Here is a 53,295-nt window from a genome sequence, read left to right on the forward strand (position 1 = left end):
CTCGCTTGCCTCGATCTTCAACGCGGTGAACGCGCGGATCTTCTTCGGCGAGCGGATCACCGGGCGCACGCTGCTGGCCGGGGCGATCGGGGCGGCGGGGCTGGGGCTGCTGTTTCGCGACGACCTTGGCGGCGCGGCCATGGGCGACACCCTGCGCGGCATCGGCTGGGCCTGTTTCGGCACGCTGATGTTCTCCTTCGGCAACATGGCCTCGCGCAAGAACGGCCAGCTTGGGGTGACGCCGGTGACGGCGAACGCCTGGGGGATGGGGATCGGGGCCTTGGTGCTCGTCGTGCTGATGATGGCGAGCGGGCAGGGCGTGGTCTGGCCCACGGGGGCGCGCTATTGGGCGGCGCTGGCCTATCTGTCGCTGATCGGCTCGGTCGTCGGCTTCACCACCTATCTGCTTCTGGTGGCGCGGATCGGCTCGGCGCGGGCGGGCTATGCGACGGTGGTCTTCCCGGTGGTGGCGTTGCTGCTCTCGACCCTTTACGAGGGCTTCCACTGGACGCCCGGGGCGTTCGCCGGCCTGGCCCTGACGCTGATCGGCAACGTGGTGATGTTCGCGCGGCGCTGAGGCCGCGCGATCTCGTTCAGTCCGTGACCTTCTTCACGAATTGCGACTTCAGGCCGATCTGGCCGATACCGGGGATCTTGCAGTCGATGTCGTGATCGCCGTCGACCAGACGGATGCCGCGCACCTTGGTGCCGACCTTGATGACGGTCGACGAGCCCTTGAGCTTGAGATCCTTGATCACCGTCACGCTGTCGCCATCGGCGAGCGGGTTGCCGACGCTGTCGCGCACCTGCAGCGCGCCTTCGGGCGCGGCGTCAGGCGACCATTCGTGCCCGCATTCGGGGCAGACCAGCAGGGAATCCGCCTCGTAGGTATAGGCAGAGCGGCATTCGGGGCACGGGGGCAGGGTGTTTGTCATGCCCCGCTATAGCCGGGCGCAGGGCGCGCAGGCAAGCGCAACGCCTGCGGCCCGCTTGGGGCCGCAGGCGCGGGGGGTCAGGCCAGATCGGCGGGCAGGATCGCCTCGGGCAGGTTCTGGTAGCACACCGGCCGCAGGAAGCGGCGGATCGACAGCGTGCCGACCGAGGTCGCGCCGAAGTTGGTCGAGGCCGGGTAGGGCCCGCCGTGGACCATCGCATCGCAGACCTCGACGCCGGTCGGGAAGCCGTTCGCGAGCACCCGGCCCGCCATCCGCTCGAGCACCGGCAGCAGCCGGCGGCCGAGGGGGGCGTCGTCGTCATCCATGTGCAGCGTGGTGGTCAGCTGGCCCACGAAGCTGCGCGCCACGCGGTCCATCTCGTCGGCATCGCGCGCCACGACCACAAGGCCGAGCGGCCCGAACACCTCTTCGGACAGCGCGTGATTGCCCAGCCAGTCCTCTGCCTCGACGCGGAACAGGAAGGGTTTCGCCTCGCGCCGGTCGCACATCGAGGTGATGAGCGTCTGCACCCCGGCCTGTTCGCCGATCACCGCCGCGCCCTTGCTATAGGCCTGCGCGATGCCGTCGGTCAGCATCACCTGCGCGCCGGTCTCGGACAGCGCCGCGCGGGCGGCCTCGACGAAGGCATCGGCCTCGGGTCCGGCGATCACCACCGCGATGCCCGGGTTGGTGCAGAACTGGCCCGCGCCCATGGCAAGCGAACCCGCCCAGCCCCGGCCGAGTTCGGCCCCGCGCCGCGCGATCGCCTGCGGCAGCATGAACATCGGGTTCACCGCGCCGAGCTCGCCGAAGAAGGGGATCGGCTCGGGGCGCTGTGCGCAGAGGTCGAAGAGGGCGCGGCCGCCGCCGAGCGAGCCGGTGAAGCCCACCGCCTTGATGCGGGGATGCTGCACCAGCGCCTCGCCGACGCGACGGTTGCCGCCCTGCACGAGCGAGAACACGCCCTTCGGCATGCCGCATTTCTCCACCGCGGCATGGATCGCCTCGGCGATGATCTCGCCGGTGCCGGGATGCGCGCCATGGCCCTTCACCACCACCGGGCAACCGGCGGCAAGCGCGGCCGCGGTATCGCCGCCCGCGGTCGAGAAGGCGAGCGGGAAGTTCGAGGCGCCGAAGACCGCGACCGGGCCGATCGGGCGCTGCATCATGCGCAGGTCCGGGCGGGGCAGCGGAGCGCGGTCAGGGAGTGCCACGTCGTGACGGCGGTCGAGATAGGCGCCGTTCAGGATGTGCTCTGCAAACAGCCGCAGCTGGCCGGTGGTGCGGCCGCGCTCGCCCTGCAGGCGGGCGACGGGCAGGCCGGTTTCCGAGGTGCCGATCTCGGTGATCGCCTCGGCGCGGGCCTCGATCTCGTCGGCGATTGCGTTCAGGAAGGCGGCGCGCTCGGCGCGGGTGGTATAGCCATAGCTCCAGAAAGCCTCTTCGGCGGCGCGAGCGGCGGCGTCGACCAGCTCGGGCGAGCCGACCGAGAAGGCATGCGCGGTGCCATGGGCGGGGGCCGAGAGGAAGGTCTCCTCGGTGCCGATCCACTCTCCGGCGATCAGGTGCTTGCCATGGGGCGTGAAGGTCATTGCGTGTCCTTTCAGGTGGGCCGTCGGGCGGGGCGGGCCCGCGACGGGGGCGTCACGGCGACAGGTCGGCGCGGAAAACGCCGCAAGCGTCGGGTTCCAAGCGCATGAATTCAGGCGATTACGCTTTGGCCTGCTCATAGCCAGAATTTTCCCGTTACACCAGTATTTTTCTTATATGAAAATTTCTTGCAAGAAAGGGAAAAACGCTTCATCTTGACTCCAGAATCAACAGAGGGGTTTCCAACCAATGAAAATGATCACCCTTGCCGCCGCCCTGGTCGCCGCGACGGGCTTTGCCGGTGTCGCCCAGGCCGACAAGCTCGACGACATCATCGCCTCGGGCACGCTGCGCTGCGCGGTCGTGCTCGACTTCCCGCCGATGGGCATGCGCGACGCCAACAACGAGCCGATCGGCTTCGACGTCGACTATTGCAACGACCTAGCCAAGGCGCTCGGCGTGAAGGCCGAGATCGTCGAGACGCCGTTCCCCGAGCGCATCCCCGCGCTGATGTCGGGCCGCGTCGACGTCGGCGTCGCCTCGACCTCGGACACGCTCGAGCGTGCGAAGACGGTCGGCTTCTCGGTCCCCTACTTCGCCTTCGAGATGGCGGTGACCGCGAATGAAAAGTCGGGCATCAAGTCGTTCGACGACATGAAGGGCCACACCGTCGGCGCCACCGCCGGCACCTTCGAGGCGATCGCGCTCGAGAAGCAGGTGCAGGAATGGGGCACGGGCGAGTTCCGTCCCTACCAGACCCAGGCCGACGTCTTCCTCGCGCTGAGCCAGGGCCAGATCGACGCGACCGTCTCGACCTCGACCGTGGCGATGGCGAACGTGAAGACCGGCAACTTCCCGGGGATCTCGGTCGTCGGCAAGGCGCCGTTCGACACCGACTATGTCGCGCTGTTCACCAACCGCGACGAATACGGCCTGATCAACTATCTGAACCTCTTCGTGAACCAGCAGGTCCGCACCGGCCGCTATGCGGAACTCTACGAGAAGTGGGTCGGCGGCGATCTGCCCTCGCTGACCGTTCCGAACGCCTACCGCTGAGCGGACACGGGAAATAACGGCGGCGCGGGCCTTCCGCGCCGTCTTTCCTTTCGCTCCCCAACAGGCAGGACCCTGCAATGTTCGGTTACACCTTCCAATGGAACCAGGCGCTTGCCCGGCTTCCGAAGATGCTGGACGGTGCGGCGGTGACGATGGAAGTGGCGGTGCTGTCGATGCTGATCGGCATCGCGCTCGCCGTCCTTCTCACGCTGCTGCGCCTGTCCGGCTCGCGCCCGCTCAAGGCCATCGCGACCACCTGGGTCGAGATCGCCCGCAACACGCCGGCGCTCTTTCAGATCTACATGGCGCATTTCGGCGTGGCGAGCTTCGGCATCCACTTCAGCCCCTTCACCTCGCTGCTGATCGGCATCACCTTCAACAATGCGGGCTACCTGGCCGAGAACTTCCGCGGCGCGCTCAAGGCCATTCCCGACACGCAGACCCGCGCCGGCCGCTCGCTCGGCATGTCGCAGCTGCAGGCCTTCCGCTACATCATCCTGCCGCAGATGCTGCGCATCGCCTTCCTGCCGATGACCAACCAGATGGTCTGGGCGGTGCTGATGACCTCGCTCGGCGTCACCGTGGGGATGAACACCGACCTCTACGGCGTCACCCAGGATCTGAACGCGCTGACCTTCCGCACCTTCGAGCTCTTCGCGATCGCGGCGGTGATCTTCTACATCATCACCAAGATCATCACGCTCGGCGCGCGCCTGATCGCGTCGCGCCTGTTCCGGTACTGAGGGAGGACCGACCATGTTTCATACCGCCCTCACCTCGGCCGATCTGATCTTCCTCGCCAAGGGCGCGGGGATGACCATCCTCGTCACCGCGATCTCGGTCTTCATCGGCACCCTCCTCGGCATCGTCTTCGGCGTGCTGCGCGGCCAGCTCGGCCCGATCTGGTTCGCGCCGGTGACCTTCGTGCTCGACATCTTCCGTTCGGTGCCGCTGCTGATCCAGCTGGTGCTGGCCAATGCCTTCGTCGGCATGGTGCTGCGGCTGCATATCTCGGGGCTGACCGTCGCCTGCATGGTGCTGTCGCTCTATACCGCGGCCTATTGCACCGAGATCGTGCGCGGCGGCATCCATGCCGTGCCCGCCACCACCCGCCGCGCGGCGCGCTCGCTCGGCATGAGCTGGCTGCAGGACATGCGCTATATCGTGCTGCCGCTCGCCACGCGGATCGCGCTGCCGTCCTGGATCGGCCTCGCGCTCGGGGTGATGAAGGACTCGGCGCTCGTCTATGTCGTGCAGGTCACCGAGCTGCTGAAATCGACCCAGATCCTCATCACGCGCCTGCAGGAGCCGCTGTTCCTGCTCCTGATCTGCGGCGCCTTCTACTTCATCATCAGCTTCCCGCTTGCGCGGTTCGGCGGATATCTCGAAAAAAGGTGGTCCAATGATTGAGATCCAGAACGTCCACAAGTCCTTTGGCCAGCTCGAGGTTCTCAAGGGCATCGACCTGACCGTGCAGAAGGGCGAGGTGGTCACCGTGATCGGCGGCTCCGGCTCGGGGAAATCGACGCTGCTGACCTGCATCAACGGGCTCGAGCCGATCGACAAGGGCCGGATCCTCGTTGACGGCACCGAGGTGCATGCGAAGACGACCAACCTGAACAAGCTGCGCCAGAAGATCGGCATCGTGTTTCAGCAGTGGAACGCCTTCCCGCATCTGACCGTGCTGGAAAACGTCACCCTCGCGCCGCGCAAGGTGCTGGGCATCGGCAAGGCCGAGGCCGAGGCGATCGCCGAGAAGCAGCTCAAGCACGTCGGTCTGGGCGAGAAGCTCTCGACCTATCCGACGCGGCTGTCGGGTGGCCAGCAGCAGCGCATGGCGATTGCCCGCGCGCTCGCCATGTCGCCCGATTACATGCTGTTCGACGAGGTGACCTCGGCGCTTGACCCGCAGCTGGTGGGCGAGGTGCTCGAGACGCTGAAGATGCTGGCCGAGGAAGGCATGACGATGATCTGCGTCACCCACGAGATGGCCTTCGCGCGCGACGTGTCGGACCGGGTCGCCTATTTCCACAAGGGGATCATGGCCGAGATCGGCGCGCCGGATCAGCTGTTCAACGATCCGCAGCACCCCGAGACGCGCAAGTTCCTAGCGAGCGTGCGCTGAGATCCTGCTCCGGTGGCCTTGGGCCGCCGGGCATCCCGGAATGAAAAAGGCGCGGGCCGAAACCCGCGCCTTTTTCCTGTCTGTCGAACGCCTCAGGCGTCGAGGGCGGCAAGGCCGAGACGCTCGAAGCGCTCGAGCTGTGCAAGTTCCGCCGCGGTCAGCGGGATGCCGTCGCGCAACGCCTTCGTGCGGGCGGCAAAGCGGCGTTCCGAGGGCAGGCGGGCGCCCTGTGCGCCGATCGCGGTGAGCAGCTTCTCGCCCTCGGCGATCGGGTCGCGGCCGCTGCGCGCGGCGAAGACCTGCGGATCGAGCGCCAGCACCAGCGCGCCGTGGCGCGGCAGCAGCGCCGCCGAACCGCCCATGAAATCCAGCGCCTCGCGGCTCATGAACTCGCCCAGCATCGCGCCCGAGAGCAGCTCGACCATGGTCGAGATCGCCGAGCCCTTGTGCGCGCCGAAGGTCAGCATCGCGCCCGCAAGCGCCGCCTCGGGGTCGGTCGTGGGCTTGCCCTCGCGGTCGACGGCCCAGCCCTCGGGGATCGGCGTCCCGGCGCGGCGGTGCAGCTCGATCTCGCCGCGCGCGGCGACGCTGGTCGCGAAGTCGAAGACATAGGGCGTCGCGCCCGCCCGCGGCCAGCCGAAGGCGATCGGGTTGGTGCCCAGAAGCGGCTCGCGCCCGCCCGCCGGCGCCACGAAGGCATAGCTCGGGCACATCGAGAGCGCGGCAAGCCCGTCGGCGGCCAGCGCCTCGACATCGTGCCACAGCGCCGAGAAATGCAGGCAGTCGCGGATCACCAGCGCCGCAAGGCCCATCTCCTTCGCCCGGGCGGCAAGCAGGTCCTTGGCGGCATAGAAGGCCGGGTTCGAGAAGCCGCCGCCGGCGTCGACCTCGATCACCGCGCGGCCCGCGTCATGGATCTGCGGCACCGCCTGCGGATCGACCTTGCCCGCGGCCAGCACGCGCAGGCAGCCCTCGAGCCGGTAGATGCCGTGCGACTTGCACGCATCGCGCTCGCCCGCGACGATCACCTGCGCGACCGCCGCGGCGCTTTCGGGGCGCACGCCGCAGGTCTCGAGGATGCCCTGCACGCGCGCCAGCAGCGCGTCGAAGGAAATCGGGGTCGGGTCGGTCATTGGGGCAGTCTCCTTGCAGGTCTGGGCAGTCTGGGGCCGGGGGCCGCAGGCTCCCGGGGGGGGGGCATCAGGGGGGGGGTGGGGGCCCTATTTGTCGACGTCGACGTAGGTGCAGGCCCAGAAGATCTTGGCTTCCTCGTCGGCGACCGAGCGCAGGCCATGCTTCAGCGTGCTGTCGAAATAGGCGCAGTCGCCGGGTTCGAGGATGACGGGCTCGTAATGCTCGACCACCAGCTCGATGCGGCCCGAGATGACGTAGAGCGTTTCCTCGCCGTCATGCGATTCGAGTTCCTCGGGGCGCAGCGGCGCGCGCTGCTCGACGATGGTCACGAGCGGGATGATCTTCTTCTCGGCCAGCGCGTTGCACAGCACCTCGTATTCGAAGTTGCGCGAGCGCACCTTGCGGCCATGGCCGGCGCGGGTGACGGTCATCCGCGTCGTCTGCTGCGCCTCGTGATCCGAGGAGAACAGCCGTTCCATGCCGATGTCGTAGGCGCGGGCGATTCGCACCAGGTTCTCATAGCTCGGCGAAACCCGGCCGTTCTCGATCTTGTGGATGGTCGAGAGCGCAAGCCCGGTGCGTTGCGCCGCGACTTCGAGGGTGAAACCGCAGGCCTGGCGCACCGCCTTCATCCGGCTGCCCAGTTCCGAGCGCAGCTGCAGCCTTTCGGCTTCCCAATCGTCGCCCTCGGCCTCATCTCCGGGGGATTTTTCCATTTGTGTCATATTTTTCTTTTCTTACCAGTTGTGATCGTTTAAGCATATTTTTGCGCTGATTGCAACATTAGCAGTCAGCGAAACGGAAAGGGTATCCAAAAGTCGGCCGTGCCGGTCCGGAATGGAGCAGGGCACTCGACTTGCTGGATTTTTGGTCTGCGGAGGGGTGAGTCATGGCGACCGTGATCGTGTCCGCTTCGGTGGAAGGTCCGATCCTCGTGTGCGACGAGGGGCTGAGCGTCTGGGGCGGTGTGCACCCCCAGAGCAGCCGGATCATCGATGCCCATCACCCGCAGCATGGCCAGTCGCTGGCCGGCCGGATCGTGATGATGCCGACCAGCCGCGGCTCGTGCACCGGCAGCGGCGTGCTGCTCGGCCTTGCCTTCGCCGGCACCGCGCCGCGGGCGCTGATCTTCCGCGAGGGCGAGGATATCCTCACCCTCGGTGCGCTGGTCGCGGGGCGGTTGTTCGACCATGACATCGCCGTGCTGCGGCTCACGGCCGAGGAATATGATGCGCTCGCCCGCGAGCCGGTGGCCGAGATCACCGCGACGCATCTGCGCGCCGGCGATCACCTCTGGCCGCTGGTTCCGGCCGGGGCAGGGGAGATCGCGCTGAGCGATGGCGACCGCGCGATGCTGGCGGGCGAGGCGGGCGAGGCCGCACGTCTGGCGATGGAGATCATCGTCACCATGGCCACGGCGCAGGGCGCGACCTGCCTGACCGACGTCAGCCGCGTGCATATCGACGGCTGCATCTATGCAAGCCCGGCCTTCCTGACCTTCGCGCGCGCGATGGCCGACAAGGGCGCCCGGGTGCGGGTGCCGACGACGATGAACGCGATCTCGGTCGATCATGCGAACTGGCGCAAGCAAGGGGTCGATCCGGCCTTCGGCGCGGGCGCCGCGGGGCTTGCCGATGCCTATGTCGAGATGGGCGCCCGGCCGAGCTTCACCTGCGCGCCCTATCTGCTCGAGGATCGCCCGGCCAAGGGCGAGGACATCGCCTGGGCCGAAAGCAATGCGGTGATCTATGCCAACAGCGTGCTGGGCGCGCGCACGGTGAAACACGCCGATTTCATGGATCTGTGCATCGCGCTCACCGGCCGCACCGCGCGCGCCGGGGTCTATCTCACGGAGAACCGCGCGCCGCGCCGGATCGTCGAGGTGACGATGCCCGCGGGCGCCGACGATGCCTTCTGGCCGATGCTCGGCTGGCTCGTCGGTCAGGCCGCGCCCGACCGCATCCCGCTGATCCGCGGGCTCGAGGCCGCGCGCCCGGGCGAGGATGACCTCAAGGCACTCTGTGCGGCCTATGGCACCACCTCGGCCGCGCCGATGCTGCATGTGGCGGGCCACACGCCCGAGGCCGATCTGCCGCCGGCACCGGGCGCCGATGTCGTCTCGATCGGGCCCGCGGAGTTCGCCCGGCTGTGGCGCGAGTTCAACGCGGGCGGCGAGAAGATCGACCTCGTGGCGCTTGGCAGCCCGCATTTCTCTGCCGCCGAATGTGCGGCCTTCGCCGCGCTGATGGCGGGCACCCGCGTCGCACCGGGCGTCGCCGCCATCGTCACCCTCGGCCGCGCCACGCTTGCCACCATCGCCGCGAACGGGGTGAAGGCGGCGCTCGAGGCCGCGGGGGTGCGGATCGTGCCCGATCTGTGCTGGTGCTCGATCTCGGAGCCGGTGTTCCCGCCCGAGGCGCAGGTGCTGATGACCAACTCGGGCAAATACGCCCATTACGCGCCGGGGCTGAGCAATCGTGCCGTCCGCTTCGGCCCGCTCTCCCATTGCGCCGAGGCCGCCCGAAGCGGCCTTGCCCCCGCAACCCCGCCCGCCTGGATTTCCGGCGGCGCGACCTGACACCCGGGCGCTGCGCCTGGCGGCGCGACGATCCCGACACCCTCATTCAAAGGAGCTTCCCATGAAGAAAGACGTCTTCCTCGGCACCATCCCGGCGCTGCTCACCCCCTGCACCCCCGACCGCGCGCCCGACTTCGACGCGCTGGTGCGCAAGGGCACCGAAATGATGGAGGCCGGGATGTCCGGCGTGGTCTATTGCGGGTCCTGCGGTGACTGGCCGCTGCTGACCGACGAACAGCGCATGGAAGGCGTCGAGCGGCTGACCAAGGCCGGCGTGCCGGTCGTCGTCGGCACCGGCGCGATCAACACGAAATCGGCCGTGGCGCATGCCGCCCACGCCCAGAAGGTCGGCGCCGCCGGTCTGATGGTGATCCCGCGGGTGCTGTCGCGCGGCCTGTCCGTCGCGGCGCAGCGCAACCACTTCAAGGCGATCCTCGAGGCCGCCCCGGATGTGCCGGCGATCATCTACAACAGCCCCTACTATGGCTACTCGACCAAGGCGGACCTGTTCTTCGCCCTGCGCGCCGAGCACAAGAACCTGATCGGCTTCAAGGAATTCGGCGGCAAGGCCGATCTGAGCTATGCGGCCGAGCACATCACCTCGCAAGATGACGACGTGATCCTGATGGTCGGCGTCGACACCGAGGTCTATCACGGCTTCGCCAAATGCGGCGCGGTCGGCGCGATCACCGGCATCGGCACGATCTTCCCGAAGGAGGCGCTGCTGCAGGTCGCGCTGTCGCGCCGTGCCGCCGAAGGCTGCCCCGAGGCCGATCTGCGCGCCCGCGAGCTGGCCGAGGCCTTCTCGGTGCTGGCGAAGTTCGACGAGGGCGTCGATCTCGTGCTCTACTTCAAGCATCTGATGGTGCTGAAGGGCGAGAAGGAGTACGAACTGAACATCAACGAGACCGACGCGCTGTCGCCGTCGCAGGCGAAATTCTGCGAGGCGCAGTTCCACCAGTTCAACCGCTGGTTCGCGAACTGGTCGAAGCAGGGCGGGGTGATCGCCGAATGCATGTGATCGACAGTCACACCGGGGGCGAGCCCACCCGGGTGATCCTCGACGGCGCTCCGGACCTCGGGTCCGGGCCGCTGGCCGAGCGCGCGCGCCGGCTCGCGACCGAGCACCGCGATTTCTATCGCTCGGTCATCCTCGAGCCGCGCGGGCAGGCGGCGATGGTCTGTGCGCTGCTGGTGCCGCCGGTCGATCCGAGCTGCGTCACCGGGGTGATCTACTTCGACGCCGAGGCGGTGCTGGGCATGTGCGGCCACGGCACCATCGGTCTCGCGGTGACGCTGTTCTACATGGGGCGCATCGGCCTTGGCGAAAGCCGGATCGAGACCCCGGTGGGCGTGGTGACCGTCGACGTGCAGGACGCGAACACGGTCAAGGTGACGAACATCGAAAGCCGCCGCGTCGAGGCCGATGTCTCGGTCGAGGTTCCGGGCATCGGCATGGTGACGGGCGATGTCGCCTATGGCGGCAACTGCTTCTTCATCGTCGACCCGAGCCCGATCCCGGTGGCCTCCTCGAACATCCGCCAGCTCACCGAGGTGACGGTGGCGGTGCGCGAGGCGCTGCGCGCGTGCGGCGTCGGCTGCGGCGAGGGGATGCTGATCGACCACGTCATCTTCTACGGCCCGGCCGAAACGCCCGAAGGCCACAGCCGCAACTTCGTGCTGTGCCCCGACGACGATTACGACCGCTCGCCCTGCGGCACCGGCAGCTCGGCGCGGCTGTCGTGCCTTGCGGCGCGCGGCCTGCTCGCCGAGGGCGAGGAGATCGTGCAGGAAAGCACCATCGGCAGCAGCTATCGGCTGTCCTACGCCAAGGGGCCGACGGGAGGGGTGATCCCCTCGATCACCGGTCAGGCCTATGTGATGGCGGAAAGCACGCTGATCTTCCTGCCGAACGATCCATTCCGAAACGGGATCGTCCTGTGATCCCGGCCGCCCGGCACCCCTGTGGTGCCGGGCGGCGTTCCTTTTTGCAGCTGCGAGCATGATCGAGGTCCGAGATGGGGCAGTCCGAAAACACTGAAATTCTGGTCATCGGCGCGGGGATCGTCGGCGTCGCCGCCGCGCTCGCGCTGGTGGGCGAGGGGCACAAGGTGCGCCTCCTTGACCGCAAGGGCGTTGCGGCCGAGACCTCGCGCGGCAATGCCGGCGCCTTCGCCTTTGCCGAGGTCGAGCCGCTTGCCACCCCGGGCATCATGCGCAAGGCACCGAAATGGCTGCTCGATCCGCTCGGGCCCCTGTCGCTGCGGCCGGCCTATGCGCTGCAGATCCTGCCCTGGATGCTGCATTTCTGGCGCGCCACCTCGAAGTCGCGCTACGAGGCGGCGGTGGCGGCGCAATCCTCGATGATGCAGCTCTCCTCGCAGGCGCTCGAGCGGCTGATCGGGCGCGTCTCGGGCGAGCCGCTGATGCGGCGCGAGGGGCAGCTGCAGGTCTATGAGGGGCGCGGCCAGTTCGAGGCGTCGCTGCCGGCCTGGGAGCAGCGCCGCCGCCACGGCATCGAGTTCCGCCTGATCGAAAGCGCCGGCGCGCTGGCCGAGATCCAGCCCGGGTTGAGCCCGCGCTTCACCCATGGCGGTTACACGCCGACCTGGATGAACACCGTCGATCCCGCGCTCTGGACGGAACACCTGGCCCGCGCCTTCACCGCTGCGGGGGGCGTGATCGAGACGGCCGAGGTGCAATCGGTGACGCCGGGTGCGGCGGGGGTCGAGGTCGCGACCAGTGCGGGGCTGCGGCGCGCGGCGCAGGTGGTGATTGCCGCCGGCGCCTGGTCGCACCGGCTGGCGCGGACGCTCGGTGACCGGATCCCGCTCGATACCGAACGCGGCTACAACACCACCTTCCCGACCGCGAGCTTCGATCTGCGCACCCATCTGACCTTCTCGAACCACGGTTTCGTGGTCAGCAAGATCGGCGAGGGGCTGCGGGTCGGCGGGGCGGTGGAACTCGGCGGTCTGAACCTGCCGCCGAACTATCGCCGCGCCGAGCTGCTGGTGCGCAAGACGGTCGAGTTCCTGCCGGGCTTCGACCCGACCGGCGGCACGCAATGGATGGGATTCCGCCCCTCGCTGCCCGACAGCCTGCCGGTGATCGGCCGTTCGCCGAAGTCGGACCGGGTGGTCTATGCCTTCGGCCACGGCCATCTCGGCCTGACGCAATCGGCGGGCACGGCGGAACTGGTGGCGGCGCTGGTCGCGCGGCGCGCACCGGCGATCTCGCTTGCCCCCTTCGCGGCCGAGCGGTTCTGAGGCGCTGCAAAGAACGGGCCGGGACGCAGCTGCGCCCCGGCCCGGTGCCTCAGAAGAGGCGCGGCCAGGTGTCCGAGATCCGGTAACCCTCGGGCCAGGGATCGGCGGGGTCGAGCATGTGCTGATGCGTGCCGGTGATCCAGGCGCGGCCGCTGATCTCGGGCCGGATCGCCGCCACATCGCCCACCTGGGTGGTGCCCAGAATACGCCCCTCGAATTGCGAGCCGATGATCGAGATCCCGGTGAAGCGGTCCTCGGGCCCCATCTCGCCGCGCGCGTGCAAGATCGCCATGCGCGCCGAGACCGCAGTGCCGGTGGGCGAGCGGTCGAGCTTGCCGGGCTGGATTGCCACCACCGATTGCGCGCTCAGCCGGTTGCCCTCGCGGGTGATCGGCCCGGCGAACAGGCAGAAGGAATGATGCGCCCAGTCGGGCTTTTCCGGATGCTCGAAGCGATAGCGGGCATTGGCGGCATTGGTGATGCGGATGCCGAGTTCGGCGATCTCGCGCGCCCGGTCAGCCTCGAGCGTCACGCCAAGCGCCACCGGGTCGACCACCACGAAACTGTCGCCGCCGAAGGCGGTGTCGACGGTGATCGTGCCCAGCCCCGGCACCTCGAGCGGCACGCCGAGCCGGGTGGCAAACGAGGGCAGGTTCTCGACATGGATGCGCTCGGCCTTGCCGTTCGCGCAATCGGCCCGCACCCGGACGAGCCCGCCCGGCGCCTCGAGCACCATCTCGGTCACCGGCTCCTGCATCGGGATGATGCCGCTGTCGAGCAGCACCGTCGAGACGCAGATCGAGTTCGAGCCCGACATCGGCGGCGTGTCCTCGGGCTCCATGATGATCCAGGCGGCCTGCGCCTCGGGGGCGCGCGGCGGCACCAGCAGGTTGACGTGCCGGAAGACGCCGCCGCGCGGCTCGTTCAGCATGAAATTGCGCAGCCCCTGATCCTGCGCGATCCAGGCCCGCTGTTCCCAGACGGTGGCGCCGGGGGGCGGGGCAACGCCGCCGACGATGACATCGCCGACCTCACCCTCGGCATGGCACGAGACGACGTGGATGACCTTTGTGCTGCGCATCTTCCTCTCCGCTGCTGGCGTCCGGGGGCGTTGATCCCGCCACGTCCGGCACCTCCCCGAAGTAGCCGGGAACGCAGGGAAACACCATGGGCGCGGCTCAGCCGCCGAGCGCCTCGCGCAGGCTCGAGGGGGCGGCCACGCGGCTGCGCAGGTCGAGCGAGGAGAGCAGATCGAGCAGGTGGCTCTTCATCAGCTCCTCGGCCAGTGCGCCGTCATGGGCGGCCAGCGCGCGCATCAGCGCGTGATGGGCGTGGCGTTCGCACAGCGCGCCGCGGCGCTGCCAGTAGACCGCGATGATCAGCGACGAGCGGGCGACCAGCTGGGTGATGAACTCGGCGATCGTGTCCTGATCGGCGATGCGGGCGATCTCGATGTGGAACTTGCCCGAGAGGTAGAGCGCGCGACCGGCCTGGCCCGCCGCGAGTGCCTCGTGTTCGGCGTCGATATGGCGTTGCAGCAGGGCAAGATCGGCCTCGGTGATCCGTTCGGCCGCCGAGCGCGCGGTGCGCGGTTCGAGCAGGGCGCGGGCCTCGAACACCTCGCGCGCCTCGCGCAGGCTCGGCTGCGCGACAAAGGCGCCGCGGTTGCGCCGCAGCTCGACCAGCCGGTCATGTGCCAGCCGTTGCAGCGCCGCACGCACCACGGTGCGCGAGACGCCGAAGATCTCGCCGACCTCGTCTTCCGACAGTTTCGAGCCCGGCGGCAGGCGATGCTCGTGAATCGCCAGGGCGATCTCCTCGGCGATGCTGTCGGAACTGGTGTCTCGGCTCGGCAGGTCCATGCGTGTCTCCTTCCCTGTGATTCTTGGGGGGTGCGGGGCGGAGGAGCAAGGGGCGAGCTTCGAACACAAGATTGTATACGATTTTGTGCCGGATATCGTGCAACGCGTATCCGATGGTGCATAAATTATGCGCAGATCATGTTTTGCCCGTCTGGCCGGATCGAATCCGTTCCCGCTCCGGCAACCGGTCGCCGCAGGGTGGGCGCAGTTGAGCCGACAGGAGCGAAGATGAGAACTCAGGGCGATCTCGAACTCGTGCATCTGACGAAGCGCTATGGCGACACCGTCGCCGTCGACGACATCAGCCATATCTTCGCGCCGGCGAGCTATGTGTGCCTGCTCGGTCCCTCGGGCTGCGGCAAGAGCTCGACGCTGCGGATGATCGCGGGGCATGAGAGCGTCAGCTCGGGCGGGATCGTGCTGCACGGCATGGAAATCTCGAACCTGCCGCCGGCGCAGCGCGGCACCGCGATGATGTTCCAGAACTATGCGCTCTTCCCGCATCTGAATGTGCGCGACAACGTCGCCTTCAGTCTGCGGATGAAGGGCGTCGACAAGGCGACGCGGCACAAGAAGGCGATGGCGCTGCTCGAGCTTGTCGACATGGCGCATCTGGCCGACCGGCTGCCGGCGCAGCTCTCGGGCGGGCAGCAGCAGCGCGTGGCGCTGGCGCGTGCCCTCATCACCGAGCCGCGGGTGCTGCTGCTCGACGAGCCGCTCTCGGCGCTTGACCCGTTCCTGCGGATCCGGATGCGGGCCGAGCTGAAGCGGCTGCAGCGCGAGCTGGGCATCACCTTCATCCATGTCACCCATGGCCAGGACGAGGCGCTGGCGCTGGCCGATGAATGCGTGGTGATGAACCGCGCGGTGATCGAGCAGGCGGGCCCGCCGCGCGAGGTCTGGGGCGCGCCGCGCACCGAATTCGTCGCCCGCTTCATGGGCGGGCACAATGTGCTCGACTGGCATGGCGCGCGCGTCGCGATCCGTTCGGACGAGGTCCGCATCGTCGCGAGCGGCGGCGTCGCCGCCACCGCGAGCGCCGTCGAATATCAGGGCGACCGCGTCGCGCTGACCGCGAAGACCGAGGGCGGCGAGGAGATCACCGCGCTGGTGTCCGACGCCGCCTTCTTCGCGCAACCGATCAACCCGGGCGAGGCCCTGCGCCTTGGCTGGGACGAGGGGCGGCTGCACCGCCTCGAAGCCTGACACTCCCCAACAGAGAGGAATTTCCCATGTCGAAGATGCGTTACTCGCGCCGCTCCATCCTGAAATCGGGCGCCGCCGTCGCCGCCGCCTCGGCGCTTCCGGCGCCGATGATCTGGGCGCAGGAGATCAAGAACATCACCCTGCGCCAGTTCGGCACCGGCGTGTCGAACCTGAACGAGGTCGGCCAGAAGGTGAAGGAAGAGCTCGGCTTCACGCTCGAGATGACCGCGCTTGACAGCGACAGCGTCACGCAGCGCGCCGCGACCCAGCCCGACAGCTTCGACATCGCCGACATCGAATACTGGATCTGCAAGAAGGTCTGGCCGACCGGCAACCTGCAGGCGATGGATACGACCAAGATCAAGAATTACGACAAGATCGTCGGCATCTTCAAGGATGGCAAGCTGACCCCGGAAAGCGTTGTCGCGCAGGGCACCGCGCCGAACACCGTGGGCTTCGTCGAAGGCCCGGGCTCGACCGCCTTCGCCAAGGAACAGACGCAGTGGATGACGCTGATCCCGACGATCTACAACGCCGACACGCTGGGCATCCGCCCCGACCTGATCGGCCGTCCGATCGAAAGCTGGGCGGAGCTGCTGAACCCCGAGTTCAAGGGCAAGGCCTCGATCCTCGACATCTCCTCGATCGGGATCATGGACATGGCGATGGTCTGCGAGGCCTCGGGCAAGATCAAGTACGGCGACAAGGGCAACATGACCCGTGCCGAGATCGACCAGACCATCGCGATCTTCACCGAGGCGAAGAAAGCCGGCCAGTTCCGCGCCTTCTGGAAGTCGTTCGACGAGTCGGTGAACCTGATGGCCTCGGGCGAGGTGGTGATCCAGTCGATGTGGTCGCCCGCCGTCACCGCGGTGAAGTCGCGCGGCATTCCTTGCGTGTTCCAGCCGCTGAAGGAAGGTTATCGCGCCTGGGGCGGCGGGCTCGGCCTGTCGAAGTCGCTGACCGGCATGCAGCTTGATGCCGCCTATGAATACATCAACTGGTATCTCTCGGGCTGGGTCGGCGCCTTCCTGATGCGTCAGGGCTATTACTCGGCGGTGCCGGCGACCTCGAAGGACTTCATGACGCCGAACGAATGGGGCTACTGGTTCGAAGGCAAGCCCGCGGCCGAGGATATCGCCGACCCGTTCGGCAAGGTCATGGCCAAGGCCGGCGAGAGCCGCGACGGCGGCTCGTTCTACGAGCGCATGGGCCATGTCGCATGCTGGAACTCGGTGATGGACGAGAACCAGTACATGGTCCGCAAGTGGAACGAGTTCATCGCCTCGTGATGAACCGCGCGGGGGGCGCGCGGCCCCCCGCATCCCCCCGCGAGTATTTGGCCAAGGAAAAGGGCGCGTCATGGCGGTTTCACGCAATCTGCAGGGCTGGCTTCTGGCCGCGCCGCTCACCGCGGTGCTGGCGGGCTTCCTGGTGCTGCCGATCCTCACCATCTTCATCGTGAGCTTCTGGCAGGCCACGGAATTCTCGATCATCCCGGCCTTCAGCCTCGAGAACTACCAGTTCCTGCTGACCTCTCCGGTGACCTATCAGGTGTTCTTCAAGACCTTCGTCTATGCCGCGCTGGTCTGGGGGCTGACGCTCGGCATCGGTTTCACCGTCGCCTATTACCTTGCCTTCCACATCCGGTCCGAGGCGACGCGGATGGTGCTGTTTTTGCTGTGCACCATTCCCTTCCTGACCTCGAACATCATCCGGATGATCTCCTGGATTCCCTTCCTCGGGCGCAACGGGCTGGCGAACCAGGCGCTGATGAGCCTCGGCATCGTCGATGCGCCGGTCGAGTGGCTGCTTTACTCCGATTTCTCGGTGGTGCTGGCCTTCGTGCACCTGAACACGCTGTTCATGATCACGCCCATCTTCAACACGATGATGCGCATCGACCGCAGCCTGGTCGAGGCGGCGCGCGACAATGGCGCCTCGGGGCGGCAGATCCTGACCCATGTCATCATCCCGCTCTCGAAGCCCGGGATCATGATCGGCACGATCTTCGTGCTGGCGCTGGTGATGGGCGATTTCATCACCGTGCGGTTCATGTCGGGCTCGCAATCGGCGAACGTCGGGCGGCTGATCTCGAATGACATCGCGCTGCTGCAATATCCCTCCGCCTCCGCCACCTCGATCGTGCTTCTGGCGGTCGTCCTTCTGATCATCGGCGCGCTGATGCGCTTCGTGAACATCCGCAAGGAGCTTTGACATGGAACCGCGTCCGCGCAGCTTCTACGCGCTCACCGCCTTCTTCGTGCTGTTCGTGATCTTCCTCTATGGCCCGACGATCACCATCGCGATCCTGTCCTTCCAGGGGCCGCAGGGCGGGCTGACCTTCCCGATGAACGGGGTCTCGACCTACTGGTTCCACAACCTGTTCGAGCAGCAGGCGGTGGGCGACATCTGGGGCTCGTTCCGCCGCTCCTTCGCGCTCGGGCTGATGGTGATGGTGGCGACCGTGGTGATCTCGGTGATGGCGGGGCTCGCCTTCCGCAAGCGCTTCCGCGGCTCGGCGGCGCTGTTCTATCTGACCATCGCCTCGCTGGTGATCCCCTCGATCCTCGTCTCGCTGGGCGTCGGGCTGATCTTCGACCGCTTCGGGCTGAAGGTGCACTGGGCGACCTCGGGGTTCGGCGCGCAGCTGACCTGGACGCTGCCCTTCGGCCTTCTGGTGATGTTCGCGGTCTTCAACCGCTTCAACCCCTCCTACGAGGAGGCGGCGCGCGATCAGGGCGCCAGCGCCTGGCAGACCTTTGCCCATGTCGTGCTGCCGATCATCTTCCCCTCGGTGGTGGGGGTGGCGCTGTTCGGCTTCTCGCTCAGCTATGACGAGTTTGCCCGCACGCTGCTGACTGCGGGCAGCTACAACACCCTGCCGCTCGAGATCTTCGGGATGACGACGAACGTGACGAAGCCGGTGATCTATGCGCTCGGCACGCTGACCACGGCCTTCTCGCTGCTGATCATCGGCGTCTTCCTGCTGGCCGTCTGGATCACCGCGCGGCGGCGGGCGCGGCGCATGGCGAGCCTCGCGAAGGCGGGCTGAGGCGCGGGCGCAGAACGGACGATTGAAATGAAACTGATCTTCATGAACCCCAATTCCACCGAGTCGATGACGCGGCAGGTGGTCGAGGTGGCGCGTGCCGCCGCCCCCGAGGCCGAGATCCTCGGCTGGACCAACACCGGCGGGCCGCCGGCGATCGAGGGGCCCGAGCACGGGCGCCAGGCGGTGGCGGGGCTGATGGCGATGCTGCCCGCGGCGCGCGCGGCCGGCGCCGATGTGCTGGTGATTGCCTGCTTCGACGATACCGGCCTGGGCGAGTTGCGCGCCGCCGCGCATTGCCCGGTGATCGGCATCGGGCAGGCGGCCTATCACATGGCCGCGCTGGTCGCCGGGCGGTTCTCGGTGGTGACGACGCTTGCCGTCTCGGTGCCGGTACTCGAGGACAACCTCGGCCGCTACGGGCTTGCGACAGGCTGCGTCTCGGTGCGGCCGAGCGGGCTGCCGGTGCTCGCCGTCGAGAAGGGCGGGGCAGCGGTGATCGCGCGGCTTGCCGAGGAGATGCAGGCCGCCCGCGCCGAGGGGGCGGGGGCGATCGCGCTTGGTTGCGCGGGCATGTGCGGGCTGCGCGGCGCGCTTGCGGCGCTGACCGACCTGCCGGTGATCGACGGCGTCGCCGCCGCGGCGAATCTCGGTCAGGCGATTGCGCGCACGGTCGGGGCCGGCACCGCGGCCTGAGCTCGGTCCTGACTTTCGCTCACTTTGACGCCGGGGCGTTCCTGCGCACCCCGGCGTCTTCGTGTCCGGAACATGCGGCCGACGCGGGAGGATTCGCGCTGGCCCCCTCTGCGCGGGGTGCTGGGGCCTTGCTGCGCGGCATTTCGCCGGCGGCGCGAAGGGACAGGCCGCGGTTGGCCCGGGCGCAAACGGCAAAAGCGGCGCAATCGCTTGCGAACAGCAGCGAACCCGGCCGATTTCACGTGGATTTTCAGGAGGAAGATGGTGCTGCAGGAGAGGATTGAACTCTCGACCTCTCCCTTACCAAGGGAGTGCTCTACCACTGAGCTACTGCAGCGCCGTTTCGGTCGGCGTCGACCGTGGGCGGGGATTTAGAGGACATCGCGCGGGGGCGCAAGGGCAAATTTTCACTCTCTCTCGACACATTTTTTCGGGCGGGGTAGAGAGGGCCAATGACAGAGGATACCCCCGAGAAGAAACCCGGCAAGGGCGGCGCGAAAGCTGCGCCCGAAACCCGCGAGGAACGGCTGCGTGCCGCGCTGCGGGCGAATCTCGCGCGGCGCAAGGCGCAGGCGCGCGGGCGGGCGGCGGATGCGGCCGAGACGGAATCGGGTCGGGGCGGGCAGGAGAACGAGTAGATGGATTCGATCATCGTACGCGGCAACGGGCCGCTTCACGGCCAGATCCCGATTGCCGGGGCCAAGAACGCCTGCCTCGCGCTGATGCCGGCGACGCTTCTGAGCGAGGAACCGCTGACGCTGACGAATGCGCCGCGGCTGAGCGACATTCGCACCATGACCGAGCTTCTGGCAAGCCTCGGCGCCGAGGTGACGGGGCTGCAGGACGGCAAGGTGCTGGCCACCTCCTGCCATGGCGAGATCAACCCGGTCGCCGATTACGACATCGTGCGGAAGATGCGCGCCTCGAATCTGGTGCTCGGCCCGCTGCTGGCGCGGCTTGGTCATGCGGTGGTGTCGCTGCCGGGCGGCTGCGCGATCGGCGCGCGGCCGATGGACATCCACATCGACGCGCTTTCGGCCCTGGGGGCCGAGATCGAGCTGAAGGAAGGCTATCTGCACGCAAAGGCGCTTGGCGGGCTGCGCGGCGCGGTGCACGAGATGCGATTCGCCTCGGTCGGTGCGACCGAGAACTTCCTGATGGCCGCGGTGCTGGCGAAGGGCACCTCGGTGCTGAAGAACGCCGCGCGCGAACCCGAGATCGTCGACCTTGCCCGCTGCCTGCGCGCGATGGGGGCCGAGATCGAGGGCGAGGGCAGCTCGACCATCACCATCCAGGGCGTCGACCGGCTGCATGGTGCGACCCACCCTGTGGTCACCGACCGCATCGAGCTTGGCACCTACATGCTCGCCCCGGCGATCTGCGGTGGCGAGGTCGAATGCCTCGGCGGCAAGATCGAGCTGGTCGAGAGCTTCTGCGAGAAGCTCGACGCGGCCGGGGTCTCGGTCGAGGAGACGGCGACCGGGCTGAAGGTGAAGCGCAAGAACGGCCGGATCCGCGCCGTCGACGTGGTGACCGAGCCCTTCCCGGGCTTCCCGACCGACCTGCAGGCGCAGATGATGGCACTGCTTGCCACCGCCGACGGGACCTCGGTCCTCGAGGAGAAGATCTTCGAGAACCGCTTCATGCACGCGCCCGAGCTGATGCGCATGGGCGCACGGATCGAGGTGCAGGGCGGTCAGGCGACGGTGCATGGCGTCGAGCGGCTGAAGGGCGCGCGGGTGATGGCGACCGACCTGCGGGCCTCGGTGTCGCTGATCCTTGCCGGGCTGGCGGCCGAGGGCGAGACCGTGGTCAGCCGCGTCTACCACCTCGACCGCGGCTATGAACGGGTCGAGGAAAAGCTCGGCGCGGTCGGCGCCAAGATCGAGCGGGTGAAGGGCGAGTGATGGCGCAGGGCCGGTCGCTTGAGCTTTTCTTCGTCGACGGCAACCCCGAGGGGATGCAGACGGCAGAGGTGTTCAACTGGACCGGCCATGTCCTGTACTTCCCGCGCACGCAGATCGCCGCGGCGCTGAGCCGGCCCGCTGCGCGGCACACCGGCGTCTATGTCCTGCTGGGCGAGGGCGAGACCGGGCCGCTTGCCTATATCGGCGAGAGCGAGGACGTGTCGCAGCGGATCCGCAGCCATGACGTGCAGAAGGATTTCTGGACCCATGCGGCGCTGATCACCACCCAGGCGAACAACCTGCACAAGGCGCATGTGAAATACCTCGAGGCGCGGCTGATCGAGGAGGCGAAGCGGATCGGCCGGATGCCGCTCGAGAACAGCACCGCCCCGGCGCGCCCGGGCCTCTCCGAAGCCGCCCGTGCCAATATGGAAGAGTTCCTCGAGACCCTGTTCATCGTGCTGCCGGCGCTGCGCATCGACATGTTTGTGGAACGGAAACGGCCCGCTGTTGTGCCGCCGGCCGAGCTGGAACAGCGTGCAAGGGGGGAGGCGGTCGAAGGGCCGCTCTTTCGGCTGTCGGCGCCGCGCGCGGGCTTGACGGCGCAGGCGCGCCTTGTGCTTGGTGAGTTCGTGGTGGAAGCTGGCACCCATGCGCGCGGGAACTGGACTGGTGTGGACTATGCCACTTACAAGGGGCTTTACACCGAGTTGAGGCAGTCCGGCGTGCTTGTTCCCGAGGGGGACTTCTGTGTCTTCGCCGAGAATTACGCCTTCGCGAGCCCTTCGGCCGCGGCTTCGGTGATCCTCGGGCGCGCTGCGAACGGCACGCTGGAGTGGAAGACCCCGGAGGGGAAGACCTACAAGGAATGGGAGGCCGAGACGCTCTCGGTGCTGCCGCAGGAGGACGCATGACGACCGACGCGCGATTCGAGGACGGGGCAGAGGGGGCGCTCGCGCTGCGGGCCGAGACGGCGGAGGACCTGAAGGTCATCGCCGCGCTGGTGCAGGACGCGGTCTTCTCCACTGCCGACATCGCCTGGGAGGCGAAGGCGCGCCGGCTGGTGGTGCTCGTCAACCGCTTCCGCTGGGAAGACAAGGCCGCGGCCGAGGCGGAAAAGCGCCCCTACGAGCGGGTGCGGGCGCTTCTGGTGATCTCGGGCGTCACCGGCATCGCCTCGCAGGGGATCGACCGCAAGGATCCCGATCTCGTGCTGTCGCTCCTTGATCTCGGCTGGGAGCCGGGCGAGGACCCCGCCGGTCGCGTGCTGCTGACGCTGGCGGGCGACGGCGCGATTGCGATCTCGACCGAATGCCTCGAGGTCGACCTGCACGACGTGACGCGTCCCTACCGCGCCGTCTCGGGCGCCGCACCGCATCATCCCGAATGATCCGCGCGGCCCGCCCCGAGGATGCCGCACGGATCTCCGAGGTTCTGGTGGCCTCGATCACCGGGCTTTGCGCGGCCGACCACCACGATGACCCGGCGCGGATCGCCCGATGGCTCGCGGACAAGACCCCCGAGGGCGTCGCGGCGATGATCGCCGTGCCGGGCGGACGGCTCTATGTCGCGGGGCGCGGGCGGATCGAGGCGGTCGGCGCGATCGACTGGGCGGGGCAGGCGCCGGACACCGGCAAGATCACCTTGCTCTATGTCGATCCCGAGGCCCGCAGGCAGGGGCTGTCGGCGGCGCTGCTGGCGGCGATGGAGGCGGAACTCGTGGCGATGGGGCGCACGAACGGCCTGCTCACCGCCACCGCGACGGCCTTCGCCTTTTACCGCCACCACGGCTGGCACGCCGCGGGCCCGGCACGCGAGGGGCGCTGGATCCTCGGTCATCCGATGCGCAAGACGCTGGGCTGAGCCGGCGAGCCACAGGTGCTTTCCTGGTGGAAATACTCTCGGGGGTCCGGGGCGAGCCCCCCGGTGGCGTCTCGGGCCGAGCCGTCGCATGCGTATTTGAACCAGGAAAAAGCACGGGGCGCAGGGCAGGGGACACGAGTGCTTGCCCCGCGCGCGGCAAGGCCTTAATCCCTTGGGCAAGAAGGAGCCTCCCCATGCCGCATTTCCTTGCCACCGCCGACGCCGATTTCGAGACCCGCTTCACCGCGCTTCTGGGGATGAAGCGCGAGGACAGCCCCGATGTCGATGCGGCCGTCGCCGCGATCATCGCCGATGTGCGCACGCGCGGCGATGCGGCGGTGATCGAGCTGACCGAGAAATTCGACCGGCTGTCGCTGACCCCGGAAACCCTCGCCTTCTCGCCTGCTGAGATGGAGGCGGAAATTGCCAAGGTGCCGGCGGCCGAGCGTGCCGCACTCGAGCTCGCGGCAGAGCGGATCCGCACCTATCACGCGCGGCAGATGCCGCTGGCCGAGGAACGCTGGAGCGAACCCAACGGCGCCGAGCTTGGCTGGCGCTGGACGCCGGTCTCGGCGGCGGGGCTTTACGTGCCGGGCGGGCTGGCCTCCTATCCGTCCTCGGTGCTGATGAATGCGATTCCGGCCAAGGTCGCCGGGGTCGAGCGGCTGGTCATCGCCTGCCCGACGCCCGGGGGCGCGGTGAATCCGCTGGTGCTGCTCGCGGCGCGGCTTGCGGGCGTCGACACCGTCTACCGCATCGGCGGCGCGCAGGCGATTGCGGCGCTCGCCTATGGCACGGCGACGATCACCCCGGTCGACAAGATCACCGGGCCGGGCAACGCCTTTGTCGCCGCGGCGAAGCGGCGCGTCTTCGGCAAGGTCGGCATCGACATGATTGCCGGCCCCTCCGAGATTCTGGTGATCGCCGACGGCACCGCCAACCCCGACTGGGTGGCGATCGACCTGCTCAGCCAGGCCGAACACGACCAGTCGGCGCAGGCGCTGCTGCTGACGCCCGATGCGGGCTTTGCGACGGAGGTCGTCGCGGCGCTGGAAAAACGGCTTGCCACGCTTGAGCGGCGCGAGATCGCCGGCGCCAGCTGGCGCGATTTCGGCACCGTCATCGTCACCCGCGACCTGAGCGAGGCGGCGGCGCTGTCGAACCGCGTCGCGCCCGAGCACCTCGAACTGTGCGTTGCAGATCCCGAGGCGCTAAGCGCCGAGATCACCCATGCCGGCGCGATCTTCCTTGGCCAATGGACGCCCGAGGCGATCGGCGATTACGTCGGCGGGCCGAACCACGTTCTGCCCACGGCGCGTTCGGCGCGCTTCTCCTCGGGGCTGAGCGCGATGGACTTCCTCAAGCGCACCACGCTTGCCAGGATGACGCCCGAGGCGCTGCGCGCGATCGGTCCCTCGGCCGAGATCCTCGCCACCTCGGAAAGCCTGCAGGCGCATGGCCTGTCGGTGCGTGCCCGGCTTGATGCGCTGAACTGCGCCGAGGCGCTGAAGGAAGGGGACGCCTGATGGCCCGCATCACCCGTCTCGAGATCGATGACAGCGGCCTGCCGGCCCCCGCCCCGGAAATCGAGCAGGAGCGCCGCGTCGCGGTCTTCGACCTGCTCGAGGACAACAGCTTCACCCTCCCGGGCCGCGACGGCGCCCCGCCGCCCGAGGGCCCCTTCGCGCTGACGCTTGCGGTGCGCGACGGCCGGCTGGTCTTCGATACCGCCACCGAGGCGGGCGCGAAGGTGGCCGAGTTCCACCTCAGCTTCGGCCCGTTCCGGCAGGCGGTGAAGGATTACTTCCAGATCTGCGCCAGCTATTTCGACGCGGTGAAGAAGCTGCCGCCGAGCCAGATCGAGGCGATCGACATGGCCCGGCGCGGCATCCACAACGAGGGCGCGCGGATCCTGCAGGAGCGGCTCGAGGGCAAGGCCGAGCTCGACATCGACACCGCGCGCCGTCTTTTCACTCTCGTCTGTGTTCTTACCCCGGTAAAATGATGGCGTCGCTTCCCCATTCGGTCCTGTTCTGCTGCGACCACAACGCCACGCGTTCGCCGATGGCCGAGGGGATGATGAAGAAGTTCTATGGCCGCGAGGTCTATGTGCAGTCGGTGGGGGTGAAGTCGGATCTGGAGATCGACGGCTTCACCATCGCCGTGTGCCACGAGATCGGCATCGACCTGACACGCCACCGCGCCCGCGATTTCAACGAGCTGTCGGATTTCGGCGACGAGATCGAATCCTTCGATCTGGTGGTGGCGCTGACGCCGGCCTCGCGCGCGCTGGCCGAAGAGGCGGCGCGGGTGCATCACGTCTCGGTCGAGTATTGGCCGATCAACGACCCGACCGGGGTGGGCGAGGGGCGCGAGGCGCGGCTCGCCGCCTATCGGCTGACCCGCGATCAGATCCGCGCCCATATGGTCGAGCGCTTCGGCCCGCCGAAGCAGCCGATCTGAGCCGCTGTCCCCGCGACGGTTTCGCGCGCCCCGACGTCGGTTGCGGGGTTTGACGCGGGGCCTTGCGCATGCCACATCTCGGTCAGTTCCATCCGACCGGAGTTCGCCCATGCCCCGCGCCGAGGCCCTTGCCGCCGTCACCCGCTATTACGAGGCCTTCAATGCCGGCGACACCGCCGCGATGGAAGCGCTGATCGCCGACGAGTTCGAGCATCACGTGAACGAGGGCGAGATCCGCCGCGGCGCCGAGGCCTTCCGCGCCTTCAACGCCCACATGACGCGCTGCTACCGCGAGCATCTGGCCGATGTCGTGGTGATGGCGAATGACGCGGGCACCCGCGCGGCGGCCGAATTCGTCGTCCATGGCGTCTATCTCGAGACCGACGACGGCCTGCCCGAGGCGCGCGGGCAGAAATACGTGCTGCCGGCCGGCGCCTTCCTCAGCCTGAAGGACGGCCGCATCACCCGGGTGACGACCTATTACAACCTTTCCGACTGGGTCCGGCAGGTCAGCTGATGGTCGAGGTCCGCAGCCTGACCGGCGCAGCGCTCGACGCGGCGCTTGACGACGTGGCGCGGCTGCGCATCGCGGTGTTCCGCGACTGGCCTTACCTTTACGACGGCTCGCTCGACTACGAGCGGCGCTATCTTGAAAGCTATCGCGCCTCGGAGACGGCGGTGGTGGTCGGCGCCTTCGATGGCGCGCGGCTTGTCGGCGCCGCGACCGGCACGCCGCTCGAGGATCACGCCGAGGATTTCGCCGCCCCCTTCGCGGACACCGGGCTGCCGCTCGAGGCGGTCTTCTATTGCGCCGAGTCGGTGCTGCTGCCCGAGTATCGCGGCCATGGCCTCGGCCACGCCTTCTTCGACGCGCGCGAGGCTCATGCCCGGGCGCTTGGCCGTAGCTTTTCCGCCTTCTGCTCGGTGATGCGGTCGGCCGATCACCCGATGCGGCCCGCGGACTATCGCCCGCTCGACGGGTTCTGGCGCAAGCGCGGCTACGAGCCGATGCCGGGCGTCGTCGCGCGGTTCCGCTGGACCGATCTCGGCGACGGTGAACAGACCGAAAAACCGCTGCAATTCTGGGGGCGAGCGCTGTGAGACATGTGACCGTGGCGGCCGCCGCCTATCCCTTCGATCAGGTCGCCGATGTCGCGCAATGGGCGGCGAAGACGCGGGCCTGGGTGCAGCAGGCGGTGCTGAAGGGCGCCGATCTGCTGGTCTTTCCCGAATACGCGGCGATGGAGCTTGCGGCGCTTGGCGGGGCGCAGGTCGCGGCCGATCTCGAGGCCGCGCTGAACGAGGTGGTGCGCCACCGCGCCGCGATGGAGGCGACCTTCGAAGGGCTGGCGATCGAGTTCGGGCTGACGATCCTCGCCCCCTCGGGCCCGGTGATCGAGGGCGGGCGGCGGCTGAACCGCGCCACGCTCTTCGGCCCGGCAGGGCGCATCGGCCATCAGGACAAGGCGATGATGACCCGTTTCGAGCGCGAGGAGTGGTCGGTCGAGGCGGGCGCGGGGCTGACGCTTTTCGACACCGCGCTTGGCCGCATCGGCGTGCTGATCTGCTATGACAGCGAATTCCCGCTGCTGGCCCGGGCACTCGCCGAGGCGGGGGCCGAGATCCTTCTTGTCCCGTCCTGCACCGACACCGAGGCGGGCTTCTGGCGGGTGCGCGTGGGCGCCATGGCGCGCGCGCTTGAAAGCCAGTGCGTCGTCGTGCAGGCGCCGACCGTGGGCGAGGCGCTGTGGTGCCCGGCGATCGACGTGAACCGGGGCGCGGCGGCGATCTACGGCCCCTCGGACACAGGCTGGCCGGCGACGGGCGTGATTGCCGAGGGCGCGATGGACGAGCCCGGCTGGGTCGTCGCCACCGTCGATCTGGATCAGGTCGCCGCGAGTCGTTCGGGCGGTGCCGTGCTGCCCTTCGCGCATTGGCCCGAACAGGCGGCGCAGGCCGCGCGCCTTCACGTCGCACCGGAAAAGCTCCGCGACGCTTGACATTCTCCTTGAATTTTGCCGCTTCACGGCGCATGTATCGCGCGCCCGCGGAATCTGGCGGGTGTGTCTTCAGGAGTGAACATGGCCAAGGAAGAAATGCTCGAATTCCCCGGCGTCGTGAAGGAACTCCTGCCGAACGCGACTTTCCGGGTCGAACTCGAGAACGGCCATGAAATCATCGCGCATATGGCAGGCAAGATGCGGAAGAACCGCATCCGGGTCCTCGCGGGCGACAAGGTTCAGGTGGAAATGAACACCTACGATCTGTCGAAAGGCCGCATCAACTACCGCTTCAAGTGAAGCTTATCCTCGGTTCCGCAAGCCCGCGCCGACGGGAGCTTCTGGGCCAGCTTGGGCTGGTCCCGGACGAGGTGCGCGCGCCCGACATCGACGAGACGCCGCAGCGCGGCGAGCTTGCGCGCGATTACGTCGCGCGGATGGCGCGCGAGAAGGCCGCCGTGCTTGATTGCGCGGCGGACGAGGTGATCCTCACCGCCGACACCACCGTGACCTGCGGCCGGCGCATCCTCGGCAAGCCTGGCGACGAGAAGGAGGCGGCCGAGTTCCTCTGGCTGCTGTCCGGCCGGCGCCATCACGTGCTGACCGCCATCGCCGTGCGCAGCGCCACCGGCCTGCGCGAGCGGCTGGTCGACACGATCGTGAAATTCCGCCCGCTCTCGAACGCCGAGGTGAACGGCTATCTCGCCTCGGGCGAGTGGCAGGGCAAGGCCGGCGGCTATGCCATCCAGGGCCGCGCCGGCGCCTTCGTGCCCTGGATCCAGGGCTCCTTTACCGGCGTCGTCGGCCTGCCGCTGGCCGAGACCGCGCTGCTTCTGAACGCGGTAGGGGTGAGCGCATGAAGGGCCGCATCGTCGTTTTGGGAGAGCTGCACGGGCTCGAAGCCGCGGCGCTGATGGTCGATGGCCGGCTCGAGGATCTGCTCCTCGACAGCTCGGACGCGGTGACGCTCGCGCCCGGAGCGATCTGCCGCGGCAAGGTCGAGCGGCAGATGAAGGGGCAGGGCGGTGTGTTCCTGCGCCTGCCGGGCGGCGAGAAGGGCTTCCTGCGCGAGGCGCGGGGCCTGACCCCGGGGCAGGGCGTCGTGGTGCAGGTCACCGGCGGCACCGAACCCGGCAAGGCGCTTCCGGTCTCGCTGCGGCTGCTGTTCAAGGGCCGTTACGGCATCGTCACCCCCGGTGCGCCGGGGCTGAACGTCTCGCGCCGGATCCAGGACGAGGATCTGCGCGACGGTCTGCAGGCGATTGCCGCGGTGGTGATGGAAGGCTCCGAGATGGGGCTGATCCTCCGCTCGGCCTGTGCCGAGGCCGAGGAGGGCGAGATCGTCGAGGACATCGCCGCGCTGCGCGAGCTGGCCGAGGCGGTGACCGGCGACAGCACGGGCGAGCCCGAGCTGCTGGTCGATGCGCCGAGCCCGCAGGAAGAGGCCTGGCGCGAATGGGCCGACCCCGCCCCCGAGGAGGTGGTCGAGGGCATGGCAGAGCATGGCGTGCCGGAAGCGGTCGATGTGCTGCTGTCGCCGCGGGTCGATCTGACCGGTGGCGGCCACATGATGATCGAGCCCACCCGCGCGCTGATCGCGGTCGATGTCAACACCGGCGCCGATACCTCGCCGGCTGCCAGCCTCAAGGCGAATATCGCCGCTGCGCGCGAGCTGCCGCGGCAGCTGCGGCTGCGTGGCCTCGGCGGTCAGGTGGTGGTCGATTTCGCGCCGATTCCGAAGAAGGACCGCGCCGCGCTGGAACAGCAGCTGCGCGCCGCCTTCAAGGGCGAGGCCGCCGAGACCAGCCTTGCCGGCTGGACCCCGCTCGGTCTTTACGAGCTGGTGCGCAAGCGCGACCGCGTGGCGCTGGCGGCGCTTCTGGAGGGGCGGGCATGAGCTGCCCGATCTGCGGCAAGGAAAGCGCCGAGAAATACCGCCCGTTCTGCTCGAAACGCTGTGCCGACATCGACCTTGCGCGCTGGCTGAACGGGTCCTACGTGATTCCGGGCGATCTGGCTGAGGAAGAGGAACGCGCCCCCGAAGGCCCGCCCGGCGGGGTCTCCGACCGGCCGCACTGAACCCGGCCAAGCCCCTGAAATGCCCGCCTTTCGGCGGCGAAAGGCCCTCCCGACGGAGGGCCTTTGGGTTTTCAGGGGAGGGGGTGAATTTTCCTGCGCGCGGGACGAAAAAATCCGCAAAATCCTCTGGACAGCCCCCGCCCGCTCCAGTAGGAAGCCCACACCAACGCCGGACTAAACGGCACGGTGCCCAGATAGCTCAGTTGGTAGAGCAGCGGATTGAAAATCCGCGTGTCGCTGGTTCGATTCCGGCTCTGGGCACCACTTAAAACCCCAATAAATGTTGACTTAGATGGCTCCGCCTCCGATCGTGGCGTCTCTGTTTTTCTTGCCTGGGCTACAAAACGCGTGCCCTTGAAAGCCGTAGCGCGGCCACCGCGACTTGCCGCCAGTCGGGGCCGACGCGCTGCGCAATCATGTCATGCTCGACACTTTCGCCCAGACGGATCCCGGCGTCGAACCTGTCCTCCACGCTATTGCGAAAGCCGCCGTCGACGCTCCGCTCCAGCCGGATGTCGTGAGCTCCTCCCCATCTCTTGGCCAGGAACTGGCGTAATTTAAGCTACACTCTGCCCCCGCTGGTCGGTTTCGATCTGGTTGAAGTTGGCCACGGCGGGCGGCTGTCCGCCATGGGCGGCGTGGGGCCGCTGGTGTTGTCGAAGGCGATCCCGCGCCCGACGTCCGCTTTCGCCCGAGAGCCGGTCCCCCATGCGTGCAGGTAGATGCGCTCATACCTCAGGGATCGCCAGCACCTTGCGGGTGAACCGGTCCATGATGACAACCAGGTAGCGGAATGAGCCATCGAGGCGCCACCGGTTGAAGCCCGATGGCGAATGCGTCGTATCGGCAGGTAGGTGGTGTCGGCGCACCAGACCTGGTTGGGCCGATCGACCCGCAGCCCGCCCAGCAGGGAGGGGCAGGTCATGTGCCCCTTCGCGGGCTTGCTGATGTCGGGCTTCTGGTCGATCGGCATCGTTTAGGGGGCTTGCGCCGCGCCACTGGCGCCACGGTCCCCTTCCCCATGAGCCGCGTCAGCCGCCGGATACGCTTCACATTCACGGCGTGGCCTTCGTGCACAGGTGCCAGGTCATCTGCTGGACGCCGTGGAACGGGGTTTCCGGGAGCTGCCGGTCGATCAGCCGCATGAGCGCCAGGTTCACCTCGGTCTCGCCCTGCGGTGCGTGGCAGAACGACGACCGCGAGATCGACGAGCCAGGCGGCTTTGCGCGCCGATCGACAGCGTCCGGTGGTTGCGTGCGATCCTCCCGTTCGGCATTGGTTCTCGGACCAATGCCGAACGAATGCCTCATCACTTGCGGTCCAGGGCTTGAGCTTTCGTGGCAAAGCTCAGGGTGGACCGTGGTCTCAGTGGGGCCACGCACGCCGCCCATGCCGTTGGCGACGGCCTGCTCTCAGATCTTGGCGTGCAGCGACCGCACCGTCTCCTCGTCGACTTCGGCCGTCTTCTTCCCGCCGCGGTCGAAGATCTTCGACGCCCCCTCGAGCAGAGCTTTCTTCCACCGATGGATCATCGTCGGATGCACACCGCATTCCGCGGCCAGCTCCGACACGGTGCGCTCGCCCTTCACGGCTTCCGGCGCCACGCGAGCCTTGACGCCAGCGTCATGGTTCCGGCGTTTCGACATGTTCCGATCTCCACGTTCCCGGAGACCAGCAGACGGCAGATCGCAGCTTCCGTCCCTGTCCGATTTTCGGGGGGGTACTCACATCTGAGGTCAGTTTGAGGTCGGCTGCGGCGATCAAGACTATGAATAGCCCCGAGTTTCGTAGTCGCCGTCGCGTCTCGTCCTCTGCTGCCGGTCGACCTCGGCGGGCGACAGCATGCCGTTCCTCGCATGCTTGCGCTCCGGATCGTGGAACATCTCGATGTCGTCGAACACATCCAGCCTCGCTTCTTCGCGTTTTCGGTAGGTCTGTCGTCTGATCCGCTCACGCGTCAGCAGGTTAAAGACGCTCTCGGCGACGGCATCGTCGTGACAATTGCCACGCCGGCTCATGGAATGCTCGAGATTGCGGGCGCGCAGAAACGCCGCCCAATCCATGCTGGTGAAGATGTCACGTTCCTCGGAGAACCGCGCCAGCTCCCGCTTCAGGCGCCGGATCTCGGCATCCATCCTCGCGAACCTGCGCTTCCCTGCATGGAGCGAGTGCTTGTTCCTCCCGAGCCGTTGCGAAACTTCGCCGACCGGATCACCCACCGCTCCGTGATCTGTGCGACCGCATCGCGCTTCAAGTCGTCAGTGAAATTGCCTGTGCCCATCAGGGCCACCCGGTCTCGAAGTGAGCGAAGAACGCATCCACGAAACATGGGGCCATCCACCGACTGATGGCGCCGCGCATCGACCTTGCCCCGCAGCCGCCGGCAGGCCCGGTCACGTCCGCGTGACATTGGCGACCTGGTGCGGCCATCGCACGGCGCGCGGTGATCCGCGCCGCCCTCGCCTGCGTAGACCATCACAGGACGGCGAGACGATGCCTCCTGACCCAAGCTTACAGAACACAGAGGAGTTTCCTGATGCTGCGCAAACTGATGCTGACGACCACCGCCACGCTGCTGCTCGCCGGGGCTGCCCTTGCCGGAGAGCAGAAGGCCGACATCGTCGACACCGCGGTCGCCGCGGGCGGGTTCAAGACGCTGGTTGCGGCGGTCGAGGCGGCCGGGCTGGTCGATACGCTCAAGGGCGAGGGCCCGTTCACCGTCTTCGCCCCGACCGATGCCGCCTTCGCCGCGCTGCCCGCGGGCACCGTCGAGACGCTGCTCAAGCCCGAGAACAAGGATCAGCTGGTCGGGATCCTGACCTATCACGTGGTGCCCGGGGCGGTGAAATCCTCCGACCTGAGCGAGGGCATGACCGCCGCCACCGTGCAGGGCGCGCCGGTGACCTTCTCGCTCAAGGACGGGGCGATGATCAACGATGCCAAGATCTCCACGGCCGATATCGAGGCCTCGAACGGTGTGATCCATGTGATCGACAAGGTGATCATGCCGCCGGCGAACTGATCGCGGTCCGGACAGACGAAAGGCCCCGGGGGTTTCCCGGGGCCTTTTTTTGTGCGCAGGGGCGGGTGGTGACCGCAGCCCCGGGGCCTTGCCGCCCGGTCACGCCCGCGACCGCGCGTGACCGAGCGTGACCTGCACCACGTCGCACCGGCCCGTGGCAAAGGCCGCCGCACAGCCTTCGAGGTAGAATTGCCAGCTGCGCAGGAAGGCATCGCCATAGCCCAGCCGGTTGATCCGCGCGCGCTGATCCAGCATCCGCTGCGCCCAGATCCGGCAGGTGCGGGCATAATCCTGACCGAAGGCATGGGTGTCGCACACCCGCAGCCCGGCTTGCCCTGCCGCATGCGAGATGCTGGCCGAACTAGGCAGCATGCCGCCGGGGAAGACATGCTGGCGGATGAAATCCGAGCGGCGCCGATAGACCGAGAATTCCGCATCGGGCACGGTGATCGCCTGCAGCACGGCCCGACCGCTCTCGGCCAGCCGCGCCCTGATCGCGGCGAAATAGGTCGGCCAGTAGCGTTCGCCCACCGCCTCGATCATCTCGATCGAGACGAGGTTGTCGAACCGGCCCGTGACCGCACGGTAATCCTGCAACCGGATCTCGGCGCGCCCGTCGAGACGGGCATCGGCATAGCCCTTCTGCGCGGGCGAGAGCGTGAGGCCGGTGACGCGATGGCCACGCTCGCTTGCGGCCTCGGCGAAACCGCCCCAGCCGCAACCGATCTCCAGCAGGCTCTCGCCCGGGGCGAGCTGCGACAGGATGCGGTCGTTCTTGCGCGCCTGCGCCCGTTCCAGATCGTCGCCCTCGGCGAAGAGCGCCGAGGAATAGGTCATGCCGGGGTCCAGCCAGAGCTGATAGAACTCGTTGCCCACATCGTAATGGGCGCGGATGTTGCGCGCCGCGCCGCGCAGGCTGTTGGCGCGCACCAGCCGGTCGACCAGCCGCATCCGCCAGGACTGCAGCCGCGTCGGCTCCGACCATTGCGCGAGGCCGGCCTGGTTGCGCATCGCGATCGCCAGCGCCCCCTCGAGCGTGTCGCTGTGCCACTCGCCCGAGATCCAGCCCTCGGCCAGCCCGACATCGCCGCGCAGCATCAGTCGCTGCAGCAGGCGCCAGTCGCGGATCCGGATCTCGGCCTCGGGGCCCTGCGCGCCGAAGTTCAGCCGCGCGCCATCGGGAGTGGTGACGGTCAGCCGTCCCTCGCAGATGCCCTCGAGGGCCGAGAGGAAACGGGTCTGGAGCGCGCGGGTCGCGATGGTCATCGGCTGATCTCCTCATGGGGTGGGGGCGGGCAGGGGCGATAGGCGGCCCCCTTCAGTTTCAGGCGCAGCGCGTGCCAGTAGATCTGGGCGATGACCCGCAGCGCCCCCCCGGGCCGGCGCAGCGCACCGCCCAGGATGACACGGGTCGTGAGCGGCACAAGCGGGCCGGTCATCGCGGTCTCGACCCCGGCTTCGCCGTCGATCTGCGAAATCCGGATCGACAGGCTGTCTGGACGCAGGGCAAAACGAAAGCGGTATTCGCCGGAGATGTCCTGGAACGGCGAGACATGGAAGACCTTGCGCGCGCTCAGCCGGGTGCCGGCGGTGATCGGGGCGCCGTCGGAGGGCACCAGCAGATAGCTGTGGCGCTGCCCGAAGGTGTTGTTGACCTCGGCAATGACCGCGCGCAGGGCGTCGCCCTCGATCAGCATCCAGAAGCTGACCGGATTGAACCCGTAGCCCAGAAAGCGCGGCTGCGTCAGCAGCGCCAGCACCCGAGAGGGACCGCGGTCAAGTCCCGCCCGCGCGAATTGCTCCCAGGCCCAGTCCACCCCCTTGCCCGCCCCGCGCACACCGCCATGATCGCGCCGGTGCAGTGCCAGCAGGTTGAAGCGATCCAGCGACAGCCCGCGCGGAGGGCGCGCGGTTTCCGGCGCCAGAAGAACGTGGTCGGTCCGGCTGCGAAAGCTGTGCGTCAAGGCGCCGCGGCGTGCGTGGGTGATCTCGGCGCGCAGCGCCAGCACCTCGCCCCGCAGCAGGCGCGCGGCCAGCGTCATGGCCGCACCCGGAGCCGCGGCAGGCGTCGCGCGATGCGCCAGGCGCTGGCAAAGCCGTCCTCGTGGAACCCGTTGCGCAGCCATGCCCCGGCAAACCAGGTCCTGCGCGTGCCCTGCAGGGCGGCGATCTTCGCCTGTGCGGCAAGGGCTGCGGCATCGAAGACCGGATGATGGAACGCGACCTCGTCATAGATCAGGCGCTCGTCGATCGGCTGGGTCGGGTTCAGGCTGACAAAGAGCGGGTCGTCCTCGGGGATGCTTTGCAGCCGGTTCATCCAGTAGCTGACATCGACGGCGCCGGTCCCGCTGTCGCCGCGGCTGACCCACGAGCTCCAGCAGCGGCGACGGCGCGGCATCACCCGCGGATCGGCATGCAACACGGTGCGGTTGGGCTGAAAGCGGATCGCCGACAGTGCCGCCTGTTCGGCAGCATCCGCATCGGCGAGCATGCCCAGAGCCTGATCGGGGTGGGTGGCGAGGATCACGTGATCGAAGTCTTCCGCCGTGCCGCCCTCGGCGCGGATCTGCACGCCGGTGCCGTCGCGGCGGATCGACCGCACCGGTGCGCCCTTACGCAGGCGCACCCCGGCGTGCAGCAGTGCCGCCTCGAGCCGCGCGACATAGGACACCGAGCCGCCCGCGACGGTCCACCACTGGTGATGCTGCCCCTTCGACATCAGCCCGTGGTTGCGCATGAACCGCACCAGAGCCTGCGCCGGAAAATCGGCGATCCCCTGATCCGGCGTCGACCAGATCGCGCCGCAGAAGGGATAGAGATAGGCATCGCGGAATCTCGTGCCGAGGCGCATCCGGGCAACCAGCGCGCCGATCGTCAGATCCGGCGCGGCGGCAACCGCGGCCTCGGCCTCCGCGTTGAAGCGCAAGATGTCGCGGATCATCCCGTAGAAGCGCGGATCGGCCAGGTTGCGGCGCTGCCCGAACACCGCATTGGCCGAGCGCAGCGCGTATTCGATGCGCCCGCCATCAAGCGAGACGCCAAAGCTCATGTCGGAGCGGATCACCGGCACGTCGAGGTCCCGGAACAGCCCGGTGAGATGCGGATAATTGGTGTAGTTGAAGACAATGAAACCGGTGTCGACCGGCTGGTCCCCGCGCCGTCCGGCGATCACCGTGCGCGCGTGCCCTCCCAGCCTCGGTTCGGCCTCGTGAAGGGTCACGTGGTGCTCCCGGGAGAGCAGCCAGGCCGCCGCGAGGCCGGAAATGCCACCACCGATGATCGCGATGCGTTGCGGGGCAGCCTGAGTCAGGTCGAATGGCATGGCACATCTTCTTGTTGATCCATCACGGTTACGCTGCCTCGGCGTGTTTGGATCACCGCGCCGGAAATTTTTCCGCGCCGACTGATCCGCGGCGGCCGGTGGCGCGTAGATCGGGCATGGAAACCGTCATTGCACCCGCAAGGTCCAGGCCTCATACCTCGACAATGCCCCTGCCCGGGCAGGGGCGGGAGTGCGCGCGCAACGCACCTATCAGGGGGGAGGCCCCGGTGACCAACGAGCTTTCCGACCTCAGCCGTGACCTGATCGCGGTGCGGGACCATCGCGATCGCGAGGCCTTCGGCCGCCTTTTCGACCACTTCGCGCCGCGCCTGAAGGCGATGATGCTGCGCGGTGGCCTGACCGGCGGCAGTGCGGAAGACCTTGTTCAGGATGTGATGCTGTCGGTCTGGCACAAGGCGGCCCAGTTCGACCCGCACCGTGCCGATGCGGCCGGCTGGATCTACGGCATCGCGCGCAACCGCCGGATCGATCTGGCGCGCCGCAAACCGCTTTCGCAACCCGAGGAAATGCCCGACATGCCCAGCCTCGAGCCGGATGCCGGTCAGGTTCTGGCGCTGCAACAGGAGGCCGGCCACCTCGCGGCGGCCCTGTCCCGCCTCGCCCCGGAACAGGCGGACGCGCTGCGTGCGGCCTATTTCGAAGATCTCCCCCACAGCCGCATCAGCGAGATGACCGGCCTGCCGCTCGGCACCATCAAATCCCGCATCCGCCTCGGTCTCGAACGCCTCAGACACGAGCTGAGGAGCATAGCCCCATGACACATATCGATCACCACATCTCCGACGACCTTATCGATGCCTATCGTGCCGGGCGTCTGCCGCATGCCTTTTCGGTCGTGGTGGCGGCGCATCTTTCGCTCTGCGATGAATGCCGCGCCCGGCACGAGGCGCGCGACATGATTGGCGGCGCGCTGCTGAACCGTGCCGAAGCGGCGACGATCAGCGCCGGGGCGCGCGACCGCATGATGGCCGCGCTCGACACTCCGCCGCCACCGCCCGCGCCGCGCGGCTCGGGCGTGTTCCCGGCCCCGGTGATGGCCGAATTGAAGGGCCGTCCGCCGCGCTGGCGCATGCTGGGCGGCGGCATCCGGCAGCAGATCCTGTCGGCCGATCGCAGCGGATCGCTGCGCCTGCTCTACATTCCGCCGGGCAAGGCGGTGCCCGAGCATGGCCATCGCGGGCTCGAACTGACGCTGGTGTTGCAGGGCAGCTTTGTCGACAGCGAAGGCGCGTTCCGCCGGGGGGACGTCGAGACGGCGCATGACGACATCGACCATCAGCCCGTCGCGGGCCCGGGGGCGCCCTGCATCTGTCTGGCTGCGACCGATGCGCCCTTGCGCTTTCACGCGATGCTGCCGCGACTGCTGCAACCGATGTTCCGGATCTGACCATGACCGCGGTCGCGCAGCGCGTGTGGATCATCGGGGCCAGCGCCGGAATCGGCGCGGCCCTGGCACGGGCCCTCGCGGCGCGCGGCGCACAGCTTGTGCTGTCGGCCCGCGACGCGGTGGCGCTCGCCGCGCTGGCGGACGATTGCGGCGGCGCCACGATTGCGCCGCTCGATCTCGGCCAGCCGGATCAGCTGGCGGCGCATTGCGACCGGTTGCGCACCGAGGCGCCCTTCGATGTGATCATCTGCACGGCAGCCCTCTATGATCCGGGCCGCATCGCCGATCTCGACCCGGCACGGGCCGAGGCGATGGTGCGGGTCAACCTGCTGGGCACGCTCGAGGTGGCGCGGCTTTGCCCGCCGCTGCTTCGCGAGGGCGGGCAACTTGTGCTCTTCGGCTCGGTCGCGGGCTATCTCGGCCTGCCGGGCGGCCAGCCCTATTCCGCGACCAAGGCGGCGATCAACAATCTTGCGGAAAGCCTGGCCGTCGAGCTGGCGCCGCGGGTCGATGTCCGCCTTGTGTGCCCCGGTTTCGTCGCAACTCGGCTGACCGCCAAGAACCGCTTTCCGATGCCCGCGATCGTCACCCCCGAACAGGCGGCCGAGGCGGTGCTGCGCGGCATGGCGCGGCGCGGCTTCGAGATCCACTTTCCGCGTCGCTTCACCTGGCCGCTCAAGCTGCTCCGCCTGCTGCCCCATGCGGTGTCCCTGCGCCTGATGCGGCGGATCGGCTGAGCCGTGCAGGCTCAGCCAAGTTTGCCGCCGAGCACCGCGACCCCCGCCCAGGCGGCGAAGCCCGTCAGCCCCATTCCCCACAGCCCGTCGATCACCACCTGTTGCACCGACCAGTCGCGCAGGGTGGCGTAATTCGTCATCTCGTAGGTGCCGTAGCACAACAGCCCCAGCACCATGCCTCCGAGCAGCGCCTGCACCGGCGCCCCGGCCTTCAGCGCCGGGATCGAGACGAACCACAACACCCCCGCGACATAGGCCAGATAGAACGCCGCTGCCGCCCCGATCCGCATCGGGTCGGCCAGCAGGTGGCCGACATGGCGTTCGAACACCGGACGGATCAGCAACCGGATGCCGATGATGTCGGTCACGAGGAAAGCGGCGGCGGTGGTCAGATACAACAGCGCATAGTTCGCCATGCGGGAGCTCCGTCTGGTCTGGCAGGGTCAGGCGCGTGCGGCGCGGCGCAGGCTCAGGAATTCACGCCGCAGATCCGAGTTCGTCCGGAACGCGCCGCGCATCACCGAATTGGTCATCACCGACTGGTCGTCCTTGACGCCGCGCCAGTGCATGCAGAAGTGATCGGCCTCCATCACCACGGCGAGCCCGTCGGGGCGGATGCGGCGCTCCAGCTCGTCGGCCAGCATGACGACGGCCTCTTCCTGGATCTGCGGACGCGACATGATCCAGTCGGTCAGACGCGCATATTTCGACAGCCCGATCAGTTCGGATGAGGCATTCGGCAGCACTCCGATCCAGACCCGGCCGATGATCGGGCAGAGGTGGTGCGAACAGGCGCTGCGCACCGTGATCGGGCCGACGATCATCAGCTCGTTCAGCCGCGAGACATTGGGAAAGGTGGTCAGCTCGGGCGCGGGGCGATAGCGCCCCGCAAAGACCTCGTCGACGAACATCTTCGCGACGCGCTTTGCGGTCTCGGCGGTGTTGTGGTCGGCGGCGGTGTCGATCACCAGTGCGCTCAGCACGCCCTGCATCCGCTCGGCCACCTCGCGGCGCAGCGCCTCGAGCTCGCCCTCGCGCAGGACGGCCGAGATATTGTCGTTGGCGTGAAAGCGCTGCCCGCTTTCGATCAGACGGGCGCGGATGCGCTCGGACACCGGGGCCGCCCCGGCGGCGTCTTGGGGGGTGGGGTCGGTCATGGAACGGTCCAGCATCGTGTCTCTCCATCCGTGGGGCGGGCCTTGCCTCGCCATGGTCTCGCTGTGTCCGGGCCGCAGGCCCCGTCTCGCTCCGCGCCGGTCGTGCGCGGCCAGACCGGCCCCGGCTTGCGGTGCGGGCGGTTCGCGCGCGCCCTGGAACCTCTACGCGCGACGTGCGGGATCGGATCATTCGACGGCCGGTGCAGTGTCGGCCGGCGAGGCAGGCCCGATCGCGACGTGGTCGGCCCGCGCCGCGATCGGGGCGCGCTCAGGGGGCAATCAGCCTGGCGCCGTCGAGGATCGAGACCACCGGCCGGCCGGTCGCGGCGCGCAGCTGTGCGGCATAGGGAGGCAGGTTGCCGCATTCGAGCACGATCGCGCCGATCTCGGGGGTCCGGGCCACCAGCGCGCAACCGGCGGCACAGACCGAGGCGCCGATGCGTGCGGGATCGAGGCTTTCGGCCTGCGCGGATTTCGCCGCGAGGAAGGTCGCGGCAAAGACCGGGTCGGTGTCCATCCCGGCGATCCGCACCTGATCGGGCGTGCAGCCCGCCGCCGCAAGGGCCGCGGGGCCGAGGCTTGCGCGCGAGGCGGTGAGGATGCCGACCGGCCGCCCGCCGGTCAGGCTGTGCACCATCGGCACCAGCGCGAGCCCCGAGAGCAGCACCGGCACCCGCACTGCGCGGGCGATCTCGGCCTGGACCGAGATCAGGAAGCCGCAGGTCGAGGTGATCAGCACCGCGCCCTCGGCCTCGAGCGCCTGCGCCGCGGCGATGAAGCGCGCGACGATCTCGGGCGTCGGGCGGCCGTCGCGCACCACCTCGGGGCTGCTGACGCCCTCGATCACCCGCAGCCGGGCGGGCAGGTGGTAGCTGCCGACATTGCCGGCATCGCCCGGAATGCGCGGGAAGCGGGTGTCGAGGCTCAGGATTCCGATGAAGGCAGGCATCTGCGGGGCACCGTGTCGAGAAGCGAAAGCAGGAAGGGCGTGGCGTAGATCGGGATCTGCGCGAGCGCGACGAAGAGGCTGATGGTCGGGTCGGGCGGCAGCGCGGCGAGCAGGACCGAGATGTTGCGATTGCCGAAGACGAGGCCGAGGCTTGCGGCCGTGGGCCGGGGCAGGGCGGTGCCGGCAAGCGCACGCGCCACGAGGTTGCCGCCGAGGTTCAGCGTGACGGCAAGGCCGGCAAGCAGCAGCGCCCGCCCCGGGGCGGCCAGCACCTGCGCGCCCACCCCGTCGAGCAGCGGGAAGAGGAAAGCGAGCATGATCAGCGTGCCGATCCCGTCGAAGGCGCGGGCCCGGGCCCCGATCCGGGCGGCGCCCAGCCCCGCGCGCAGCGCGGCGCCGATCGCGATGCCACCCACGAGCATCGCCAGGACCTTGAGCGCGATCCGGGCGGGGTCGATGCCGCCTGCCGCGACGAGCCAGAAGCTCGCCGGCACCAGCAGCGGCGAGAGCAGCGTGCCGAGCAGGGTGAAGCCAAGCGCAAGCCGCGCGTCATAGCCGAGCATCAGCGCGAGGTTCGGCGCCGAGCTGAGCGGCGGCGCCGCGGCGAAGACGAGCAGCACCAGCAGGACCGGCGCGGCGAGGCCGAGCTCCTGCCCGGCGCGGGTCAGCGCAAAGGCGAGGACCGGCTGGAACAGGACCAGCGCCGCGATCAGCGGCAGCGCCCTGCCGGGGCGGGTGAGGTCGCGCAGGGTGGCGCGCAGATCGACGCGGGCGACGGCCAGGCCGATCAGCAGCGCGACGAGCCAGGGCAGGGCGGGGGCCAGCGCGCCGCCGCTCGAGGGCAGGAAGGGCACGGTGACCAGACCCGCGGGCAGGATCAGCCGGGCGTGCCGGCCGATCCATTCGAGAGGGGCGAGGGCGCTCAATTCCCCGCCTGCGTCATCACCTGGGGCAGCCAGGTGGCAAGCCCCGGGAAGGCCACCAGAATCCCCACCATCAGGATCATGATCGCGAACATCGGCAGCGCTGTGCGCGCGATATAGCCCATGTCGTGGCGCGTCATCCCCTGCAGCACGAAGAGGTTGAAGCCGACCGGCGGGGTGATCTGCGCCATCTCGACGACGACGACGATGAAGATGCCGAACCAGATCAGGTCGATCCCGGCCGCGCGGATCATCGGCTCGATGATCGCCATCGTCAGCACCACCGCCGAGATCCCGTCAAGGAACATGCCGATGATGATGTAGAAGACGGTGAGCGCCGCGATCAGCGCCACCGGCGACAGGTGCATCGTGGCGATCCAGCCCGCCAGCGCGCGCGGCACGCCGGTGAAGCCCATCGACAGGGTGAGGAAGCTTGCCCCCATCAGGATCAGCGCGATCATCGCCGAGGTGCGCACCGCGCCGAGCAGGCTGTCGCGGAACGAGACCCAGCTCATCGAGCCCTGCAGCCCGGCCAGCGCCAGCGCGCCGACGACACCGAAGGCCGCGGCCTCGGTCGCGGTGGCAATCCCTGCATACATCGAGCCGATCACCAGCACGATCAGCGCGATCACCGGCAGCAGCAGGACCGAGTTGCGCAGCTTCGCGGCAAGGCTCATCCGCGGCTCGGGCGCGGGGACCTGATCGCGGCGGATGACCGACCAGAGCGCGATATAGCCCATGAAGAGCCCGGCCAGCACGAGCCCCGGCAGCACGCCCGCCATGAACAGGCTGGTGACGCTTTCGCGCACGCTCACGCCATAGACGATCAGCGTCATCGAGGGCGGGATCATCAGGCCGAGGGTGGCGGCGCCGGCCAGGGTGCCGACGATCATGAACTCGGGGTAGCCGCGCCGGCGCAGCTCGGGGATCGACATCTTGCCGACCGTGGTCAGTGTGGCGGCCGAGGAGCCCGAGACTGCCGCGAAGACGGTGCAGCCGACGACATTGGTGTGCAAAAGCCCGCCCGGAAAGCGCGAGAGCCAGGGCGCGAGCCCCTTGAACATGTTCTCGGACAGCTTCGTGCGATAGAGGATCTCGCCCATCCAGATGAACAGCGGCAGCGAGGTCAGCGTCCAGCTCGAGGCGCTGGTCCAGACGGTGATCGCCATTGAGCTGCCGGGATTGCGCGAGGTGAAGCCGAGCATGCCGATATAGGCCACCCCCATCAGCGCCAGCCCGACCCAGAGCCCGGAGCCGAGCAGGAAGAACATCACGAAGAGGAAGACGCTGATCTTCAGCCCGGTCGCGTCGCGGTCGAAGCCGGTCATCGCGTGCAGCGCACCCCAGACGACGAGCAGGCTCAGCCCGAACAGCACGATCCGCGCCAGACGGCCGGCGAGCATGTCGCGCCGCGGCGGGATCAGCGGGCTGTCGGCGCCATAGCTGTCGGTGAACAGCACCCGCAGGAGGTTGTCGATCAGCGCAAGCGCGAAGATCACCGCGCCGACGGCCATGGCGATCTGCGGGATCCACAGCGGCGTGCCGTCCTGGCCCTGCGAGACATCGTTGAACTTCGCGCTCAGGAGCGGCGTGCGCACCGCATGCCAGGCGAAGAACAGCCCGATCACCGAGCCGAGCGCATAGCACCAGATCTCGACGCCGCGGCGCCAGCGCCCGGCGCGGTCGACGAACAGGCTGACGCGGATGTGCTCGTTGCGGGTGAAGGTATAGGCGAGGCCGAGGAAGGAGGCGGTGGCCATCGCATAGCCGGCATAATTCGCCCCGCCCGGCAGCAGCAGGCCGAGCCAGCGAGCGACCATCTGCGCGATGACGATGAGCAGGATCGCGACCAGCGCGATCGCCGCGCCGGCGCCGGCGGTCTTGTAGAGCGAGTCGAGGAGAGGTCTCATGGGCAACGCCTGGACCCGGCGCAGGGCCGGGCGCGAAAGGAGGGGGAGGGAAATGGACATGGCGGGATGACGCGCCCGCCGCGGTGACGGCGGGCGCTTCCGGCTCACTTGGCGCGGTAGGCGTCGAGGATCGCCTTGCCGTCGGCGCCGGTCTGCGCCAGCCAGTCGGCGGTCATCGTGTCGCCGATCGTCTTCAGCCCGGCGGCGAGTTCCGGCGAGGGATCGGCGATGGTCATGCCGTTGTCGCCCAGCGTCTTGACGAAGCCGTCGGCCAGGCTCTCGGCCTCTTTGGTGCCGCGGGTCTGGGCGGTCTCGGCGGCCGAGGTGAGGCAGGACTGCACCTCGGCGGGCAGCGCCGCGAAGGCCTCGGTGTTGACGAAGACGGTGTTGCGCGGCAGCCAGGCCTTCACGTCATAGAAGTGGCTCATGTCCTCCCAGACCTTCTCATCGACGCCGGTCGAGCCCGATGAGATCATCGAGGCGACGACGCCGGTGGCGAGCGCCTGTTTCAGCTCCGAGGCCTCGATCTGCGTCGGGATCATCCCCGACAACTCGGCGACCCTTGCGGTGGTGGCGTTGTAGGCGCGGAACTTGACCCCCTTCATGTCGGCGACGGAGTTGATCTGCTTGTCGAAATACATCCCCTGCGCGGGCCACGGCACGGAGTAGAGCAGGGTCAGCCCCTGCGCCGCCAGCACCTTCGACAGCACCGGCTTCGCCGCGTCGCGCAGCTTGTCCGAAGCCTCGAAGGAGGAGGCGAGGAAGGGCACCGAGTCATAGGCGAAGATCGGGTTCTCGTTCGCATGGGCCGAAAGCAGCCGCTCGCCGATCTGCGCCTCGCCCATCTGCACCGCGCGCTTGATCTCGTCGCCCTTGAACAGCGAGCCGCCGGGATGGACGGTGATCTCGAGCGCGCCGCCCGAGCAGGTCTTCACGTCTTCGGCGAAGGCCACGTCATTCTTCGTCTGATAGTTGTCGGCCGGATAGGCGACGGGCATGTCCCAGTTTTCGGCATGGGCGGCGGTGATCATCGCCGAGGCCAGCACGACGGACGGAAGCAGGGCGGAGGGAAGCAGGGGGAGGAGGGGTTTCATCGGGGCATCTCTCTGTTGGTCATTGTTGTGATTGGGGCGTTGGCCGCCCTTCTTCCCAGTGTTGTCAGAAACGGACAGGTGCGCCCATTTCCGAATATTTGCGCGTGCATGACAAAAAGTCATGACGGCGATGAGTGCGAGGCGGGGGCGGGCAGGGCGACGGGCCCAGCCCGGGGGAACGATCGCCCGGGGCCCGCTGATGCCGGCGCCCGCCCGGAAGAGGCCACGCTGATGCGCGGGCATCCGGTCTTGCAGGAAAGGGCCGCAGACGCGGCGGCTGTAGCGGGAATGGCCGGGCGGGGCGCCCTTGCAGGCGTCGAGGACGTTCTCGTCCAAAGGCGGTGATCGCGGTCATGGTGGCGCCTCCGGGTTACAGCCCGAGGCGATAGGCAAGGCTGACCGTTGCCGCGCCCAGCAACAGCAACAGCAAGGCATAGGGCAGGTTCCAGCGATGCGCGATCCGGCGCGAGGAGGTGGCGCAGAACCGTCCGGCAATCAGCGTCATCGCGCTGATCGGCGAGACGCAGATCGCCAGCCCCCAGCCGATGCAGAGCGCGAGGCCAAGCGCGACCGGATGCTCGAGGCCGAGCGGCGTGTGCCCGAGCAGCTGCGCCCCCATCACCACGACGATCGAATTCGGCAGGTAGACCGCGGCCGCGGCGGGCACGGCGACGAGGCAGGCGAGCGCGAGCGGCAACCCGGCAAAGCGGCTTCCGGCGAGCGCCTCCCACAGTGGCGAGGCCTGCAGCGCCAGCGACAGCACCGCGCCGATCACATTGGCCGACAGGAAGATCGCGCTTTCCGAGCGCAGGTCGGCCAGCGCCGCCAGCGCCTGACCAAGCCGCGTGCCGAAGCCGTCCGCGGCATGACGGCTTTCAAGCGCCAGCCAGATCAGCGCGAAGACCGGCAGCACGGTGACCGAGGCGATGGTGAAGCCGACGCCAAGCCCGACGTGGATCGCCCAGGTGGCGCCGAGCAGCCCGGCCGAGATCGCCAGCGTGACGGCCAGCGCGGCGCCCGAGCCTTGCAGATCCGCGGCGGGGGCGGCGTCACGCGGCATCCGCGCCTCGGCCGGCAGCAGCGGCCAGAGCGCGCCGATCGCCACCGCGACGGCCGAGAACAGGAAGGCCGCGCCGACAAGCCGCAGCGGCTCGAGCGCGGGCAGCCCGGCGCTGACGATGGCAAAGCCCAGCCCGATCGGCGACCAGATCGAGACCAGCGCCGCGCCGCGCATCGCCGCCATCACCATCGCGCGCCGCGCCGGGTCGCGGCTGACGTCGCGGCCGTCGCGCGGCTGGGTCAGGTCGCCGATCATCGCGATGATGCCGACGTTGAACATCAGGCTCATGAAATGCGCGCCGGCAAACAGCGCGGCAAAGCGGCGCCGCGGCGGAAAGGCGAGCAGGTATTCGGTCGCGGCGAGCGTGGTCTCGGCGCGCCGCACCGGCTGGCGCAGCAGGCCCAGAACCATCATCAGCGCGGCAAAGCCGGTGCCCTGCACCAGCGCCGAGGCGAGCAGCCCCGGTGCCGTGGCGGGCGCCACCGCCAACGCCAGCGCGCCAAGCGCCGCGGCGAGCGCGAAGAAGACGCGTGCGAGCGGGATCAGCCGGCGCCACTGCGTCGCGATCCACACGACGGCCAGCGCCGCCGCCGCCCGCATCGGCCCGAGGTGATGCGAGAACGCGCCGACGACCAGGCACAGCAGCATCGCGATCTGCAGCCAGACCGCGGGCGGCAGGGCGGGCAGGGCAAGGGGGCGCGCGGGGGCGGGGCGTGTCTCGGGGGGCATCGGTCAGGCCTTCCGGCTCAGGGTGGCGCAGGCGTCACGGATCCGGCGCATCGCTTCGGCGAGCTCGGCCGTTCCGGTGGCATAGGAGATCCGGAAGAACGGCGACAGGCCGAAAGCGGCACCCGGCACCATCGCGACCTGTGCGGTCTCGAGGATCCAGGAACAGAAGTCGCGGTCGGTGGCCAGCACCTCGCCCGTGGGCGTGGTGGCGCCAAGGAGGCCCGCGCAGCTTGCGAAGGCATAGAAGGCGCCCTCGGGCCGGCGGCACGACAGCCCCGGGATCGCGTTCAGCGCCTCGACGACAAGGTCGCGGCGGGCGCGGAAGCTTTCGGCGCGGTCAGTGAGGAAGTCCTGCGGCCCGTTCAGCGCCTCGACCGCCGCCGCCTGCGCGATCGAGCAGGGGTTCGAGGTCGACTGGCTCTGCACCACCGCCATCGCTGCGATCAGCGGTGCAGGGCCGGCACCATAGCCGATCCGCCAGCCGGTCATCGCATAGGCCTTGGAAACCCCGTTCACGATCAGGATGCGGTCGCGCAGCCCGGGCGCCAGCGCTGCGGGCGAGACCGCGCGGAAGCCGTCGTAGACGATATGCTCGTAGATCTCGTCCGACATCAGCCAGACCTGCGGGTGCCGTTCGAGCGCCGCCAGAAGCGCCAGAAGTGACGATGCGTCATAGGCTGCGCCCGTCGGGTTCGAGGGCGCGTTCAGCATCAGCCAGCGGGTGCGCGGCGTGATCGCCGCCTCGAGCTTTTCGGGCGTCAGGCGGAACCCGTCCGCCTCGCCGCAGGCGATGGTGACGGCGGTGCCGCCGGCGATCTCGACCATCGCGGAATAGGTGGTCCAGTAGGGCATCGGGATGATGACCTCGTCGCCCGGATCAAGCGTCGCCATCAGCGCGTTGTAGATCACCTGCTTGGCGCCGGCGGCGACGGTGATCTCGTTTTGCGCGAAGTCGAGCCCGTTCTCGCGACGGAATTTCGCCACCAGCGCCGCCTTCAGCGCCGGCGTGCCGTCGAGCGCGGTGTATTTCGTCTCGCCGGCCAGCATCGCGCGATGCGCCGCCTCGATCACGTTCGGCGGCGTGTCGAAGTCGGGCTCGCCCGCGCCAAGCACGATGACGGGCAGGCCCGCGCGTTTCATCTCGGCCGCGCGCGCGCCGATGCGCAGGATCTCCGAGACCTGTTGCGTCGCCAGTCGGCGGGCGCGGCGGAAGCCGGTGTTCGGGATGTCGGGCATGGGCTGACCTCAGACGATGCGGTTGACCAGCGCCTCGTCGCCCGCCCACAGACGGTCGAGGTTGCGCTCGAGGATGCTCAGGACATTGAGCTCGTAGTTGCGGGTCTCGCCCGCCGCATGCGGGGTGAGCACGACATTCGGCAGCGACCAGAGCGGGCTGTCCGCGGGCAGGGGCTCGGTCGCGGTCACGTCAAGTCCGGCGCCGGCGATGCGACCCTCGGTCAGCGCCGCGATCAGCGCCGCCTCGTCGACGCAGCCGCCGCGGGCGACGTTGATGAACTGCGCGGTGGGTTTCATCAGGGCGATTGCCCCGGCATCGATCAGGTTCGCGGTTTCCTCGGTCAGCGGGCAGCTCAGCACGACGACATCTGCCTCGGGCAGCACCGCCTTCAGGTCATGAAAGCTGCGGATCTCGTCGGCCGCGCCCTTGCCCTTGGCGGGATCGCGACGCAGCCCGATCACCCGCATGTCGAGGGCCCTGGCGATGCGCGCGATGCGGTCGCCGATGCCGCCGGTGCCGACGATCACCATCACCTTGCCCGGCAGCTCGTCCTCGCGCGCCATCGGGTCGGTCTGCTCGGGGCGCCAGATCCTCGCGGACTGGTTGTCGCGGGCGAGCGCCAGGCGGCGGGTGAGCGAGAGCATCAGCCCGATCGCATGTTCGGACACCGCGTTCTTGTTCACCCCCTGACCCGAGGCAAGGCGGATGCCGCGCGCGGCGAAGGCCGCCTTGTCATACTGGTTCGTGCCGGAGCTGACCGACTGGATGTATTTCAGCTTCGGCGCATGGGCGAGCAGGTCGTTCTGCCACAGGCCGGAGACGACGAGCACATCCGCTTCGGGCAGGGCCGCGGCAAGATCGGCACGGGTCGAGACCTGCGCCGTGGTGATGCCGCTGCCGCGGGCATCGAAGATCGGCTTCATGTCATAGGCGCCGTGGGCGAAAAGGATGTGCAGCCTGTCCTTGGGCGGCAGCAGGGAGGTCATCGTGTCATGCTTGGTCATGGCAATATCCTGATCTCGGGGTGTGAGAGGCCGGGCCGCGGGGAGGGCGGCCTGAGGCGGGGGAAGGGGCGCGGAAGAAACGGGGCTCAGCCGAAGCGGCTGGCCGCGAAGGGGGCGATGTCGATCGGCGGTTCGCGGCCGTCGATCAGCGCGGCGACGATCTCGGCGGTCATCGGCGCGGAGGAAAGGCCGATATGGCCGTGGCCGAAGGCATGGAGGACCTGCGGGCAGCCGCGCGCCGCGCAGATCACCGGCTTGCCGTCCGGGGTGGAGGGGCGGTTGCCCTGCCAGCGCCGCGCGCTGCGGTCGGTCTCGGGCCGGTCAAGCCCGGGCCAGGTGCGCTTGAGGTGGCCAAGCAGGATGTCGGCGCGGCGCCAGTCGGGGGCGGCATCGTCCGAGGCAAGCTCGACCTGACCCGAGGCGCGCAACCCGCCGGTGGTCATCACATTCGCCATCTTGCCGTCCTGCGGCATCACCGGGACCGCAAGCTCGACGGCGGGATCGGCAATCTCGACGTAATAGCCGCGCTCGCTTTCCATCGGGATGCACTCGCCCGCCGCCCGGGCGAGCCGCTTCGAGCGTACGCCGGAGGCGATCACCGCCGCGTCGCAGGGGATCTCTCCTGCGGCGGTGCGCACCGCGCGCAGCCGGCCGTTCTCGATCGCAAGGCCGGTGGCCGCGGTGGCGCGCAAGGTCGCCCCACCGCGCACCGCCGCCGCGACGAGCGCCGCGACATAGCCGCCTGGATCGGTGCAATGCCCGCCCTCGGTCAGCTCGATCGCGAAGTGATAGGTGGGGGCGAGCGCCGGCAGCCGCCGGTGCAGCTCGGCCGCGTCAAGCGCGCGCATCTGCACGCCGAACTTGCGCCGCAGGCCCCAGCTGAGGGCCTCGGTCTCGAAGGCAGCGCGGTCGGCAAAGGCATAGATCAGCCCGTCGCGACGGATCAGGTCGGGCCGGCCGATCGCCTCGGCCTGCGCGGCATGGCGGGCAGGGGCGTCGCGCAGAAGCTGCGACAGCGCGGCGGCGGTGCGCTCGACCCGGGCCGCGGTGATGCCCGAGAGCAGGAAGCGCCACAGCCAGGGCAGCAGCCGGGGCAGGTGACGCCAGCGGATCGTCAGCGCGCCGGTCGGGTCGAGCAGATAGCCTGGCACCTGCTTCCACAGCCCCGGGCCCGACATCGGGATGATCGAGGCGGGGCTGAGGAAGGCGCCGTTGCCGTGGCTGGCGGCCTGGGACCCGCCGGGCGTGCCCGGCTCGATCAGGGTGACGCGGTGCCCCTCCTGCACGAGGCGGAGCGCGGTCGTGGCGCCGATGATGCCCGCGCCGATGACGACGACATGTTTCGAGTTTGCAGCCATGGCGCAAACCTCTCCGTGCTGGAATGATTTTCCCGCATGGCGGGCTGCGGCGCGCCGGGGCCGTCGGGGCCCGGAACGCAGCGCCATGCCGGAAGATCATCGTGTATTTCTTGCGCCGTGCCCATGTTTTGGGCGTTGGCGAGCGGTGTTTTCCTGCCTCAGTCATGGCAGTGCGTTGCCCGGCTGAAAACTCTTGAAATCGTCACTTCGTCATGAGTTTTGGTCATGAGGAGGCCGTGATGCGCAGATTCCTTCCGTCCCTTTCCGCCCTGCTGGCCTTCGAGTCGGCCGGCCGCCATGGCAGCTTCACCAAGGCCGCCGAGGATCTGGCGATCACCCAGAGCGGGGTCAGCCGGCAGATCGGCAATCTCGAGACCTTCCTCGGCGTGCGGCTGTTCGAGCGGATCGGCTCGCGCATCGTGCTGACCAATGCCGGCGGCGCCTATCTGAAGGAGATCTCGCGGCTTCTCGACGAGATCGAGCGCGCCTCGATCGACACGGTGCGCGGCCGCAAGCTTGATGACCGGCTGCTGATCTGCGCCCATCCGACGCTGTCCTCGCGCTGGCTGACGCCGCGGCTGCAGGGCTTTCTCACCGCCAACCCGGCGGTGATGATCGAGATCACCACCGCGACGCAGGGGCTCGACTTCGAGGCGACCGAGGTCGACATCGCGATCCTGCGCGGGCGTGGCTCGTGGCGCGGCGCGATCTCCTATGAGCTCTTCAAGGAAGAGATCGCCGTCGTCGCCTCGCCCCGGCTGATCCCGCGCGGCGAGACCCCGGCGACGCTTGATTTCGGCGCGACCCCGACATTGCAGAACGCCAGCCGCTCGGACCTGTGGCTGACCTGGCTGCGGCAGTCGCGGGTGCCGCATTCGGGCGCGATCCAGGGGCCGCGCCTGCCGCACAGCGAGCTGCTGATCTCGGCCGCGGTGAACGGGCTTGGCCTTGCCGTGGTGCCGGTGCCCTATGTCGAGGCCGAGCTTGCCCGCGGCGAGCTGTGGATGCCCTTCGGCCCGCCGGTGCCGACCGAGGACAGCTATTGGGTCGTCTATCCCGAGCATCGCAGCGACAATGCCGCGGCGATGCAGTTCCGCAGCTGGCTGCAGCGCCACGCTCGCCGCTCGGCCGGGGGCGAGCGCGGCTGAGCGTGGACGCGAAAGTGATCTGACAGCGGCGGCGCGATCGGCTAGGCTTGTGGCATGTCGTTCGTGTCCGCCCTTCTGCGCCTCGTGATCGTCGCGGTTTTCGCGGCGGGGCTTGGCCTGCCCGCGGCACCTGCGACGGCAGCCCCGATGCCGATGCCGATGCCGATGCCGATGCCGATGCCGGCGATGGCGCAGATGCACGCGGCCCATCATGCTCTGCCCGATGCGGCGCCGATGCCGACCGACGAAAGCTGCCGGGCGCATTGCCTGGGCGTCAGCGTGCTGGTGGTGCCGGCGATGCCCATCCCGCATGCCGTGCGCGTCGTGCCGCTGCATGTGGTGGCGCTGGTCGAGACCGCGCCCTCGCTCTGGCCCCTGCCCGAGGGGCATCCGCCCCGCGTCTGATCCTCCGTCCCGACCCTCGTCGACACTTTTTCCCGGAGATCATCATGACCCGACTTTCCCGCCGCGGCTTTCTGGCCGCTTCTGCGGCCGCGTCCGCATCGCTTGTGCTGCCCGCGCGCGTGCGCGCCGCCACCGACAGTTTCGCCCTGACCGCCACCACCCGGGTGATCGAGGTGCAGGGCCGCGCCGCCACCGTGATGGGGCTGGTGAACGCGCAAGGCGGCCTTGGCCTGACACTCGCCCCCGGCCAACGCTTCCGCACCGATCTGACGAACGCACTCGAGATCGAGACGATCGTGCACTGGCATGGGCAGATCCCGCCCAATGCCCAGGACGGTGTGCCGAACACCAACCCGATGCTGAAACCGGGCGAGACCCGCGCCTATGATTTCGCGCCGCGCCCCGGCACCTTCTGGATGCACAGCCACATCCCCGAGCAGGAGATCGGCCTGCTTGCCGCGCCGCTGATCGTGCGCCGGCCCGAGGAGGTCGCGGCCGACCGGCAGGAGGTGGTGATGTTCCTGCACGATTTCGCCTTCCGCACGCCGCAGGAGGTGCTGGCCGAGGTGACCGGCGGCACTGCGATCGATCACACCGCCATGGACCATTCGGCGATGCCGATGGGCGGCGGCATGGCGGGCATGTCCGGCATGGGGGCGATGGCGGGGATGCAGGGCATGGGTGACATGGCCTCGATGATGCCCGGCGCCGGCGGCATGTCCGGCATGATGGGCGGCATGGCGATGGACCTGAACGACTTCGACTTCGACGCCTATCTCGCCAATGACCGTACCCTCGACGACCCGGAGGTGATCGCGGTCGAGCGTGGCGGCCGGGTGCGGCTGCGGGTGGTGAACGGCGCCGCGATGACGGCGTTCTGGATCGACCTCGGCGCGGTGACCGGGCGGCTCGTGGCGGTCGATGGCGAGCCGGTGGTGCCGCTCTCGGGCACGCGCTTTGCGGCCGCGCCGGCGCAGCGGCTCGACATCGAGTTCGAGCTGCCCGCGGATGGCACGGCGCTGCCGGTCCTTGCCCTGCGCGAGGGCGCGCGCGAGCGCACCGGCATCGTGCTGGCCCCGAAGGGCGCTGCGGTGCCGAAGCTCGCGGGGCTGTCCGAGGCCGATCACCCGCCGGTTTCGGGCGACATGACGCAGGAGCTTGCACTGCGCGCCGCCGCGCCGCTGGCCGCGCGCCCGGTGCAGAACGGGCAGATGGTGATGCTGACGGGATCGATGCAGCCCTATCTGTGGACGATCAACGGCCGGACCTGGGAGAATCGCATTCCGGTCGCGGCGAAGAGCGGCGAGCGGGTCGAGCTGATGTTCCACAACATGTCGATGATGGCGCATCCGATGCACCTGCACGGTCATGTCTTCCAGGTGGTCGAGGTGAACGGCACCCGCTTCGCGGGGGCGCTGCGCGACACCGTGCATGTGCCGGCGATGGGCAGCGTGACGATTGCCTTCGATGCCGGCGAGGCCGCGCCCTGGATGCTGCATTGCCATCACATGGGGCATCTGGCTAGCGGGATGATGACGGAACTCGCCGTCTCGGCCTGACACGAAAAGGGCCGTCCCGGCGACGGGGCGGCCCTTTTTCTTTGCACCGCTCAGGCGGCGCGGGCAAGCGGCGCGGGTTCGAGCGTCACGCGGTTGCCCCAGGGGTCGGCGAAGGCCGCGCCCGCGGGCCCCGCGCCGGGCGCGACGCTCAGCACCAGTTCCGCCAGCCCCGCCGTGCCCTCGGCCCGTGCGCCCGCCCCGGCGCTGCGCCAGGTGTTGGTGGCGAGGTGGTGGTGATAGCCGCCCGTGGCATAGAAGGTGGCGCCCGGGCTGCGCTCGGTCACGTCAAAGCCGAGGGTGCCGGCATAGAAGGCCTCGGCCGCGGCCAGATCGCCGACCTGAAGATGCACATGGCCGATCACCGTGCCTGCGGGCGCGTCCCGCCAGTCGCCGGGCGCGGCCTGCATCAGCCCCTGCACGTCGAGCGGGAGGGAGGTCATCTTTACCCGCGTGCCGTC

General features: G+C 68.7%; 58 protein-coding genes, 2 tRNA genes and 2 pseudogenes (2 of these 62 running past the window's edge). 37 read left to right on the forward strand and 25 right to left on the reverse strand.

All coding sequences use genetic code 11. The features are described from left to right. A protein-coding gene (locus tag AC0QTQ_RS05905; protein ID WP_480258692.1) for a DMT family transporter crosses the window boundary here: on the forward strand, positions 1-577 show its 3' portion. It extends 284 nt beyond the left edge of the window; only the last 577 of its 861 coding nucleotides appear in the window; its start codon lies off the left edge, out of view; the stop codon is at positions 575-577. A gap of 16 nt (positions 578-593) precedes the next feature. Here AC0QTQ_RS05905 and AC0QTQ_RS05910 read toward each other — a convergent pair whose 3' ends face one another. Together AC0QTQ_RS05910 and AC0QTQ_RS05915 are read right to left on the reverse strand one after the other, a co-directional pair. Further along, positions 594-935 (reverse strand): zinc ribbon domain-containing protein YjdM, encoded by a 342-nt coding sequence (locus AC0QTQ_RS05910; RefSeq protein ID WP_121530419.1) that lies wholly within the window; start codon positions 933-935, stop codon positions 594-596. Between the two features lie 77 nt (positions 936-1,012). Beyond that, complete coding sequence (locus tag AC0QTQ_RS05915; protein WP_480258693.1) at positions 1,013-2,527, reverse strand: aldehyde dehydrogenase (NADP(+)); 1,515 nt, start codon at positions 2,525-2,527, stop codon at positions 1,013-1,015. A gap of 247 nt (positions 2,528-2,774) precedes the next feature. Between AC0QTQ_RS05915 and AC0QTQ_RS05920 the strand changes: the two genes are divergently transcribed. The 4 genes from AC0QTQ_RS05920 (at position 2,775) to AC0QTQ_RS05935 (ending at position 5,706) form a co-directional block, all read left to right on the forward strand. Continuing rightward, the gene (locus AC0QTQ_RS05920) at positions 2,775-3,581 is read left to right on the forward strand and encodes an ABC transporter substrate-binding protein (RefSeq protein WP_113900411.1); all 807 of its coding nucleotides are present in this window, start codon (positions 2,775-2,777) and stop codon (positions 3,579-3,581) included. Positions 3,582-3,658: 77 nt separating this feature from the next. Beyond that, the gene (locus AC0QTQ_RS05925) at positions 3,659-4,324 is read left to right on the forward strand and encodes an amino acid ABC transporter permease (protein WP_121530421.1); all 666 of its coding nucleotides are present in this window, start codon (positions 3,659-3,661) and stop codon (positions 4,322-4,324) included. A gap of 13 nt (positions 4,325-4,337) precedes the next feature. Beyond that, positions 4,338-4,991, forward strand: coding sequence for an amino acid ABC transporter permease (locus tag AC0QTQ_RS05930; RefSeq protein ID WP_121530422.1), 654 nt, complete (start codon positions 4,338-4,340; stop codon positions 4,989-4,991). Next, positions 4,984-5,706, forward strand: coding sequence for an amino acid ABC transporter ATP-binding protein (locus AC0QTQ_RS05935; protein ID WP_480258694.1), 723 nt, complete (start codon positions 4,984-4,986; stop codon positions 5,704-5,706). Before AC0QTQ_RS05930 ends, AC0QTQ_RS05935 begins: the two co-directional genes overlap by 8 nt. 92 nt (positions 5,707-5,798) lie before the next feature. Here AC0QTQ_RS05935 and AC0QTQ_RS05940 read toward each other — a convergent pair whose 3' ends face one another. Together AC0QTQ_RS05940 and AC0QTQ_RS05945 are read right to left on the reverse strand one after the other, a co-directional pair. Further along, on the reverse strand, positions 5,799-6,839 hold the full coding sequence (locus AC0QTQ_RS05940; RefSeq protein ID WP_480258695.1) for an Ldh family oxidoreductase: 1,041 nt from the start codon (positions 6,837-6,839) through the stop codon (positions 5,799-5,801). An 87-nt stretch (positions 6,840-6,926) separates the two neighbouring features. Next, positions 6,927-7,556 carry a helix-turn-helix domain-containing protein gene (locus AC0QTQ_RS05945; protein ID WP_240664556.1) on the reverse strand — a complete coding sequence of 210 codons (630 nt, stop codon included), beginning with the start codon at positions 7,554-7,556 and terminating at the stop codon, positions 6,927-6,929. A gap of 173 nt (positions 7,557-7,729) precedes the next feature. On the opposite strand from AC0QTQ_RS05945, the gene lhpI reads away from it, so the two are divergent. From lhpI to AC0QTQ_RS05965, 4 genes are all read left to right on the forward strand, one after another. Further along, positions 7,730-9,418, forward strand: a complete 1,689-nt coding sequence (lhpI, locus tag AC0QTQ_RS05950; RefSeq protein WP_480258696.1) for a cis-3-hydroxy-L-proline dehydratase — start codon at positions 7,730-7,732, stop codon at positions 9,416-9,418. Positions 9,419-9,479: 61 nt separating this feature from the next. Further along, a complete protein-coding gene (locus AC0QTQ_RS05955) occupies positions 9,480-10,439 on the forward strand; it encodes a dihydrodipicolinate synthase family protein (protein WP_121530427.1) in 960 nt (319 codons plus the stop codon). Beyond that, positions 10,430-11,362: a 4-hydroxyproline epimerase gene (locus AC0QTQ_RS05960; protein WP_480258697.1), complete on the forward strand. Its 933-nt coding sequence runs from the start codon at positions 10,430-10,432 to the stop codon at positions 11,360-11,362. Before AC0QTQ_RS05955 ends, AC0QTQ_RS05960 begins: the two co-directional genes overlap by 10 nt. 74 nt (positions 11,363-11,436) lie before the next feature. Continuing rightward, on the forward strand, positions 11,437-12,687 hold the full coding sequence (locus tag AC0QTQ_RS05965) for an NAD(P)/FAD-dependent oxidoreductase (protein WP_480258698.1): 1,251 nt from the start codon (positions 11,437-11,439) through the stop codon (positions 12,685-12,687). A gap of 49 nt (positions 12,688-12,736) precedes the next feature. On the opposite strand, the gene AC0QTQ_RS05970 is transcribed toward AC0QTQ_RS05965, so the two are convergent. Continuing rightward, on the reverse strand, positions 12,737-13,768 hold the full coding sequence (locus tag AC0QTQ_RS05970) for a trans-3-hydroxy-L-proline dehydratase (RefSeq protein WP_480258699.1): 1,032 nt from the start codon (positions 13,766-13,768) through the stop codon (positions 12,737-12,739). A 97-nt stretch (positions 13,769-13,865) separates the two neighbouring features. Further along, on the reverse strand, positions 13,866-14,549 hold the full coding sequence (locus tag AC0QTQ_RS05975; protein WP_480258700.1) for a GntR family transcriptional regulator: 684 nt from the start codon (positions 14,547-14,549) through the stop codon (positions 13,866-13,868). Positions 14,550-14,777: 228 nt separating this feature from the next. Here AC0QTQ_RS05975 and AC0QTQ_RS05980 point away from each other — a divergent pair, with 228 nt between their 5' ends. From AC0QTQ_RS05980 to AC0QTQ_RS06000, 5 genes are all read left to right on the forward strand, one after another. Next, positions 14,778-15,755, forward strand: a complete 978-nt coding sequence (locus tag AC0QTQ_RS05980) for an ABC transporter ATP-binding protein (RefSeq protein WP_480258701.1) — start codon at positions 14,778-14,780, stop codon at positions 15,753-15,755. Positions 15,756-15,781: 26 nt separating this feature from the next. Next, positions 15,782-17,047, forward strand: coding sequence for an ABC transporter substrate-binding protein (locus AC0QTQ_RS05985; protein ID WP_121530433.1), 1,266 nt, complete (start codon positions 15,782-15,784; stop codon positions 17,045-17,047). A 70-nt stretch (positions 17,048-17,117) separates the two neighbouring features. Then, positions 17,118-17,972, forward strand: coding sequence for an ABC transporter permease (locus AC0QTQ_RS05990; protein ID WP_121530434.1), 855 nt, complete (start codon positions 17,118-17,120; stop codon positions 17,970-17,972). 1 nt (position 17,973) lies between these two features. Then, entirely contained in the window at positions 17,974-18,810 is an 837-nt protein-coding gene (locus AC0QTQ_RS05995; RefSeq protein ID WP_480258702.1) for an ABC transporter permease, read from the forward strand. A gap of 27 nt (positions 18,811-18,837) precedes the next feature. Next, entirely contained in the window at positions 18,838-19,503 is a 666-nt protein-coding gene (locus AC0QTQ_RS06000; RefSeq protein WP_480258703.1) for an aspartate/glutamate racemase family protein, read from the forward strand. A gap of 262 nt (positions 19,504-19,765) precedes the next feature. On the opposite strand, the gene AC0QTQ_RS06005 is transcribed toward AC0QTQ_RS06000, so the two are convergent. Continuing rightward, positions 19,766-19,840 (reverse strand) — tRNA-Thr (locus AC0QTQ_RS06005). Between the two features lie 115 nt (positions 19,841-19,955). On the opposite strand from AC0QTQ_RS06005, the gene AC0QTQ_RS06010 reads away from it, so the two are divergent. From AC0QTQ_RS06010 to AC0QTQ_RS06085, 16 genes are all read left to right on the forward strand, one after another. Then, entirely contained in the window at positions 19,956-20,141 is a 186-nt protein-coding gene (locus AC0QTQ_RS06010; protein ID WP_113901141.1) for a hypothetical protein, read from the forward strand. Next, positions 20,142-21,410, forward strand: coding sequence for a UDP-N-acetylglucosamine 1-carboxyvinyltransferase (murA, locus tag AC0QTQ_RS06015; RefSeq protein WP_480258704.1), 1,269 nt, complete (start codon positions 20,142-20,144; stop codon positions 21,408-21,410). Then, complete coding sequence (locus tag AC0QTQ_RS06020) at positions 21,410-22,324, forward strand: GIY-YIG nuclease family protein (protein ID WP_480258705.1); 915 nt, start codon at positions 21,410-21,412, stop codon at positions 22,322-22,324. Before murA ends, AC0QTQ_RS06020 begins: the two co-directional genes overlap by 1 nt. Continuing rightward, entirely contained in the window at positions 22,321-22,800 is a 480-nt protein-coding gene (locus tag AC0QTQ_RS06025) for a DUF2948 family protein (protein WP_121530439.1), read from the forward strand. Before AC0QTQ_RS06020 ends, AC0QTQ_RS06025 begins: the two co-directional genes overlap by 4 nt. After that, positions 22,797-23,273 carry a GNAT family N-acetyltransferase gene (locus tag AC0QTQ_RS06030; RefSeq protein ID WP_480258707.1) on the forward strand — a complete coding sequence of 159 codons (477 nt, stop codon included), beginning with the start codon at positions 22,797-22,799 and terminating at the stop codon, positions 23,271-23,273. The genes AC0QTQ_RS06025 and AC0QTQ_RS06030 overlap by 4 nt, the downstream gene beginning before the upstream one ends. A gap of 194 nt (positions 23,274-23,467) precedes the next feature. Next, positions 23,468-24,799, forward strand: a complete 1,332-nt coding sequence (gene hisD / locus AC0QTQ_RS06035) for a histidinol dehydrogenase (RefSeq protein WP_480258709.1) — start codon at positions 23,468-23,470, stop codon at positions 24,797-24,799. Beyond that, the gene (locus AC0QTQ_RS06040; protein ID WP_480258710.1) at positions 24,799-25,278 is read left to right on the forward strand and encodes a UPF0262 family protein; all 480 of its coding nucleotides are present in this window, start codon (positions 24,799-24,801) and stop codon (positions 25,276-25,278) included. The genes hisD and AC0QTQ_RS06040 overlap by 1 nt, the downstream gene beginning before the upstream one ends. Continuing rightward, a complete protein-coding gene (locus AC0QTQ_RS06045) occupies positions 25,275-25,736 on the forward strand; it encodes an arsenate-mycothiol transferase ArsC (protein ID WP_480258711.1) in 462 nt (153 codons plus the stop codon). The genes AC0QTQ_RS06040 and AC0QTQ_RS06045 overlap by 4 nt, the downstream gene beginning before the upstream one ends. 109 nt (positions 25,737-25,845) lie before the next feature. After that, positions 25,846-26,253, forward strand: a complete 408-nt coding sequence (locus AC0QTQ_RS06050) for a ketosteroid isomerase-related protein (RefSeq protein ID WP_480258712.1) — start codon at positions 25,846-25,848, stop codon at positions 26,251-26,253. Beyond that, positions 26,253-26,837, forward strand: a complete 585-nt coding sequence (locus AC0QTQ_RS06055; RefSeq protein WP_480258713.1) for a GNAT family N-acetyltransferase — start codon at positions 26,253-26,255, stop codon at positions 26,835-26,837. Before AC0QTQ_RS06050 ends, AC0QTQ_RS06055 begins: the two co-directional genes overlap by 1 nt. A 5-nt stretch (positions 26,838-26,842) precedes the next feature. Then, the gene (locus AC0QTQ_RS06060) at positions 26,843-27,736 is read left to right on the forward strand and encodes a carbon-nitrogen hydrolase family protein (protein WP_480259199.1); all 894 of its coding nucleotides are present in this window, start codon (positions 26,843-26,845) and stop codon (positions 27,734-27,736) included. An 81-nt stretch (positions 27,737-27,817) separates the two neighbouring features. Beyond that, positions 27,818-28,036 carry a translation initiation factor IF-1 gene (gene infA / locus AC0QTQ_RS06065; RefSeq protein WP_036636451.1) on the forward strand — a complete coding sequence of 73 codons (219 nt, stop codon included), beginning with the start codon at positions 27,818-27,820 and terminating at the stop codon, positions 28,034-28,036. Next, a complete protein-coding gene (locus tag AC0QTQ_RS06070) occupies positions 28,033-28,596 on the forward strand; it encodes a Maf family protein (RefSeq protein ID WP_480258714.1) in 564 nt (187 codons plus the stop codon). The genes infA and AC0QTQ_RS06070 overlap by 4 nt, the downstream gene beginning before the upstream one ends. Beyond that, positions 28,593-29,633 carry a ribonuclease E/G gene (locus tag AC0QTQ_RS06075; protein WP_480258715.1) on the forward strand — a complete coding sequence of 347 codons (1,041 nt, stop codon included), beginning with the start codon at positions 28,593-28,595 and terminating at the stop codon, positions 29,631-29,633. The genes AC0QTQ_RS06070 and AC0QTQ_RS06075 overlap by 4 nt, the downstream gene beginning before the upstream one ends. Beyond that, entirely contained in the window at positions 29,630-29,815 is a 186-nt protein-coding gene (yacG, locus tag AC0QTQ_RS06080) for a DNA gyrase inhibitor YacG (protein ID WP_480258716.1), read from the forward strand. Before AC0QTQ_RS06075 ends, yacG begins: the two co-directional genes overlap by 4 nt. A 188-nt stretch (positions 29,816-30,003) precedes the next feature. Further along, positions 30,004-30,079: transfer RNA gene (locus AC0QTQ_RS06085), tRNA-Phe, on the forward strand. A gap of 791 nt (positions 30,080-30,870) precedes the next feature. On the opposite strand, the gene AC0QTQ_RS06090 is transcribed toward AC0QTQ_RS06085, so the two are convergent. The 3 genes and pseudogenes from AC0QTQ_RS06090 to AC0QTQ_RS06100 form a co-directional block, all read right to left on the reverse strand. After that, complete coding sequence (locus AC0QTQ_RS06090) at positions 30,871-31,125, reverse strand: hypothetical protein (protein WP_480258717.1); 255 nt, start codon at positions 31,123-31,125, stop codon at positions 30,871-30,873. Between the two features lie 102 nt (positions 31,126-31,227). Beyond that, a complete protein-coding gene (locus tag AC0QTQ_RS06095) occupies positions 31,228-31,461 on the reverse strand; it encodes a transposase (RefSeq protein ID WP_480258718.1) in 234 nt (77 codons plus the stop codon). 120 nt (positions 31,462-31,581) lie between these two features. Continuing rightward, positions 31,582-31,890 (reverse strand): annotated as a pseudogene (locus AC0QTQ_RS06100) (IS3 family transposase); the annotation flags it as partial. A gap of 461 nt (positions 31,891-32,351) precedes the next feature. Between AC0QTQ_RS06100 and AC0QTQ_RS06105 the strand changes: the two are divergent. Further along, positions 32,352-32,837: a fasciclin domain-containing protein gene (locus AC0QTQ_RS06105; protein ID WP_480258719.1), complete on the forward strand. Its 486-nt coding sequence runs from the start codon at positions 32,352-32,354 to the stop codon at positions 32,835-32,837. Between the two features lie 99 nt (positions 32,838-32,936). Here AC0QTQ_RS06105 and AC0QTQ_RS06110 read toward each other — a convergent pair whose 3' ends face one another. From AC0QTQ_RS06110 to AC0QTQ_RS06120, 3 genes are read right to left on the reverse strand one after another with little or no spacing between them, the layout of a single operon-like run. Further along, positions 32,937-34,103 (reverse strand): class I SAM-dependent methyltransferase, encoded by a 1,167-nt coding sequence (locus AC0QTQ_RS06110; RefSeq protein ID WP_480258720.1) that lies wholly within the window; start codon positions 34,101-34,103, stop codon positions 32,937-32,939. Continuing rightward, the gene (locus tag AC0QTQ_RS06115) at positions 34,100-34,879 is read right to left on the reverse strand and encodes a DUF1365 domain-containing protein (RefSeq protein ID WP_480258721.1); all 780 of its coding nucleotides are present in this window, start codon (positions 34,877-34,879) and stop codon (positions 34,100-34,102) included. The genes AC0QTQ_RS06110 and AC0QTQ_RS06115 overlap by 4 nt, the downstream gene beginning before the upstream one ends. After that, positions 34,876-36,159 (reverse strand): NAD(P)/FAD-dependent oxidoreductase, encoded by a 1,284-nt coding sequence (locus AC0QTQ_RS06120; RefSeq protein WP_480258722.1) that lies wholly within the window; start codon positions 36,157-36,159, stop codon positions 34,876-34,878. The genes AC0QTQ_RS06115 and AC0QTQ_RS06120 overlap by 4 nt, the downstream gene beginning before the upstream one ends. Before the next feature lie 227 nt (positions 36,160-36,386). Here AC0QTQ_RS06120 and AC0QTQ_RS06125 point away from each other — a divergent pair, with 227 nt between their 5' ends. The 3 genes from AC0QTQ_RS06125 to AC0QTQ_RS06135 are packed head-to-tail and all read left to right on the forward strand — an operon-like array spanning position 36,387 to position 38,304. Continuing rightward, entirely contained in the window at positions 36,387-36,938 is a 552-nt protein-coding gene (locus tag AC0QTQ_RS06125) for a sigma-70 family RNA polymerase sigma factor (RefSeq protein ID WP_245965323.1), read from the forward strand. Beyond that, on the forward strand, positions 36,935-37,567 hold the full coding sequence (locus AC0QTQ_RS06130; protein WP_121534881.1) for a ChrR family anti-sigma-E factor: 633 nt from the start codon (positions 36,935-36,937) through the stop codon (positions 37,565-37,567). The genes AC0QTQ_RS06125 and AC0QTQ_RS06130 overlap by 4 nt, the downstream gene beginning before the upstream one ends. Before the next feature lie 2 nt (positions 37,568-37,569). After that, positions 37,570-38,304, forward strand: a complete 735-nt coding sequence (locus AC0QTQ_RS06135) for an SDR family NAD(P)-dependent oxidoreductase (protein ID WP_480258723.1) — start codon at positions 37,570-37,572, stop codon at positions 38,302-38,304. Between the two features lie 11 nt (positions 38,305-38,315). Here the strand turns inward: AC0QTQ_RS06135 and AC0QTQ_RS06140 are convergent, their stop codons facing one another. The 11 genes and pseudogenes from AC0QTQ_RS06140 to AC0QTQ_RS06190 all read right to left on the reverse strand — a co-directional run bounded on the left by AC0QTQ_RS06140 (position 38,316) and on the right by AC0QTQ_RS06190 (position 49,725). Next, on the reverse strand, positions 38,316-38,720 hold the full coding sequence (locus AC0QTQ_RS06140) for a DUF2177 family protein (RefSeq protein WP_121534883.1): 405 nt from the start codon (positions 38,718-38,720) through the stop codon (positions 38,316-38,318). 27 nt (positions 38,721-38,747) lie between these two features. Next, complete coding sequence (gene folE, locus AC0QTQ_RS06145) at positions 38,748-39,476, reverse strand: GTP cyclohydrolase I (RefSeq protein WP_480258724.1); 729 nt, start codon at positions 39,474-39,476, stop codon at positions 38,748-38,750. A 253-nt stretch (positions 39,477-39,729) separates the two neighbouring features. After that, positions 39,730-40,410 carry an aspartate/glutamate racemase family protein gene (locus AC0QTQ_RS06150; RefSeq protein WP_480258725.1) on the reverse strand — a complete coding sequence of 227 codons (681 nt, stop codon included), beginning with the start codon at positions 40,408-40,410 and terminating at the stop codon, positions 39,730-39,732. Further along, a complete protein-coding gene (locus AC0QTQ_RS06155) occupies positions 40,386-41,336 on the reverse strand; it encodes a hypothetical protein (protein ID WP_480258726.1) in 951 nt (316 codons plus the stop codon). The genes AC0QTQ_RS06150 and AC0QTQ_RS06155 overlap by 25 nt, the downstream gene beginning before the upstream one ends. Further along, positions 41,333-42,661, reverse strand: coding sequence for a TRAP transporter large permease (locus AC0QTQ_RS06160; RefSeq protein WP_480259200.1), 1,329 nt, complete (start codon positions 42,659-42,661; stop codon positions 41,333-41,335). Before AC0QTQ_RS06160 ends, AC0QTQ_RS06155 begins: the two co-directional genes overlap by 4 nt. Before the next feature lie 186 nt (positions 42,662-42,847). Beyond that, positions 42,848-43,303 (reverse strand): annotated as a pseudogene (locus AC0QTQ_RS06165) (TRAP transporter small permease); the annotation flags it as partial. A 44-nt stretch (positions 43,304-43,347) separates the two neighbouring features. Beyond that, positions 43,348-44,337, reverse strand: coding sequence for a TRAP transporter substrate-binding protein (locus AC0QTQ_RS06170; protein WP_480258727.1), 990 nt, complete (start codon positions 44,335-44,337; stop codon positions 43,348-43,350). A gap of 370 nt (positions 44,338-44,707) precedes the next feature. After that, complete coding sequence (locus AC0QTQ_RS06175) at positions 44,708-46,126, reverse strand: hypothetical protein (RefSeq protein ID WP_480258728.1); 1,419 nt, start codon at positions 46,124-46,126, stop codon at positions 44,708-44,710. A gap of 3 nt (positions 46,127-46,129) precedes the next feature. Beyond that, the gene (locus AC0QTQ_RS06180) at positions 46,130-47,362 is read right to left on the reverse strand and encodes a pyridoxal phosphate-dependent aminotransferase (protein WP_480258729.1); all 1,233 of its coding nucleotides are present in this window, start codon (positions 47,360-47,362) and stop codon (positions 46,130-46,132) included. 9 nt (positions 47,363-47,371) lie between these two features. Further along, positions 47,372-48,367 carry a D-2-hydroxyacid dehydrogenase gene (locus tag AC0QTQ_RS06185; protein ID WP_480258730.1) on the reverse strand — a complete coding sequence of 332 codons (996 nt, stop codon included), beginning with the start codon at positions 48,365-48,367 and terminating at the stop codon, positions 47,372-47,374. 86 nt (positions 48,368-48,453) lie between these two features. Further along, a complete protein-coding gene (locus tag AC0QTQ_RS06190; RefSeq protein ID WP_480258731.1) occupies positions 48,454-49,725 on the reverse strand; it encodes an NAD(P)/FAD-dependent oxidoreductase in 1,272 nt (423 codons plus the stop codon). 239 nt (positions 49,726-49,964) lie between these two features. On the opposite strand from AC0QTQ_RS06190, the gene AC0QTQ_RS06195 reads away from it, so the two are divergent. Genes AC0QTQ_RS06195 through AC0QTQ_RS06205 form a run of 3 tightly spaced genes read left to right on the forward strand, consistent with a single transcriptional unit; the run spans position 49,965 to position 52,837 of the window. Beyond that, positions 49,965-50,873, forward strand: coding sequence for a LysR substrate-binding domain-containing protein (locus tag AC0QTQ_RS06195; RefSeq protein WP_480258732.1), 909 nt, complete (start codon positions 49,965-49,967; stop codon positions 50,871-50,873). Between the two features lie 54 nt (positions 50,874-50,927). After that, positions 50,928-51,278 (forward strand): hypothetical protein, encoded by a 351-nt coding sequence (locus AC0QTQ_RS06200; RefSeq protein WP_480258733.1) that lies wholly within the window; start codon positions 50,928-50,930, stop codon positions 51,276-51,278. A gap of 44 nt (positions 51,279-51,322) precedes the next feature. After that, a complete protein-coding gene (locus AC0QTQ_RS06205) occupies positions 51,323-52,837 on the forward strand; it encodes a multicopper oxidase family protein (RefSeq protein ID WP_480258734.1) in 1,515 nt (504 codons plus the stop codon). A 50-nt stretch (positions 52,838-52,887) separates the two neighbouring features. Here the strand turns inward: AC0QTQ_RS06205 and AC0QTQ_RS06210 are convergent, their stop codons facing one another. Next, positions 52,888-53,295: the 3' portion of a VOC family protein gene (locus AC0QTQ_RS06210; RefSeq protein WP_480258735.1), read on the reverse strand. The gene runs 396 nt beyond the window's last position; the window shows 408 of its 804 coding nt (coding positions 397-804); the start codon falls outside the window, past its right edge; the stop codon is at positions 52,888-52,890.

It is taken from the genome of Paenirhodobacter sp. YD-8, assembly GCF_056590935.1.

Coding starts and splice junctions, on each gene's coding strand:
- AC0QTQ_RS05910 (WP_121530419.1), bottom strand. CDS start 935: ATGACAAACACCCTGCCCCCGTGCCCCGAATGCCGCTCTGCCTATACC.
- AC0QTQ_RS05915 (WP_480258693.1), bottom strand. CDS start 2,527: ATGACCTTCACGCCCCATGGCAAGCACCTGATCGCCGGAGAGTGGATC.
- AC0QTQ_RS05920 (WP_113900411.1), top strand. CDS start 2,775: ATGAAAATGATCACCCTTGCCGCCGCCCTGGTCGCCGCGACGGGCTTT.
- AC0QTQ_RS05925 (WP_121530421.1), top strand. CDS start 3,659: ATGTTCGGTTACACCTTCCAATGGAACCAGGCGCTTGCCCGGCTTCCG.
- AC0QTQ_RS05930 (WP_121530422.1), top strand. CDS start 4,338: ATGTTTCATACCGCCCTCACCTCGGCCGATCTGATCTTCCTCGCCAAG.
- AC0QTQ_RS05935 (WP_480258694.1), top strand. CDS start 4,984: ATGATTGAGATCCAGAACGTCCACAAGTCCTTTGGCCAGCTCGAGGTT.
- AC0QTQ_RS05940 (WP_480258695.1), bottom strand. CDS start 6,839: ATGACCGACCCGACCCCGATTTCCTTCGACGCGCTGCTGGCGCGCGTG.
- AC0QTQ_RS05945 (WP_240664556.1), bottom strand. CDS start 7,556: ATGGAAAAATCCCCCGGAGATGAGGCCGAGGGCGACGATTGGGAAGCC.
- lhpI (WP_480258696.1), top strand. CDS start 7,730: ATGGCGACCGTGATCGTGTCCGCTTCGGTGGAAGGTCCGATCCTCGTG.
- AC0QTQ_RS05955 (WP_121530427.1), top strand. CDS start 9,480: ATGAAGAAAGACGTCTTCCTCGGCACCATCCCGGCGCTGCTCACCCCC.
- AC0QTQ_RS05960 (WP_480258697.1), top strand. CDS start 10,430: ATGCATGTGATCGACAGTCACACCGGGGGCGAGCCCACCCGGGTGATC.
- AC0QTQ_RS05965 (WP_480258698.1), top strand. CDS start 11,437: ATGGGGCAGTCCGAAAACACTGAAATTCTGGTCATCGGCGCGGGGATC.
- AC0QTQ_RS05970 (WP_480258699.1), bottom strand. CDS start 13,768: ATGCGCAGCACAAAGGTCATCCACGTCGTCTCGTGCCATGCCGAGGGT.
- AC0QTQ_RS05975 (WP_480258700.1), bottom strand. CDS start 14,549: ATGGACCTGCCGAGCCGAGACACCAGTTCCGACAGCATCGCCGAGGAG.
- AC0QTQ_RS05980 (WP_480258701.1), top strand. CDS start 14,778: ATGAGAACTCAGGGCGATCTCGAACTCGTGCATCTGACGAAGCGCTAT.
- AC0QTQ_RS05985 (WP_121530433.1), top strand. CDS start 15,782: ATGTCGAAGATGCGTTACTCGCGCCGCTCCATCCTGAAATCGGGCGCC.
- AC0QTQ_RS05990 (WP_121530434.1), top strand. CDS start 17,118: ATGGCGGTTTCACGCAATCTGCAGGGCTGGCTTCTGGCCGCGCCGCTC.
- AC0QTQ_RS05995 (WP_480258702.1), top strand. CDS start 17,974: ATGGAACCGCGTCCGCGCAGCTTCTACGCGCTCACCGCCTTCTTCGTG.
- AC0QTQ_RS06000 (WP_480258703.1), top strand. CDS start 18,838: ATGAAACTGATCTTCATGAACCCCAATTCCACCGAGTCGATGACGCGG.
- AC0QTQ_RS06010 (WP_113901141.1), top strand. CDS start 19,956: ATGACAGAGGATACCCCCGAGAAGAAACCCGGCAAGGGCGGCGCGAAA.
- murA (WP_480258704.1), top strand. CDS start 20,142: ATGGATTCGATCATCGTACGCGGCAACGGGCCGCTTCACGGCCAGATC.
- AC0QTQ_RS06020 (WP_480258705.1), top strand. CDS start 21,410: ATGGCGCAGGGCCGGTCGCTTGAGCTTTTCTTCGTCGACGGCAACCCC.
- AC0QTQ_RS06025 (WP_121530439.1), top strand. CDS start 22,321: ATGACGACCGACGCGCGATTCGAGGACGGGGCAGAGGGGGCGCTCGCG.
- AC0QTQ_RS06030 (WP_480258707.1), top strand. CDS start 22,797: ATGATCCGCGCGGCCCGCCCCGAGGATGCCGCACGGATCTCCGAGGTT.
- hisD (WP_480258709.1), top strand. CDS start 23,468: ATGCCGCATTTCCTTGCCACCGCCGACGCCGATTTCGAGACCCGCTTC.
- AC0QTQ_RS06040 (WP_480258710.1), top strand. CDS start 24,799: ATGGCCCGCATCACCCGTCTCGAGATCGATGACAGCGGCCTGCCGGCC.
- AC0QTQ_RS06045 (WP_480258711.1), top strand. CDS start 25,275: ATGATGGCGTCGCTTCCCCATTCGGTCCTGTTCTGCTGCGACCACAAC.
- AC0QTQ_RS06050 (WP_480258712.1), top strand. CDS start 25,846: ATGCCCCGCGCCGAGGCCCTTGCCGCCGTCACCCGCTATTACGAGGCC.
- AC0QTQ_RS06055 (WP_480258713.1), top strand. CDS start 26,253: ATGGTCGAGGTCCGCAGCCTGACCGGCGCAGCGCTCGACGCGGCGCTT.
- infA (WP_036636451.1), top strand. CDS start 27,818: ATGGCCAAGGAAGAAATGCTCGAATTCCCCGGCGTCGTGAAGGAACTC.
- AC0QTQ_RS06075 (WP_480258715.1), top strand. CDS start 28,593: ATGAAGGGCCGCATCGTCGTTTTGGGAGAGCTGCACGGGCTCGAAGCC.
- yacG (WP_480258716.1), top strand. CDS start 29,630: ATGAGCTGCCCGATCTGCGGCAAGGAAAGCGCCGAGAAATACCGCCCG.
- AC0QTQ_RS06090 (WP_480258717.1), bottom strand. CDS start 31,125: ATGAGGCATTCGTTCGGCATTGGTCCGAGAACCAATGCCGAACGGGAG.
- AC0QTQ_RS06095 (WP_480258718.1), bottom strand. CDS start 31,461: ATGTCGAAACGCCGGAACCATGACGCTGGCGTCAAGGCTCGCGTGGCG.
- AC0QTQ_RS06105 (WP_480258719.1), top strand. CDS start 32,352: ATGCTGCGCAAACTGATGCTGACGACCACCGCCACGCTGCTGCTCGCC.
- AC0QTQ_RS06110 (WP_480258720.1), bottom strand. CDS start 34,103: ATGACCATCGCGACCCGCGCGCTCCAGACCCGTTTCCTCTCGGCCCTC.
- AC0QTQ_RS06115 (WP_480258721.1), bottom strand. CDS start 34,879: ATGACGCTGGCCGCGCGCCTGCTGCGGGGCGAGGTGCTGGCGCTGCGC.
- AC0QTQ_RS06120 (WP_480258722.1), bottom strand. CDS start 36,159: ATGCCATTCGACCTGACTCAGGCTGCCCCGCAACGCATCGCGATCATC.
- AC0QTQ_RS06130 (WP_121534881.1), top strand. CDS start 36,935: ATGACACATATCGATCACCACATCTCCGACGACCTTATCGATGCCTAT.
- AC0QTQ_RS06135 (WP_480258723.1), top strand. CDS start 37,570: ATGACCGCGGTCGCGCAGCGCGTGTGGATCATCGGGGCCAGCGCCGGA.
- AC0QTQ_RS06140 (WP_121534883.1), bottom strand. CDS start 38,720: ATGGCGAACTATGCGCTGTTGTATCTGACCACCGCCGCCGCTTTCCTC.
- folE (WP_480258724.1), bottom strand. CDS start 39,476: ATGCTGGACCGTTCCATGACCGACCCCACCCCCCAAGACGCCGCCGGG.
- AC0QTQ_RS06150 (WP_480258725.1), bottom strand. CDS start 40,410: ATGCCTGCCTTCATCGGAATCCTGAGCCTCGACACCCGCTTCCCGCGC.
- AC0QTQ_RS06160 (WP_480259200.1), bottom strand. CDS start 42,661: ATGACCGGCTTCGACCGCGACGCGACCGGGCTGAAGATCAGCGTCTTC.
- AC0QTQ_RS06170 (WP_480258727.1), bottom strand. CDS start 44,337: ATGAAACCCCTCCTCCCCCTGCTTCCCTCCGCCCTGCTTCCGTCCGTC.
- AC0QTQ_RS06175 (WP_480258728.1), bottom strand. CDS start 46,126: ATGCCCCCCGAGACACGCCCCGCCCCCGCGCGCCCCCTTGCCCTGCCC.
- AC0QTQ_RS06180 (WP_480258729.1), bottom strand. CDS start 47,362: ATGCCCGACATCCCGAACACCGGCTTCCGCCGCGCCCGCCGACTGGCG.
- AC0QTQ_RS06185 (WP_480258730.1), bottom strand. CDS start 48,367: ATGACCAAGCATGACACGATGACCTCCCTGCTGCCGCCCAAGGACAGG.
- AC0QTQ_RS06190 (WP_480258731.1), bottom strand. CDS start 49,725: ATGGCTGCAAACTCGAAACATGTCGTCGTCATCGGCGCGGGCATCATC.
- AC0QTQ_RS06195 (WP_480258732.1), top strand. CDS start 49,965: ATGCGCAGATTCCTTCCGTCCCTTTCCGCCCTGCTGGCCTTCGAGTCG.
- AC0QTQ_RS06200 (WP_480258733.1), top strand. CDS start 50,928: ATGTCGTTCGTGTCCGCCCTTCTGCGCCTCGTGATCGTCGCGGTTTTC.
- AC0QTQ_RS06205 (WP_480258734.1), top strand. CDS start 51,323: ATGACCCGACTTTCCCGCCGCGGCTTTCTGGCCGCTTCTGCGGCCGCG.